The organism is Clostridium sp. CAG:221 (assembly GCA_000435835.1).
Classification (GTDB): domain Bacteria; phylum Bacillota; class Clostridia; order Clostridiales; family Clostridiaceae; genus Clostridium.
In genome coordinates this window covers 28583-86253 of record FR883429.1, presented here as the reverse complement: position 1 = coordinate 86253, position 57671 = coordinate 28583, and the positions used below count along the sequence as shown (strand labels likewise).

Below are 57671 nucleotides of genomic sequence, written 5' to 3'. Positions count from 1 at the left end.
CAAGGAAATATAGTAATGGAATTAAATCCAGAATTTGGTTTTCAAATATTGGATTTACTTTTGGGTGGTTTTGGAGTTAAACGAGGAATAGATAAAGATTTAACTGAAATTGAAAAAAATATACTATCTAAAGTGTGTAGAGAAATTATTGAACAATTAGAATCTGGGTGGTCTGAAATAATGGAAGTAACTCCAGAGTTTGAATCATTAGATACAAATCCTACTGCAAACCAGACATTAGCACCAAATGAGCCTGTGGCGTTAATAAGCTTTTTAGTGGAATTTGGAGAGGATAGTACATATATTAATTTATGTATTCCTTATTTAAGTATAGAAAAGCTTCTAGATAAGTTAGTAGTAGAATATTGGTTAAGAAGTTCTGATGATGAAGATGAAGAAGATTTAGTGGAAATTATTAAGGGAACAATCCAACCTGTAGAGTTAAAAATAAAAGCTGAACTTGGTAAGACTCAAATAAATGTTGAAGAATTTTTGGATTTAGTAGTTGGAGATGTACTAAAGCTAGATACTAAAACAATAGAGCCTATAAAGGTATATGTAGAAGATGAGTTATGCTATAGTGGAAAACCAGGAATTATTGGGAAAATGGCAGGAGTAGAACTTTTAGACACTATAAATAAGGATGTGAAAACAGATGAGTAATGGTTTTTTATCTCAAGATGAAATTAACTCATTATTAAATGGTGAGTTAAATAATGATAATGAAGTTGAAAATAATGAAGAATTATTAAGTGATTTAGAAAAAGATTTGCTAGGGGAAGTTGGAAATATATCTATGGGTTCTGCTTCCACAGCATTATATCAATTACTTAATCAAAAAGTTAACATAACAACACCAGTAGTAACGGTGACAACAATAAAACAAATTAAAGAGAATTTTGATGTTCCTAATATAATACTAGATGTAGAATATGTTGAAGGTATTTCTGGAAGAAATATGCTGATGATGAAAATATCGGATGCAGCTGTCATCGCCAATTGCATGATGGGTGGGGATGGAAAAATAGAAAGTGATGAATTATCAGAAATAGAAATAAGTGCGGTGCAAGAAGCTATGAATCAAATGATAGGTTCTGCAGCAACTTCAATGGCTACTATGTTTGGCAGAAGAGTTGATATATCACCTCCTCAATCAACATTATGGGAAAGTAAAGAACAAAGTCTTTCAAACGATATTGAAGAAGAAGAAAAGGTAGTTAGGATTTCTTTTGATTTAGAAGTAGGAGATGTATTAAAGTCTAGTATAATGCAAATACTACCTTTAAATACAGCAAAAAAAATTGTTTCTATTATGATGGGAGAAGAGCAAGTACAAGCTCCGGTGGATGCACCTGTAAGTGAGACAGCACCAGCACCAACACCGGCATCAGCACCTACTATGCCAAGTTCATCACAACCAACATATGAAGCACCGGTACATGGGCAGCCAGCATATCAACAGCCGGCATATGAAGCACCTGTAAATTATGCGGCACCTATGAGTCATACACAACCAATGATGCAACCATCAGTGGAAGTACAAAAAGCAAACTTTGCACCATTAGGGACAGAACACGTAAGAAAGTCTCATGATAATATTGATTTAATATTAGATGTTGCATTAGATATATCTGTTGTTTTAGGAAGAACTAAAAAGAGTATAAGAGATATTTTAAATCTAGGAAATGGATCTCTTATAGAATTAAATAGATTAGCAGATGAGCCAGTGGAAGTACTTGTAAATGGTAAGGTTATAGCTGAAGGAGAAGTTGTTGTTATAGATGAAAACTTCGGAGTAAGAATTAATAACATTGTTAGTGGAGCAGACAGAATAAAGAGTTTAAGATAAGTAAAAATAAGAAAGACAGTATATAAATCTTATGATTATATGCTGTCTTATTTGTATTATATAAAAATATTAAGGTATGTTATAATATTTATAATTTAATAATGAAGTTAATATTATTTAGATGTGAGGTGATATAAATGTCAAATTATTTAAACACTAATGTACTTTTAGAAAACTATAAAAATTTATATAGAAGTAAATATTTTATAGATAAATCTTTAATTATAGATAGTTTAAATGAATTATTAAATACCTCTGATAAGTATGTATGTATAACAAGACCAAGAAGGTTTGGAAAATCTTCAATAGCAAGTATGATTGGAGCTTATTATTCAAAAGCCGTAAAGTCAAAAGAAATTTTTGATAATCTTAAAATAAGTAGTAGTGAAAGTTATATGGAAAATCTTAATAAATACAATGTTATAAGTATATCATTTAATGAAATACCTGATAACATGAAGAGTTATGATGACTATATAAATATGATTAGAACACAACTTATTAGAGATATAACAGAAAAATATACTCATATTAAAGAAGATAAATATTTTAATATAAGTTCCATGCTTATGGATACACAAGAAAAATTTATTTTTATCTTTGATGAATGGGATTATATTTTTAATAATAATATGTTTGTAGAAAATCAAAATGATTTTTTAGAGTTTTTGAGAAATTTATTAAAGGATCAGCCCTATGTATCTCTTTGTTATATGACAGGAGTATTACCAATAAAAAAATATTCAAGTGGCTCAGCACTTAATATGTTTGATGAATATACATTTTTGAAGGACAGAAGCTTTGGTGAGTATTTTGGTTTTACAGAATATGAAACACTAGAGCTTTGTAATAAAAATGGAAAGCTAAGATTTGAAGAAGTTGAAGCTTGGTATAATGGTTATTTAACAGCTACAGGCATAAGAATTTACAATCCACGTTCTGTAGTAAAAGCACTTAAAAATAATTATTGTGAAAGTTATTGGACTAATACTGGAGCTATGGATGAAGTAGTAGAATATCTTAAATATAATACTTTAGATATTTGTGATGATGTTATAGAAATGGTTTCAGGAGAGGAAATTGATATAACAATAAATGAAGAATTTAGAGCAGGACAAAGAGCACCTAGAACAAAAAAAGAAATTTATTCAGCAATGATAGTATTAGGATTTTTATCGTATTATGATGGTTATTTAAAAATTCCCAACAAAGAACTTATGCAGGAGTTTGAGAAAGCTTTAGAAGATAAATCCTTTGGATATGTATCAAAAATAATAGAAAATTCTAAAAATATGTTAAAAGCAACAGTTAATGGTGATACAGATACTATAAAATCAATTCTTCATGATATTCATAATTCTGAAATACCAATATTACAATATAATGATGAAAACAGCTTATCGTGTGTATTAACATTGGCTTATTTAGCAGCTAGAGATACTTATAGAATTGAAAGGGAAGAAAAAAGTGGAAAGGGTTATGCTGATTTTACATTTCATCCAAGAAGAAAAAATGATACTGCTTTTATAGTAGAGTTAAAAAAAGATGAAACTCCTGAAGTGGCAATAAATCAAATAAAAGAAAAAGAGTATATAGAAAAATTTAGGAGAGAAAATAATAATCACTTAATTTTAGCTGTAGCTATATGCTATGATTCTAAAACAAAAGAACATAATTGTAAAATTGAAGAGCTAAGATAGAGTATGTTGATGATATATAAAAATAGATATGATATTTTAAGTAGAAGAAAATAGTAAAACGGAAAGGGAATAAAAGTAATAAATTAAAAATACTGGCTCATATATAAAGAAGTCAGTATTTTTTGTATAAATAACATAATAAATACTATAAATTTTTATAATGCTGCTACGATAATTAGTTAAAGGGAATATTCATAAGGGAGGTAAGAGACATGAATATTAACGGAATAAGAACACAAGGAATTGCAAATATATATGCTTCTAATGGAGCTAAAAGAATAAAGGAAACTAATACAGATATAGGAAAAGATAAAATTGAAATATCTGAATTGGGAAGAAACTTAAGTATGTATGATAATGTAGATTTTAATATAGATAATAGTGCTAAAATAGAAGAGCTTAAAGCAAAAATCCAAAATGGCACTTATAATGTAGATGCTAAATTAACAGCACAAAGTATTTTAAATAATATAAAAGAAGGAAGATGAATAAATGATAAATAATCTTATAGGTATTATTCAAAAAGAAACAGAAGCATTAAAAGGGCTATTGGTAATTTTAGAAAAACAATATAAGAGTATCATAAATAAAGAAACCTTTGAACTAGATGCAATAGTAGATGAAATAAAACTAGCTAATAGAGAAGTAGCTAAGCAGGAAGTTGAAAGAAGAAAGCTTCTTAATGGAAAAAAAGTACAAGATATAATTAATGAAAGCGGAAATAAAGAGTTAGACAGAGTTTATAGAGAAATAAAAATGGTTTTAGAAAGTATTAAACATCAAAATGAAACCAACGACTTATTAATAAAACAACAATTGGTTTTTACAAATAGAATGTTAAATATAATAAATCCTAAAAGAGAAAAAGGAACTTATAATTCCTATGGAAGATTATAAAATAAAAGGAGAATTTTAATATGGCAAGTATATTTTCTACGTTTAACACAGCAAAAAGTGGACTGACGGTACATCAAAGTGGAATCAATGTTACATCTCATAACATTGCCAATTCATCTACAGTAGGGTATTCAAGACAAAGAGCAAAAATACAGACATCAAGACCTATTACGTTAGGAGCAGAAGCAGGGCAAGTAGGTACAGGAGCTCAAATTTCAGCCATTGAAAGAGTAAGAGATTCTTTTTTAGACTATCAAGTTAGAGTTGAAACAGCAGAACTTGGTAAGTATTCAACAAAGTTAGATTACTTATCACAAGTGGAAGGGATTTTTAATGAACCTTCAGATACAGGAATTTCTACAGCACTATCAGATTTCTTTGATGCTTTTCAAGAGTTATCAAAGCAAAGTACAAGTTCCAGTACAAGAGTTGTTGTTACTCAAAAGACAAAAACTTTATGTGATTTATTAAATAACACATATTCAAAACTTGAAAAATTACAAGAAAATTCAGTAGAATCACTTAAAAATAGTGTAAAAGAAGTTAATAGTATATTAGAGCAATTAACAACAGTAAATAATCAAATTAGAATTGCTAGTATAACAGGTGATAATCCAAATGACTTAATGGATAGTAGAGATAATCTGTTAGATGAATTAAGCAGTAAATTTGGTATAGATGTTGATAAAACTCAATTTAATGGTAATGATATTACTGCTACTGGAATTGGAGAAAATTTAAACCCATTAGTTAATTCAGAACCTAATGGTGAAGTAACAAGATTATCATTTATTTCAGAAATTAAAGATAATGGAAATGGTAGTCATACAATAAGCTACTTTGTTAATGGTGATACTGAAAAACCTAAAACTATAACTGTATCAGGATTAGCAGCCACTGAAGTAGATACTTTAAAGAAAACAAGAATATTACTTACAGATGGCAATGGAGAAATGATTGATGGTCAAGGAAATATAGTGAAAGATGGAGGAACTATAGCAAATCCTATTGAAAAGTTCATACCAAAATCAGGAGAAATAGCTGGAGCTATAGAAGTTCAAGATAGTATTGGAAGTTATATGAATCAATTAGATAAAATGGCTAAAGGGTTAGCATTATCAGTAAATGCTATTCACAGTGGTTCAATGGATTCTAATATAAAGGATACAACTAAAACTTTAGACTTTTTTGTAGCTTCTGATGGAAAAGATGAAGCAGGTATAAGTGCTAAAAATATTTCAATAAATGCTTTAATTTTAGAAAATCCTTCACTTATTAATACTAAAGAAAATGCTGATGCAGGAGAAGGAGATGGAAGTAGAGCCTTAGCCATAGCACAATTACAAAGCACATTAATATCTATAAGCAAAATAGATAGCACTACAACAAGGGCTCAATTATGTAAGTTTACCAATGGTAGCACTATGTCATTAGTTAATGATGTTGCCAGTGGAACAAAGGTTGAGTCATACTTCCAAGATGTAGTTGATAAATTAGGAGTTGAAGCACAACATGCCAAGAGAGTTGTTTCTAATGAAGAAGATTTATTAAATTCATTAGATTTAAACAGGCTTTCAGTTTCAGGTGTTTCACTGGATGAAGAAATGACTAACTTAATTCAATATCAAAAGGCATATAGTGCCAATGCAAAAACAATAACTACTGTTAGTGATATGCTAGATATTATTTTAGGATTAATTTAAGGAGAAAAATTATGAGAGTTACAAATCAAATGATGAGCACAACGTATTTAAAAGACTTAAATAAAAATTTAAATAATTTAAATACTTTAAATAAACAATTAACTACAGGAAAAGAAATTAGTAAGCCTTCTGATAATCCTTTTAAAACAGCAAGAATAATGCAAATGTACTCAGATATATCTGCCAATAAACAATATAATGAAAATATTAAAGACACTATTAACTGGCTTGATACCACTGATGTAGCTTTAGAACAAATAGGGAATTCAGCACAAAGAATAAGAGAGCTGATGGTTTCAGCAGGAAATGCTTCTTATGGTAGTGATGAAAAAAATGCTCTTAAAGAAGAAATCAATGAAAAAATCAATGAAATAGCACAAGTTTTAAACACTAATTATGATGGTAAATACATCTTTGGAGGAACTAAAAGTTTATCTAAACCTGTTGGAGTAGAAAAAGATAGCAATGGAAACAATATATTAGTATTTAAAGATGACAATGGAAATTCCTTTAATGAAGAAGGAAAAGCCTATATAAAAAATGCCGATGGCACTATTACAAGAGATGCCAATGGAAATTTAGCAGTGGAACCAAATCCAAAGCCAGAATATGAAAAATTATTAAATCAAATGAATGCTAATTTAAGTGTTGAAGTATCTAATGGTGTAAACATGAATTATAACGTAGGAACGCCAAGTATATTAACTTTAAAAAATGGAAATAACGTTATGAAGTTATTAAATGATGTTGTTAACAACTTAGATAAAGTAGATAGTAGTGATGTTATAAAAGGTAATTTAGAAGAAATGGATTTATTTGTATCTAATGTAAGTAGTATAAGAGGTGAAGTTGGAGCTAAGCAAAACAGAATGGATTCAGCTAAAACTCAAAATGAAGAGCAGAACTTAACCATGAAAGATGTACTTTCAAAAACTGAAGATATTGATATAGCAGAAAAGACTATAGATTTAGCAACTCTTCAAGCTATATATCAAGCATCACTTCAAGTAAGTGCATCTATAATTCAAAAATCACTGGTAGATTATATTTAGGAGGGAAAATTTATGGAGGTTATATCACCTGTTCATGGAAAAATAACTTATGATGAAAATGAAATAATTAAATTTGAAAAAACTATATTGGGCTTTGATGAATTGCATAATTTCATATTAAGAAAAGTGGAAAATAGTAACTTTACAATACTTCAATCCATTGAAGATGAAAAAATCTCTTTTGTACTTGTATCTCCTTTTGATGTAGAAAGTGATTATGAAATTAAATTAAGCAATGAAACTATAGAAAGAATAAAAGCCAAATTTGCTAGCGATGTCAGTGTATTTTCTTTAGTAACTTTAAATAGTGATATCAAAAAAATTACTGCTAATTTAAAAGCACCAGTGGTTATTAATGTTAATGAAAACTTAGGTGAACAAGTAATTATAGATAAAGAAAAATATAAAATAAAACATCCTTTAGTTAAGGAGTGATATAAATGCTAGTTGTTAGAAGAAAAAAAAGTGAAAGTATTTTAATTGGAGACAATATTGAAATAAGTATTGCAGCCATAGAAAATGGTACTGTAAAACTAGCAATAAATGCTCCAAAAGAAGTTCAAATATTAAGAAAAGAACTATACATAGAAGTAGAAAAAGAAAACAAAGAAGCTGTAAGCTTAAATATAGATATTTTAAAAAATTTAAAATTAAAATAATTAACATACGGAGGCGAATAATTATGCATCCAAATGCATATGGAGTATATAAAAATAATAGTGTGAATTTTGCATCTAAGGAACAGATGCTTTTAATGCTTTTAGATGGAGCCGTTAAGTTTGCTAAGAGAGGAAAGCTTGCAATACAAGAAAAAGATATAAAAATGGCTCATAATAGTATAACAAGAACACAAGATATATTTACAGAGTTAAAAGTAACTCTTGACCCAAATGCAGGAGATTGGGCAAAGCAAATGTTTAATGTATATTCATTTATAAATGATAGATTACTTCAAGCTAATATAAAGAAGGACGAAGCTATTATGGATGAAGTAATACCTTTAATAGAAGAAGTAAGAAATATATGGAATGAAGCTTATAAGTTAAGTATAGGTCAAAGATAAGGGGTGTTAACAAATGACAAGAATAACAGGGTTAGCCACAGGTCTTGATGTAGATTCATTAGTTCAAGAAACAATGCAAGCATATCAAACAAAAATAGATACAGTAGATCAACAAAAGAAAGTAGTTGAACTTCAACAAGAAATGTATAGAGAGGTAATAACAGATTGTAGAAATTTCTATAATGATTACTTTGATATATCTAAATCTAACAGTATTATATTACAAAAAAATTGGTCAGCAACTACTTTTGAATCTTCAAGTTCAGCAGTAACAGTAACTGGAGGAGCAGGGGCAGAAGCAGCAAACTATTCAGTAAAAGTTGAAAGTATAGCAAAAGCAGCTTCTTTTAAATTAGAAAGTAGTAATGCAAATGGAACTGTTTATATAAATAATGTGAAGGTTGAATTAGGTAATGATAAAAGTGATGCTGAAAAAGTTAAATTAATTAATGAAGCATTAAAAGACAAAGGTGTTACAGCTAAATATAGTGATTTTGAAAAAGGAATAGTTCTTACTACTACTAAGCTTGGTTCTGATGAAACTATAAGCTTTACAACGCAAGCACCTAAAACAGAAAATCAAGGTAGTGATTACTTTGAAAAATTAGTTAAAGATTTTGAAGCTGGTAAGGGTGTAACTACAGATAAAGGTAAAAAAGAGTTTACTTTTAAAGTAGATGCTACAGAAGTAAAAGTTGATTGTACTGATGGAATTTCTGAAGATAAGATAAAATCAGCTATGAAAAAGGCTGGTATGGATGTTGTTGAAGAAAAGAGTGGTGGATTTAAAATAACTTATCCAGCTGACAGTAGTGCAACAAATATAGTCAATGGAACAGATTGTAGAGCTACCATAACTAAAGATGGAAAAACATATGAAGTTGTAGGTAATAAAACTAACAATATTACTTTAGATGGTGTTACATTTAAATTTAATAATATAATAAATGAAGAGATACAAATAACTGGTAAAGCAGATGTTACAAAAGTAAAAGAAAATATTGTTAAGTTTGTTAATGACTATAATAAGTTAATGGAAAAATTAAATACATTAATAACTGAAAAAAGAGATAAAAGTTATATGCCATTAACTGATGCTCAAAAGAAAGAAATGAGCGAAAGTGAAATTGAACTTTGGGAAAAGAAAGTTAAAGAAGGTCAATTAAGTAGAGATAGTGATTTAACAAGAATAAGAAATGCCATGAAAAGTACCATGAGTAGTTTAGTCGGCGGAACTTCAAGCTCATTAAAATCTATTGGAATAACTCCAGTATCAGATTATAACGGAACTAAAAATGGAACATTTACCATAGATGAAGACAAGTTAACTAGTGCTTTAGAAAGTAATATGGAAGATGTAATGAAGCTATTTGTAAGTACAGGTACTGATAAAGATGAGAGTGATAAAGGTTTATTACAAAAATTAAAATCAGTTTTTGACACAGAAACTCAAACTAACAAGGGCTCATTAATTAAAAAAGCTGGTATAGTTGGATCATCTACAGCATCTAATAATACTTTAAGTAAACAAATTATAAAATATGAAGAAAAAATATCAAGAATGCAAACTATTTTTTCAAGTAAACAACAAGCTCTATATACAAAATATTCAAGACTTGAAACATTGATGAATAACTTAAACTCTCAATCAAATTATTTAACTTCAATGCTTTCTAGTTAGGAGTGTTATTTATGAGAACTTTATTAAAAGAATATAAAGAAATATCATTAAAACTTTTATATGAACTTAAAAAAGACAACTTAAATGAAGCTTTTAAACTTAGTGAAGAGAGACAACAAATATTATATAAATTAAGTGGAATGACTATAGATAAAACTATAAATTTAGAGAAAGAATTTAATATTTATTCTTTAGATAATGAAATAGCAGAAGAAATAAAAAAACAGAGAATAGAAATTAAAGAAGAAATGGAGCAAACAAAGCGTCAAAAGATGGCTAATTCAGTATATGGAAGACAATTTGAAGATATATACTTTTTAAATAAACAAATTTAAATAAATTTTTATAAAAAGTGTAAAGTGTATCAAAAAAATGTCGAGTATATAAGAGTAAGGTTAGTTATTAAACATTACAAAATATATAAATAATTGACAAGGAAGTCAAAAAGGAAAAATCAAGGAGGAACACTGAAATGATTATTAATCACAATATGAATGCGTTAAATGCGCACAGAAACATGAACGTTAACAATACAGCTGCTGGTAAATCAATGGAGAAATTATCTTCAGGTTTAAGAATTAACAGAGCTGGTGATGATGCTGCAGGTCTTGCAATATCAGAAAAAATGAGAGGACAAATCAGAGGGTTAACTCAAGCTTCAAGAAATGCTTCTGATGGTATCTCAATGATCCAAACTGCTGAAGGTGCTTTAAATGAAACTCAAAACATTCTTCAAAGAATGAGAGAATTATCAGTTCAATCTTCAAATGATACAAACACTTCTGCAGATAGAGCATCTATCCAAAAAGAAATTGAACAATTAACAGAAGAAATCGATAGAATTGGTAATAACACAGAATTCAATACTCAATCTTTATTAAAAGGTGACGGATCTACTAAATTAGAAGGTGTTGGTATAGCTATGCAGGATATGGTACCAGGTGCTGATGAAACAACTATAGAAGCTAAGCTAGAGTTAACAGTTTCTAGTGGGACTGCAGATACAAAGGCTACAATAAAATTAAATGGACAAGAAATAAAAGTAGATGTTACACAAAAAGGTGCAAATGGTCAAACAGAGAAAAATGAAATTGCTAGAGAGTTAGCAGATCAAATTCAACAAGAAATAGAAAAAAATTCTTCTCTTAAAGATCAATATAAAGTTAGTGTATCTAATGAAAAAGTAACAATAGAAGCAATAAAAGGCGGGAAATATGAAGGAAGTCAAGGAACTATTGAAGTAGGTAAGACAAATAATAATGCAACTAACTTAAAAAATAATAATACGGATATTAATAATATCACAAATACAGGTGTAACAAATGCAGCAAAAGGAGCTAGTATTAAATTAGATTTAACAGGATTGGGGACAGCAGCACCAACAGGTGATTTAAATGGTAAAGGTATAACAATAGGAAAAACACAGATAGAATTTTATAATGCTAAAGAAGGTGCATATTCTGGAAAAGCTATAGGTGTTGATATTAATGGAGTAGATGATGCAGATAAATTAGCTACAGCTATTTTTAATCAAACTCAGGGAAAACTTGAGGGGGCTACAATAGAACTTGAGGCTGGTTTTGGTTTAACTGTGAAATCATTAGATAAGGGTGCTAATTCGACAGTTAATGTTCAAGATGGAGCTAAAAATGAAGGCTTCGAAGCTACATTCCAAGTAGGAGCAAATTCAAACCAAACTATATCTATATCAATAGGAGATATGAGAGCTGAAGCTTTAGGAGTTAAAAATGTTGATTTAAAAACAGCAGAAGGTTCTCAAGAAGCTACAGCTACAATTCAAGCAGCCATAGAAAAAGTTTCAACTGAAAGAGCAGGTTTAGGGGCAGTTCAAAATAGATTAGAATATACTATTTCTAACTTAGATAATACTACTGAAAACTTAACTTCAGCTGAATCTACATTAAGAGATGTTGATATGGCTAAGGAAATGATGACATTCTCTAAGAATAACATATTAAATCAAGCTGCACAAGCAATGCTTGCACAAGCTAATCAACAACCACAAAACGTATTATCTTTATTAAGATAATAGATTAATAATCAAAGGGTGAAGACTTTTCTTCACTCTTTTTTCTATAAAGAAAATGTATTTATATTCGATAAATTAATTATAATAAATTTGGAGGCGATAGATATGAGGGTATTAAAACCTTTTTATTATGATGATTTTAAATGCATTGGAGGACAGTGTATAGATAATTGTTGTAGTAGTAATTGGAGAATTGATATAGATGAAAAAACATATAAAAAGTATAAAAAGTTAAAAGGGGAATGGGGTAAAAAAATAAATAGTAATATTAGTAGAAAAAGAAGTAACCCTAATTATTTGCAATATGGAAAAATAAACTTAAAAAATAATAAATGTTCATTATTAAGTGAAGATGGTTTATGTACAATACATGGTTCTTTAGGAGAAGATTATTTATGTAACACATGTAGAGTTTACCCAAGGGAAATAAGGAAATATGGAGAAATATATGAAAGAAATTTAAGTATATCTTGCCCTGAAGTTGCTAGATATATTATTAAAAGTAAATATAATTTTTCTTTTAACTTAGAAAATGAAAAGCTTAGTGACTTAGACAAAGATTATATTGTTAATAATAAATATAATGAAAAATTATATAATATTCTTTGGGATACTCGTAGTTTAGCTATGGAAATAATTCAATTTAAAGAAATTGAAATTTGGAAGCGAATAGCTTTCTTTAAAATGCTTACTGATAAAGTGCAAAATATAATAAATGAAAAACAATATGATAATTATGAAGAAGTATTAAGTAATTTTAGAGATCAAATTACAGACATTAATGCAATTAATTCTTTGGATAAAATATCGCTTATTCCAGAGGTGAAAGTTAAATTTATTCAAAGTGCACTGCAAGTAAGAGCTAATGAAGGTACAAATAATAAAAAATTTAACGATTTATTAAGAGAATATAATGAATTATTTGATAAAGATATTGATTTTAAAGGTAACATAGAAAAGATAATAAAAAAAGAAAAAGAATTTAATACATATTTAAAAGCACAAGAAAATATAATTGAAAATTTATTGATTTATTTAATATATAAATATTTTATGAAATCATTGTATACAAAAGATTTAAATGCTGAAGTTAACAATATTATTCTTTCTTATGCCATGATGAAAATGCTTCTTTTATCAAGGTATAATAAAAATAATAAAAAACTTAATGAAGAAGACTTTGTGGAAGTATTTTATTTGTTTTCAAGAGAAATAGAGCATAACCTTGTATTTTTATCTAATATATATAAAGATATTAAAGAAGCAGGTTATGATACTTTAGCATATATGACTATTTTAGTGAGATAGCAAGGAGAAAGACATGAGAATTAATATAAATATGAAATCCTTAGGGATATATAGTGGATATAAGAAAAATATTATTGATAATTCTGCTGCTATGAATAAAATATCTAGTGGTAAGAAGATTAATTCTGCTAAAGATAATCCTCTTAAAATTGAGCAAAGTGAAAATTTTAAAATGCAAATAAGAGCTTTAGAAATGGCTAATAAGAATTTACAAGATTCTTCATCTATGATTCAAGTTGCAGACAGTACCATGGGTACTATAAGTGAAGCTTTAATTAGAATGAAGGAATTAACTGTTCAAGCTGCCAGTGAAACAACTAATGAAGCTGATAGAAATATTATTCAAAGTGAAATAGATCAGTTGAAAAGTTATATTGATGATACAGCCAATAATACTGAATTTAATGGAAATAAGCTTTTAGTTAATGGTAATGTAACTGATAATAGCAAGCCAAAGTATGTGGAAATGCAAATAGGTGCTAATGTAGGTGATAGCATTGGAATTCCATTCTTTAATGTATCTAGTGAAACTTTAGGTATTGATAAATTAGATGTGGTTAATGATGCCACAAAAGCTTTAAATTCTATTGATGAAGCTTTAAAAAATGTAAATGGGTGTAGAGCTAAATATGGAGCAGTGCAAAATAGATTGGAAAATTCCATAGAAATTACTTCTAGTTCATCATATATATATGAAAAATCTAGCAGTGATATAAATGATGCTGATATTGCACTGGAAATGGCGGAAATTGCAAGAACATCTATATTGATGGAATCAGCCACAGCAATGATGGCTCAAAGCAATAATTTCCCTAAGGATATGTTAAATATATTAGCAAATTTAAGAAGATAATATTTAAAAAAAATTTAAAAGAACTAAAATGTGGTTAAAATTCATTTTAGTTCTTTTTTTATTTTTATTAAGTAAATAGAAGTAAATAATGGAATAAAATTGGAAAAAATTATAAAAATTTTATTTTGAATTTAAAAGCTGAAAATGTTTTTTAGTTTGAAAATTCAATGTTATTTAATATTATTAGAAAAAATAATTTAAAGTTTTATAAATGCTAATATATATTAAATTATTTTAAAAATCATGTAGAAAACACTCGTTAAATGTAATATAATAAAAACTAAAGTTTCGACATTTATAGAGTTTGGAGGGAAATTAATTGTCTAATAGTTTAAATACATATGACTTAATAAAGCGAGGATTAAATGCCGCTGCTGTAAGAAGTGAAACTATAGCCAATAATATAGCAAATGTTAACACCAGTGGATATAAGGCTTTTAAAGTTGTTTTTGAAGAAAAATATAAAGATTCTGGTTTTAATATGAAGGCAACCAATGAAAAACATATTCAAAAGGAAAAACCAGGAAGTATCACTACTGTTAGAGACAAAGAGACAAGTATGAATGAAAATGGAAACAATGTTAACTTAGATTTAGAAAAGGTAAATCAAGCAGCAAATACTTTAATGTATCAAGCATTAACATCACGTGCCAGTGGAAAGTTAGCATCAATGAAAACTGTGATTGGAGGAAATTAAAATGGGAATGTTTGATTCAATGAGAATTAGCGCCAGTGGATTATCAGCAGAAAGATTAAGAATGGATACTATAAGCTCTAATGTGGCAAATGCTCAAACAACAAGAACAGAAAATGGTGGACCATATGTGAGAAAGGTAGCTGTTTTTAAGGAAGCATTAGATGAAGCAGGAAGATGCAAAGGTATATCAGCAGTGGGAATAGTAAATGATGAATCAGAGCTGGAAAGGGTGTACGATCCTACTCATGTGGACGCTGATGAAGACGGATATGTAACTATGCCTAATGTGAACATATTAAATGAAATGGCAGATATGATAGTTGCTACTAGAACATATGAAGCTAATGCTGATGCATTAAGTGCATCTAAATCAATGTTTACTACAGCATTATCTATAGGAAAATAGGAGGATATAACAAATGAAGATAGACAATTTTACACCCAGTGAAAAAATATTTGAAAAAAGAATAGCAATAGAAGATGAAAATAAGGATGGATTTGGACAAGTATTTAAAAGTGCATTACAAGCGGTCAATGATAAACAAGTTTATTCTGATGAAATGACAAATAAACTTGTTTTAGGTGAAGATGTGGAAATTCATGAAGTAATGCTGGCGGCAGAAGAAGCTTCATTGGCATTACAAACAGCAGTTCAAGTTAGAAATAAATTAACAGAAGCAATTAAAGAATTAACAAATTTACAAATATAGTTAGGAGTGCTTAAGCATGGACAAGTTTTTAGAAGTTTTTAAAAAGCTTTTAGAAAAATTTAAAAATTTAAGCAAAGGTGTAAAGATAGCATCAATTATATCTGCTATAACACTTATCATAGCTATTTCATCATTGTTTTTTTATCAATCTTCCAATAAATATTCTGTTTTATTTTCAGGTTTAGACTCAGCAGATTCAAAAACAGTTTTAAGTGCATTGGAGGAGCAAGGTGTAGATTTTAAAGTTGAAGGTGATTCAATTTTAGTAGATAAATCTGTAGTAGATAAGCTTAGATTACAATTAGCTTCTAATTTAACTATGGGAAGTACAGGCTATGAACTAATGGACTCAGGAAGCTCTTTTGGTATGACTGAAGAAGAATTTCAAATTAAAAAGCTTAGAATGCAACAAGGTGAATTAGAAAAAACCATAAAGAGTTTTGAACAAATAAGTGATGCAAGAGTACATATTACTCTTCCTACAAATTCGGTATTTGCCGATGAAAAAGAACCAGGAAGTGCAGCAGTATATGTTAAGTTGGTAGCAGGAAAAACTTTATCACAAGAGCAAGTTAAATCAATAGTGGCTTTAGTTTCAGGAAGTACAGCCATATCTAAAGATAATATTCAAGTAATGGATAGCAATATGAATCTTTTATCAGAAGATTCAAGCTTTAAATTAGATGAAAATAGTGATCAAAATGTAACTTCTACTTCCATTGCAACTCAATTAGAGTTAGAAAAGAAGTATGAAGCTCAATTACAAAAATCAATTTTAGAACTGTTAACACCGGTATTAGGAAATGGAAAAGTTAAAGTAATGGTAAGTGCTGATTTAGATTTTGATTCAACAAAGGTTACAGAAACAGTGGTGGATCCTAATAAAGTAATAATCAGTCAAAAGACTTCAAAAAGTGAGAGTAATTCATCAGAAGGTAATGATAATGCAAGTGGTAGTGGAAGTGTAATTGATGAAAATATGGGAAATACAATAGTTACCAATGATAAAAACACAAAGAGTACAACTGAAGAACAAACAACTAATTATGAAGTTGGAAAAACTGAAACAATAAAAATTAAAGCTCCAGGTGAAGTTAAATCATTAAGTGCATCAGTAATAGTTGATGGAGAAATCAATGATGCATTAAGAACTGCCATTGAACAATCTGTGTCAGCAGCAGTAGGGTTAAATGCTGAAAGAGGAGATACAGTTAGTGTAGCAGGAATTACATTTAACACTAAAGATACAGGAAATATTACTGATCCATTTGCAGAGCCAGAAGCAAATAATAACAATATGATTTATATGATTATTGCAGGAGTAGTAGGTGCTATTTTATTAATAGTATTTATTGTGTTAAGAAGTAAAAAGAAAAAGGTTAATAAAGAAGTAGTTACAGAAGAAGAAGGAAATCTACTGGATATAGTTATAGAAGATAAGATTTCAAAAGTAGAGGAAGAAGAATTAAAACCTATAGAGTTTGAAGTTCCAAATCAAAATATACATATTGAAAATGAAATTAAGAAATATGCAGCAGAAAAGCCACAACAGGTAGCTGATATAGTTAAAACTTGGTTAGTAGAAAGTGAGAGATAGATAAATGGCGAAAAAACAATTAACAGGTATTCAAAAGTCAGCTCTATTATTTATTACTTTAGGGCCAGAAGCATCAGCAGATATTTTAAAAAGATTACCTGAAACTGAAATACAAAAGATAACTTATGAAATAGCAAATATTTCAACTGTTACATCAGAGCAAAGACATAGCATATTACAAGAGTTTTTAGAAATGAATAAGGCTAAAGATTATCTTCTAGAAGGTGGACTTGACTATGCTAAAGAATTACTATCTAAAGCTTTAGGACCACAAAGAGCAGGGGAAATATTAAACAAGGTAGCAGAAGCATCACAACTTAATAGACCTTTTGCCATAGCAAGAAAGGCAGATGCTCAGCAAATACTTAATATCATTAATTATGAACATCCTCAAACCATTGCATTAATACTTTGCTATTTACAAGTGGAAAAGGCAGCTCAGATAATTGCTGAGCTACCTGAGGAAATTCAAAGTGAAGTAGCTTTAAGAATAGCTACTATGAATACTACATCACCAGATGTTATTAGAGAAATAGAAAAAGTATTAGATGATAAGTTATCTACTATTGTTAAAACTGAAACTACAGTATTAGGTGGAATAGATACTTTAGTAGGTATATTAAATCAAGTTGATAGAACAACTGAAAAGAATATAACTGAAAGCTTACAAGAACAAGATTATGAGCTTGCAGAGAAAATCAAAAGCTGTATGTTTGTATTTGAAGATATTCTTACTCTTGATGATGTGGCAATTCAAAGAATTCTTAGAGATGTTGAAACTAAAGAGCTTGCTCTTGCTCTTAAGGGAGCTTCAGAAGAAGTGGCAAATGTTATTTATAAAAATCAATCTAAGAGAGCAGCAGCTTCATTAAAAGAGGATATTGAATACTTAGGACCAGTAAGGTTAACTGATGTTGAAAAAGCACAACAACAAATTGTAGCTGTTATTAGAAGATTAGAAGATGCACAAGAAATAATTATTTCAAGAGGTGGAGAAGATGCACTCATCATGTAATCTTATAAAATCTAGTAATACATCTGTTAAAGGTGATATTGAAATAGTAACAGAATGTGTTGTTACTGAAGAAGAGCAACATTTTCAAGAAATTGAAAATAGTCAAATTAAAAGCTATGAAGTCATTGGCGCAAGTATATTAGATAAGGCAAGAAAAGATTCTGATCATATTATTATGGAAGCTTTTCAATATTCAAAAAATATTGAAAAAGAAGCTTATGAAAAAGGATATTCTCAAGGTGTAAATAATGGATATGAAGATGGCAATAAGCAGGGATATGCAGAATCAAAGGAAGAAGCTAAAAGTATCATAGAAGAAGCTGTAAAAAAAGCTAGAGAAATTTTATTAAGTGCTGAAAAGCAAGTGGAAGATTATAAAATAAAAAAAGAGAAGGAAATAGTGAAACTTTCATTGGAAATGGCAAAGATTATAACAAATAAAAATTTTGAAAATGATGAAAGTGTTATAAGCTTAATTAATCCTGTACTGGAGCAATTTAGAGGTGAAGAAAATATAGTTATAAAATGTAATGGAAACTATATTGTGGCCATTGAGTCTAAAGTGAATGAGTGGAAAAAGTCATATGCTATTTCTGGGGAAATACTAGTTCTTGAAGATCCATTAATGGAACTTGGAAATGCAGTTTTGGAAAAAAGTACAGGTAAAGTTGTAGTTGGTTTAGATGTTAGCTTAGAAAAATTAGAAGAATCTATAAAGGAATTTTGTGGTGAAGAAGATGCTTAATATAGATTTTAATTTAATTAGGAAAAGAGTTAATGAAATAGATACTACTTACTGTGAAGGCATAGTAAGTGAAGTTATAGGTCTTACCATTGAAGTGCAGGGAATAAAAGCTTTTGTTGGGGAAGTTTGCACTATATATAATGTTTATAATAATCCTGTAAGTTGTGAAGTGGTAGGGTTTAAAAATAACAAAGTCATATTAATGCCTTTAGGTGAACTTGTAGGTATATCTCCAGGATGTATAGTTGTTCCTGAAAGAAGACCTCTTGAAGTACAGTGTTCTGATGATTTAATGGGAATGGTATTAGATGGTTTAGGTAAACCAATATATGGTGGAGAACTTTTAACTGGAACACCATATCCTTTAGAAAATCAACCACCAGATCCATTAAAAAGAAAAAGAATAAAGGATATACTACCTACAGGAGTAAGAGCTATTGATGGTTTTCTAACTTGTGGTGATGGACAAAGAATAGGTATTTTTGCAGGTTCAGGAGTAGGTAAGAGTACAACATTAGGAATGATTGCAAGAGAAGCAGAGGCAGATGTTAATGTTATATGTCTAATTGGGGAAAGAGGCCGTGAGGTTCTTGAGTTTATTGAAAAAGACTTGGGACCGGAAGGGATGAAAAAATCAGTGGTAGTTTGTGCTACTTCTGATAAATCAGCCTTAGAAAGAGTTAAAGGTGCATTAACAGCCACTGCCATAGCAGAATACTTTAGAGATAAAGGTAAGAAAGTTATTCTTATGATGGATTCTGTAACAAGATTTGCCATGGCGCAAAGAGAAATTGGACTTGCCATTGGAGAGCCACCAGCACAAAAGGGGTATACACCGTCAGTTTTTGCTAAGTTACCAAAGCTTTTAGAAAGAGCTGGTACATCAGATGTTGGTTCCATAACAGGTTTTTATACGGTACTAGTTGATGGTGATGACTTTAATGAGCCTATTGCAGATACAGTAAGAGGTATACTTGATGGTCATATAGTTCTGTCAAGAGCATTGGCTCACAAGAATCATTACCCAGCCATTGATGTATTAAATAGTGTAAGTAGATTAATGTCTCAAATAGCTGATGATAAGCATAAAGCAGTATCATCGCAAGCAAGAGACTTACTTGCTACTTATAAGGAATCAGAAGACCTTATAAATTTAGGAGCGTATGTTAAGGGCTCCAGTAAAAAGATAGATTTGGCTATTCAATTTAATGATAGTATTAATGCTTATTTAAAGCAAGGAATTGATGAAAAAACAACTTTTGCAGATAATTTAAATAATTTATTTGCTATATTTGGATGATAATTTTAGGAGAGATTAATTTTGGCAAATGGATTTAAATTTTCTCTTGAGAAATTGTTAGAAATGAGAAAAACAAGAGAAGAAGAAGGTAAGAAGCTTTTTAATAATAGTCAGCAGGAACTGCAAAAGTCCATTAATAAGTTAAATGATCTTAATGATAAGTATAAACAATATAATGGAATTGCAGCAGGAGAAACTGTTATATATCAAAAATTAAAGAAAAATTATTTAATAGCTTTAAATAAAGGTATTGAACAAACTGAAATAGAAATAGAGAAAAAACAAAAAGAAGTAGATTATAGAAGAGAGCAATTAAAGGTTAGGCAAATTGAAAGAAAAACTGTAGATATATTAAGAGAAAAGAGATTTAATCAGTTTATGGCAGATGAAAAAAGAAAAGAAGAAATAGCCAATGATGAATTTGCACTATATGCTCATATGAGAAAGATTGGAAAGGAGGTGAAAGAACATGGATTTAGGTAATTTAAATGCTGTAATAGCCAATATTGGAAAAGTTGATAATAACAGTAATGTTAATGGTGATAATTCAGTTAAAACTGAAAATAAAAGCAGTAATGGTAATTTTAAATCAGTGATGAGTTCTAAGGAATATTCTCTTTCTAAAACTACAGAAGATAACAAAACAACTGTTGAAAATGTATCTAAAGATATAAATGAAGCTATAGATAAAACTGAAGTTATTGAAAAAATTGAAAATGGAACTAAGGAGGAAATAATTGAAGAAGTAATGGTATTACTTCAAGCATTAAATATTCCAGTTATTGATAATAGTAATTTACCTATAAAAATTTATTTAGAATCTGGCAATACTTCTAGTTTAGATTGTATCAATACTTTAAAAAATATAAATTATTTAAGTGAAATTGCTGATTTAAATATTTCATCAGAGCTAATAAATAACAATAACTCTAATGTGTTAGAAAATATAGATTTAAATGAAGAAACATCATCTAATATAATCAATTTGCCTATTAAAGAAATTGTTAAAACTTTAAATTTAGAAGAAGATAAAGTTGTTACAACAGATAATATAGATAAAATATTAACTGTTTTGTGCGATAAAGATGGCAATGAAATTAAAAAGGATAAATTTATAGAAGTTGTGGATAGTTCTAAAGGCGAAAGCAAAAAGGATACTTCACAAGGTGTTGAAATGTTAAAGATGGTATTTAATATAGATAAATCTAATGGTGAGCAAAAAGGTGAAGAAGATATTTTAGCCAAGCTTATGACAATGGATGAAGACATAAATAAAGTTGAAGATTACATAGTTGAAGACACACCTATATTTACAGAAGTTTTAAATAGTAAAAATGATGTTGCTTCAAGTCTAATATCAGAGGTGAAACCTGTGGCAGTTTCAAGAGAAACAGTAGCTACTGATGTGGTTTCTAATGTTAAGTATATGGTTAAAAATCAAGTGGAGCAACTTACTGTAAAGATATATCCTAAGGAGTTAGGTGAAATAACCATAAAGATAATATCTGAAGATGGAATAATGAAGGCAGATATTAAATCAACATCTAAAGAAACATATACATTGTTAAATTCTAATATGGAAGAAATTAAAAAGCATTTAAGCAATGAAAGTTTAATTATTAAAGAAGTAAATATTGGCTTATATGAAGATACTACTTATTATAGTGGACAAGGTTTTAGTAATGAATTTAATGATGAAAGAAATAAAGAAAATTATTTTGTAGAAGATAATGATTCTATAAATATACATAAAGAAGAAAATGAAGAAATTTCAGAAGAAATTTCTAATGTTAACTTATTAGCATAGGAGAGAATACATATGTCAGATATAAGTACAATTTCAGGGCAAAGTAGAGCTGGTGGTAATTATACTGTTGGAGGAAAAACTGATAGAGGAACTTCAATTGTTGAAGCAGGTGGAAGTGTAGATAAAAATGCATTTTTACAAATATTAGTGGCAGAATTATCTAATTTAGATCCAACGGCTGATACAGATTCAACACAATACATATCACAATTAGCACAGTTTTCAACTATGGAACAAATGTCTAATTTAAATACTACAATGTCTAATTCAGCAGCATATAACTTAGTAGGTAAAGGTGTTACAGTTAATGTTCTTGATAATAAAGGTATTCCTTATACTGGTATAGTTAGAGGTGTAAGTGGAAACAATGGGACGAGTTATACAGTATCAATAGAGGTTTATGAGGATAATCAAACAAAGTATATTGATGTTCCAATGAGTAGTATTCAAACGGTTTTAGATGTAGGAGACTCATCACTTTCAGCTTTAAATAATATGAATACAAATATTGCGATGATGACAGCAAGTTCTTATATAGGAAAATATGTGGAACTTACTGAAAGTAAAGAAAATGGTAATAATGAAAAGGTAACAGGACAAGTTATGTCTGTATCTAGAGAAAATGGTGCTATAAATATTAAAGTTAAGCTTTTAGATGGAGAGGTAAAGACTTACGACTATAGTTTAGTTGAAAAGGTGCAAGATACTCCAATATAACAAAAGAAGGTGAGTTATGGGGTATAGAATAGTTAATGGAAGAGCATATGCTGTAGGTAATTTTTTTAACCTGGAAAGTGAATCAAAATTAACTAATGGTAATACAGGGGAAGTTAGCTTTAATGATGTATTAAATAATGTAAAGACAGAAAATGAAGGATTTATTTTATCTAAACATGCTTGTAAAAGATTCAATGAAATAAGCTTTTCAAGAGATGATATGAATGTGATAAATAATGGTTTTGATTTAGCAAAAGAAAAGGGTGCTAAAAATGCAGTATTTATATATAAGGATGTGGCATTAATAGCTAATATAAAAAATAGAACAATAATAACTGCTGTAGAGAAAGAAAGAGCAGAAAATAATGTTTTTACCAATATAGATAGTGTAGTTATATTATAAAAATTTATTAGGCTGGACCAAATATGGAGGCCTTGTCTTGTGGAAAGATAGAAGCAAGAAACAAATGGAAAATTTTTAGGAGGAAATATTTATGTTAAGATCGTTATATTCAGGGATTTCAGGAATGAAAGTAAATCAAACTAAGTTAGACGTTATAGGTAATAACTTAGCCAATGTAAGTACAACAGCATTTAAAGGGTCAAGAGTAAATTTCAGTACTACAATAAGTCAAACATTAGGTAGTGCCAGTGCAGCATCAGATTCTTTAGGAGGTGTTAATGGTAAGCAAATAGGTCTTGGAGCACAAATTTCAAGTATTGATAAAATAATGTCTCAAGGTTCAATGCAATCAACATCAAGAGCTCTTGACGTGGCAGTAGATGGAAGTGGATACTTTATGGTAGCTACAGGGCCAGCACTTACAGGAAATGCTAATGACTCTATAACAATAGCAAATAATGGAATAGGAAATATGCCAGCTAATAGTTCAGTGGCATATACAAGAGATGGTTCTTTTGTATTAGATAATGAAGGTAATCTTTTAACATCAAAAGGTTATAGAGTTTTAGGGTTTGCTATGGAAACTACAGATCCAGTTACTAATAAAACTGGTGATAATATAGAAGATGATGGAAAAGTGTTATATGTGGAATCAAATAATCAAACAAAAGCTATAGATAATAAATTAGTATCTTTAAAGATACCTGATAAAGTTCTTAAAGATGATGGTAAAGGAGGTAAAACTCCAGTTGCAGTAAAGAGCTTTAATATATCTGCTGATGGATTAATAACAGGTGTATTAGAAACTGGTGAAATAACAGCTCTTGGTCAAATAGCCATGGCAAGTTTTAAAAATGAAGTTGGTTTAACTGAAATAGGAAATAATATGTATGAACCATCAGGAAGTTCAGGAGCAGCAATAATTTCAAGTGGTAAAAATAGTGCAAATAGGAATAGCTCAGGATATGGAGATATTCTTCAAGGATATTTAGAAATGTCAGGAGTAGATATGGCAGAACAATTTACTGATATGATAGTTGCTACTAAAGCTTTCCAAGCAGCAGGAAAAACAATCACTACAGGTGATGAAATTCTTTCAGAAATAATTAATTTAAAGAGATAGTTTGTAAATTATTAATTGTGAGCAATGAATGATGGATTAAATTTAATTTATCATTCAGCTCATAAATTATAGTAAAAAATTGAATTACCAAAAATGAGTTAATTATTTTTAATTGATTCATTATTGGTAATTCAATAAGCAAGAAAGGTGTTAGTATGATTGATTTAACAGCAATGAATAATAAAGAATTTACTTTAAATGCAGATCATATAGAAAAGATTGAAGAAGTTCCTGAAACTTTAATAACACTTACCAATGGGAAAAAGTATATTGTTTTAGAAACTATACATGAAGTAAAAGATAAGGTTATAAGATATAAAAATAGAATAGCTACGTATAGAATTTAGGGGGAAATTGATGTGAAGAAAACAGATATTATGACGCCGGCTGGGTTTGTACTTGGAGCTGCCTTAATAGGATATGGAATTGTTTCTGGAGGTCCTTTTAGTATATTTATTGATATTCCATCAATATTCATATGTGTTGGAGGATCTTTAAGTGCTTTATTTATCACATATACTATGGATGAAATAAAAGAGATGTTTGGAAGTCTTGGTAATGCATTTAAAGAAAGTAGTGCTTCTCAAAAAGATATAATAGTACAGTTTTCAAATCTTTCACAAAGAGCAAGAAAAGACGGTTTACTATCTTTAGAAGAAGATATAAGTAATTTAGAAGATCCATTCTTAAAAAAGGGTATGCAAATGGTTGTTGATGGTATTGAGCCGGAAACTATTAAGGAAATATTAGAATTAGATATATATGAAACTGAAAATAGAGGAATGAATGTGGCAGGTATGTATACTGCTTGGGGTGGATACGCTCCAGGGTTTGGTATGATAGGTACATTAATAGGGCTAGTTCAAATGATGCAAAACTTAAATGATATTCAAAGTATAGCTGTTGGTATGGGAGTTGCACTTCTTACAACTTTCTATGGTTCATTCTTAGCTAATTACTTTTGTAATCCAATAGGTGCAAATTTAAAAAGACAATGTGCATTAGAAACTGGTACAAGAACTATGATGTTAGAAGGTATCTTAGCAATACAATCAGGTGTTAACCCAAGAATTGTAGAAGAAAAACTTTTAACTTATTTATCTGCAAAAGAAAGATTAGAATATATAAATAGTAATACAGAAAATACAGAAGGAGTTGCATAAGTTATGGCAAGGAAAAAAGTACAGCGTGATGAACCAAGCGGTGATGAATGGTTAGCTACCTACTCTGATTGTGTTACTCTTTTGATGACTTTTTTTGTTCTTTTATATGCAATGTCTTCTACTGATGAAGCTAAAATGAGAGCACTTTCTCAAGCTTTCAGAAGTGTAATGGCAGGTGAAGTTGGTGATAGTATTTTAGAATATAATTTATATAATGGTGATGTTCCTTTAATTGGTGGAGAAACACCAACAGATACTGTAGATGGTGAAAATATTGAAGAAAGTATGTACTATCAAGTAAGTAAATTTGTTAAGGAGCATGAATTAGAAGCATCAGTGGAAATAATTGAAACTGAACAAGGTGTTGCCATTCAAGTTAGAGAAAGTATACTTTTTGAAACTTCAAAATCAACTTTAAGAGAAGATAGCAAGGAAGTATTATCATCTATTGCAGAATTATTATCTTCTATAGATAATACTATTGTAGTAGAAGGGCATACTGATAATAGACCTATTTCTACAGCAGAATTCCCTTCTAACTGGGAATTGTCAGTGGATAGAGCTGTAAATGTAGTAAAATATTTTGTTGAAAATACAGGCATAGATCCAAAAAGATTAAGTGCTACAGGATATGGTGAACATCATCCAGTGGTGCCTAATGATACTGAAGAAAATATGGCTAAAAATAGAAGAGTAAATATTTTAATTATAGCTGATGATAAGGAGTAAGAAATGGCAGAAGAAAAGAAAAAAGGTAAAGGTAAACTAATTATTATTATAGTTGTAGCATTATTACTGCTAGGTGGAGGAGTTTTTGCTGGAGTATATTATGGTATGTCAAAGGCAAATTCTGAAGAAGCACCAATAGTAGAAGCTTATACTGAATTAGGGCAATTGCTTGTAAATTTAAGTGATGAAGGTAGCAAAAAATATGTGCAAATGACTGCTACTGTTACTTATGACAGTGCTAATACAGAAGTAGGAGAAGAAATTACTACTAAGCTTGTTGCTTTAAGAGATTCAGCAATATTTTATTTAAAATCTTTAAAAACTTCAGATTTTACTGCTGATAATGAAGTTAATTTAAAGAGAGATTTAGTACAAAGATTAAATTCAAATTTAAAATCTGGAACTATTATAGATATTAAATTTAATGAACTTTTAGTTCAATAATAGGAAGTACATATATATGGAATTTGTATTGATGAGTATTAAAATTATAGGAACATTAATAGTTCTTATACTTTTAATGCTCTTACTATTAAAATTTAATGAAAGCAAATTAAATGAGGTAAATTCAAGAAAAACTATAAGAGTAATTGAAAGAACTCAGTTATCAAAAGATGTATCTTTACAAATAATAAAGATAGGAAAAAAAGCATATGTAATGTCAGTATCACCTTCTAAAGGTGAATTTATAAAAGAGCTAACTGAAGAAGAGCTAAATGAGATTGAAGTTTTAAAGAAATTTGAAATTGAAAAAAATAAAGAAGCTTTTAATAATATTATAAAGCCTTTTGAGGAAGTAATAAATAAACTAAAGAAAAGGAAAAATAAATATGAAAAATAAAAAAGCTTATAAATTAATAGTGTTTTTTATAATAGCAATTACTTTCATGATTCCAAAGGAAGCTTTTGCATCGCCACATTTTAATTTATCTGTTAGTAGTGGAGATACTCCAGCAGATTATGTGGATAGTATAAAAATACTTATATTTTTTACAATGTTAACATTATTACCATCATTTATAATAATGTTTACATCATTTACTAGAATAACGGTGGTCTTTTCATTATTAAAGAATGCCATAGGAGCGCAGCAATCAATACCTAGTCAAATTTTAGTTGGATTAGCTATTTTTTTAACTATTTTCATAATGCAACCAGTATATACAGAAATAAATGAAGTTGCATTAAAGCCGTATTCAAATGAAGAAATAACTTTTGAGCAAGCACTTGAAAATGCATCTAATCCAATAAAGGATTTTATGTTAAAAGAAACAAGGCAAAAGGATTTGGAATTATTTGTTGATGCCGCAAAGCTTAATAGTGGAGAATTAACAAGAAAAAATATTCCTTTATATTCTATTGTTCCTGCTTTTGCCATAAGTGAATTAAAAACAGCATTTCAAATAGGATTTTTATTATTTGTACCATTTATGGTAATAGATATGATAGTAGCCAGTGTGCTTATGTCTATGGGTATGATGATGCTTCCACCAACAGTTATATCTTTGGCATTTAAATTGTTATTATTTGTAATGGTAGATGGATGGAATTTAATTGTAAAATCATTAATTACAAGTTTTTCGTGAGGTGAATAAAAGTGAGTGAAGCGTTATTAAATGGAATAATAAAAGAATCTATAATGACAGTAATAAAGGTGGCAGGACCTTTTTTAGCTGCTGCATTAATTATAGGTCTTATAATAAGTATAATTCAAGCAACAACCCAAATACAGGAACAAACTTTAACTTTTGTTCCAAAATTGTTAGGAATATGTGCAATAGGATTATTTTTAGCTTCTTGGATATCAAAAACTATGGTTCAATATACAGAAAATATATATAATATCATTACTAAGATATCTTAGGGGGATAAATGATAGATTCAGCAATTATTTTTACTGTTATGTTTATCTTCGTAAGATTATCAGCATTTTTTATAGTTTTTAATATTATTTTTCCAAGTGGAACACCAAAGGTACTGAAATTAGCTATTCCAATGATTTTAGCTTTTGCAATTGAACCAACGGTTTCCAATGTAAGTATGGAAATTATAAATAATAATAATAAGCTACTGATATATTTTTTAAACGAAGGGATTACTGGAGCACTTTTAGGACTTGTAACTAAAAGTTTATTTCAAATATTAAAGCTTGCTGGAAGTTGGATTGATCTTCATATAGGATTTAGTATGTTGTCACTGGCAGATGCCAGTGCATCATCAACTACCACTGTAACAGGAAAGTTACTTGAATATTGTACTTTAGTATTATTTTTTATAACAGATGCACATCATTTGATCATTAAGTCATTAATAGAAAGTTTTTCAGTTGTTTCTGTAGGTTCATCAATAATTTCATCAGAATCTATGATGGAAAGTATGCAGATAATAATAGAATATTTCTTTATGGGAATAAAAATTGCATTACCTATAGTTATTATAATTATAATGACAGATATATGTATGGGATTAGTATCTAGAGTAGTTCCACAAATAAATGTAATGATTTTAGGTATGCCTGTAAAGATGATAGTAGGGTTATTAATGATTACACTTTCTATAGCGATAATAAATAAAGTTTTTATAGGTGCTTTAAGTTATTTACCTTCAGTTATAAGAAGAATATTAAATGTAGCTCCTGTAGCACTTATTTTTATGTCAGATGATAAAACAGAAGAAGCTACTCCTAAAAAGAAGTCTGATGCTAGAAAAAAAGGTCAAATTGCTAAAAGTAAAGATATAGGAATTGCTCTTACTACCATAGCAACTTTATTGGTGATTATGACTTTAAGTGATAAGATAATTAATAACTTTAAAGAAATAATAATTTATTATTTAAGCAATGTAGGCTCTATGGAGTTGACAGATGGTTTATTAAAGTCAATTGCAAGTAATTCTTTTACTAAATTTGCTTCAACAGTTATATTGGTAGTAATACCTATAATGGTTGCAGGAATAGTAGCTAGTTTAATGCAAACAGGATTTTTATTAACTGGAGAACCATTAAAACCTTCTTTAAAAAAGCTTAATCCTTTAAATGGTATTAAAAATATGTTTTCTAAGAAAAGTGCCTTTGACCTTTTAAAGAATCTATTGGTGGTAACTATTGTTACTTACATTGGATATTCTTATATGAAAGATAATTATAATGATATTCTTCATATATCAACATTAAATGTTTCAAGTATAGGTAGTGAAATAAAACAGATAGTTGTTGGTTTATTTACTAAAATAGTAATACTTTTAATAGTGCTGGCAGCTACTGATTATTTTATTCAATTTAGGTTCCATAATAAAGAACTTAGAATGTCTAAGCAAGAAATAAAGGATGAATATAAGCAGATGGAAGGGGATCAACAGGTAAAGGCTAAGATAAAGCAAAAACAAAGAGCCATGATAACTCAAGGTATGATGAATGCCGTGGGAGATGCCACTGTAGTTATTACCAACCCAACTCATATAGCTGTAGCTATAAAGTATGAAGATGGACAGAATAATGCACCTAAATTGGTTGCAAAGGGAATAGATCATTTAGCCATTAGAATTAAGGAAAAGGCCAAGGAAAATGATGTTCCAATAATAGAAAATAAACCTTTAGCAAGAATGATTTATAAAGAGGTAGAATTGGACAGAGAAATACCACAGGAAATGTATCAAGCTGTAGCTGAAATTCTTGTGGCTATATATAAAATGAAAAAATAAGATAATTAAAAGGATTGATGAAATTGGCTATCGATAGAAAGTTTAATTTAAAAGAAAATCTTGATGTGTTGGTGGCTTTTGGGGTAATTGGTATTGTACTTATGATAATAATACCATTACCATCAATAGCTTTAGATATTTTACTGGCACTCAACATAACTTTATCAATTATTGTAATAATGATTACTATGTTTACCACAAGCGTACTACAATTATCAGTTTTCCCAACATTACTATTGGTAGTTACCTTATTTAGATTGGGGCTTAATATTTCTTCTACAAGACTTATATTAAGTAAAGGTGATGCAGGAAGTATAATTACTGCCTTTGGTGATTTCGTAGTTGGTGGAAATTATGTTGTTGGAGTTATTATATTCTTAATAATTATGATAATACAGTTTCTTGTTATAACTAATGGGTCTACTAGAGTTGCAGAAGTTTCTGCAAGATTTACATTAGATGCAATGCCTGGTAAGCAAATGAGTATTGATGCTGATTTAAATTCAGGATTAATAGATGAAGCAACGGCTAAAAAAAGAAGAGCTGATTTGCAGTCTGAAGCAGATTTTTATGGAACCATGGACGGGGCATCTAAGTTTGTTAAAGGTGATGCTGTAGCAGGTATAATAATTACTGTAATAAATGTTTTAGGTGGAATTATAATTGGTATTACTCAAATGGGTATGTCAGCTGGAGAGGCAGCTAGTCGTTTTGTTATTTTAACAATAGGTGATGGGCTTGTAAGTCAGGTTCCAGCATTACTTATTTCTACTGCTGCTGGTATTCTTGTAACTAGATCAAATTCAAAAAATAATTTCGGTAAAACTTTAACTACTCAGTTATCAGCTTTCCCAGTGGCTCTTGGAATTGCAGCAACAATAATGTTTGCCTTTGCAATAATACCATCAATGCCAACAGTACCATTTGCATTGGCAGGGGCATCTATGGGTGGATTATCATTTATGCTTATAAAGGAAGAGGAAAAGAAACAAGAAGTTGCTATGGTTCAAGAAGTTGAAGAGCAAGAAGAGCAAATAAGAAAAGAACCTGAGAATGTTATGAATTTAATTTCTGTAGAACCTATGGAAGTTGAAATTGGATATGGTCTTATACCTTTAGCTGATGAAAGAAATGGTGGAGATTTATTACAAAGAATAGCTTCAGTTAGAAGACAGTGTGCCATTGAAATGGGTATAATTGTACAACCTATTAGAATAAGGGATAATTTACAGCTTAAAAATAATGAGTACATATTAAAAATTAGGGGAACAGTGATAGTTTCCTCTGAATTGATGCCAAACATGCTTCTTTGTATGGATCCATCAGGAGAAGGTGGCACTATGCCAGGAATTAAAACTATTGAACCAACATTTGGTCTGCCAGCTGTATGGATAAATGCAGATCAAAAAGAAGAAGCTGAAATAAGAGGATTTACAGTGGTAGATCCAATAACAGTAATGGTTACTCACTTAACTGAAACTATAAAATCTCATGCACATGAATTATTAGGACGTCAAGAAGTTAAGATGATAGTTGATAATATGAAGGAGAAGTATAGCACAGTTGTAGAGGAACTTATACCTGATTTAATGACCATCGGTGAAGTACAAAAGGTATTACAAAATTTATTAAGAGAAAAGGTACCAGTAAAGGATACTGTAACAATTTTTGAATCTTTAGCAGATAATTCAAGAAATACTAAGGATATAGAGTTATTAACTGAATATGTAAGATTTGCTATGGCAAGAACCATATGTAATACGGTAGTAGATGAAAATAGAACTGTTACAGTGATCACATTAGATCCACAAATTGAAAATATAATTGCAAATAATACACAAAAATCTCTGCAAGGATCATTCCCGTCAGTTGATCCAGAAACAACTACAAGAATTTTAGAAAAAATACGTCAAACAATAGATAGTGTTTATTTCTATAATAATCAACCAATTATTTTGGTATCACCTAATATAAGACCAGTATTTAGAAAACTTATAGAAATGGTATTTCCACATGTTATGGTACTTTCTTTAAATGAAATACCAAATGATGTACAAATAAGAACAGAAGGAGTTGTAGCTTTATAATGATAATAAAAAAATATGTAGTTAAAAATATGAATGAGGCTATGACGAGAATTAGATATGAACTAGGAAAAGATGCAATAATTATAAGTCAAAGAAAGATAAGACAATCAGGATTTAAAAAATACTTTTCACCTAAGCTTATAGAAGTTACAGCAGCCTTAGAAAACACTACAGAACCAATGAAAACACAAAAACCACAAAGTACTTTTGCAAGTAGTGATGTGTTAAAGGAATCTGTTGAAAGTATTAAAGCAATAATGAATAAGGATGTTGTAAAACCTAAAGAAGAAGAGAAAAATGTTCTTGAAGATGAAGTTAAAGAAATGAAGAGTATTTTAAATGAGATATTAAATAATACTAAAGGTGAAGATAATGAAGATTTATTATTAAATTATGTTAATAGTCTTGATTTAAATCCTGTTTATTTAGAAGAGTTTAGAAGAGTTTGGAATGAAGCTGAAGATAAAGAAGAAGCCATGAAAAGTTATTTGTCAGAGGTAGTACAAATATCAAATGAAGATATAAATGGTAGAGTTGTGTTGGTTGGACCTACAGGTGTAGGAAAAACCACCACAATAGCAAAATTAGCAGGAAAATTAGCTCTTATGGATAAGAAAAAAGTTGGGTTAATCACCATAGATACTTATAGAATTGGAGCTGTAGAACAACTTAAAACTTATGCAGAAATAATGAATATACCATTTAGAGTTGTTATAACCATAAAAGAAATGGAAGAAGCAATTAATTCCATGACAGATTTAGATGTGGTATTAATAGATACCACTGGAAGAAGCAGTAAGAATAATATGCAGATTTCAGAACTAAGAGCTTTTGTTCAAAAAGCTAATCCAGATCATACTCTTATGGTTATGAGTAGTACAACTAAAAACAAAGATGTAAAGATGATACTTAAAGGTTATGAGCAAATAGATTACGAAAAGCTTATTATTACAAAGTTAGATGAAACTTCATCATATGGAATTATACATACCATATTAAAGGAAAGTAATAAGCCGGTAGCTTTTTTAACTACAGGTCAAAATGTACCAAATGACATAAGGGTTCCAAGTAAAGATGAAATTATTAAGCTTATAATGGGAGAAGATTCAATATGATGGACCAGGCAGAAATTTTAAGACAATTAGCTAGTAAAAGTAGTGGATTAAATGAAAAATCAAAAATTATAACTATAACTTCAGGAAAAGGTGGAGTAGGTAAAAGTAATTTTGTAGTAAACTTAGCAATAGCTCTTGCAAAAGAAGGGAAAAAAATATTGCTTTTTGATGCTGATATTGGTATGGGAAATGATGATGTATTAATGGGAATATATCATAAGTACAATATTATGGATGTTATAAATGGTGAAGTTTCAATTGAAAATGGAATTATTGAAGGACCACATGGAATTCACTTACTACCTGGAGGAACAGGAATAAATAATATTGAAGATTTGACAGAAGAACAAAGAGAAAGATTTATTTCAGAAATAGATAGAATTGATGGATATGATTATATATTAATTGATACAGGTGCTGGAATAAGTAGAACAGTTCTTGCTTTTATTGCTAGTTCTGATGAAGCTATATTTATTTTAACACCAGAACCTACATCATTGACGGACGGATATAGCCTATTTAAAGCACTTAAGCATTTTAAAATAGAAACTCATGTTAATATAGTAATTAATAGAGTTATAAGTGAAACAGAGGGAAAATCAACATTTAATAAATTTGACTTAGCAACTAGAAAATTTTTAAATGGATATCCAAGTTATTTGGGATGTATATATGAGGATAAGCATATTACCATGGCAGTGAGAAATCAAATTCCTATAGTAATAAAATATCCTAAATCTGAAGCAGCAAAATCCATAGTGCATGTATCAGAAAAAATTATGGGTAGAGAAAGTTCTATAAGAGGAAATGGTGCAAAAGGATTATTTAATAAGTTATTTGATATTTTTTCTTAGGAGGAGATGGAAATGGCCAAGTTTAAATTAAAAATAAATGGAAGATTAGATGTATTATGTATGCAAAAATTATAGCTAACTAAGGAGGGGTAACAATGAGCTGGACTAATATAGATAATAAGGAAAAAATAGTGGAACAATATATTCCTTTAGTAAAATATATTGCGTCTAGAATAATGATTGGAAGGAGTACTTATATAGAGTATGAAGATTTAGTTAGTTATGGAATGATAGGGTTAATGGATGCCATAAGTAAATTTGATCCAGATAAGGGAATAAAATTTTCATCTTATGCATCAATAAGAATAAAAGGTGAAATGATAGATCAGATAAGAAAAGCCAGGCCTATTTCTAAAGGGGCAATGGATAAATTAGCAAAGTATAATGAAGCTATTGATGCATTGCAAAATAGGTTACTTAGAGAACCAATCATAGATGAAATAGCTGAATATTTAAATATAACTGTGTCAGAAGTTGCTGATATCGAAAGATATATTAATTTTATGTCAGTAGTATCTTTAGAAGGAATTCTATTTTCAGAAGATGATGAATTAACTGTTATGGGAATTGTTGAAGATAAAAATAGCCCAAGTCCTCATGATTCTTATGAAGATAAAGAAAAAGTAGAAATATTAGCTGAATGTATTGAAAAATTAAAAGAAAAAGACAGAACAATATTAAATCTTTATTATTATGAGGGCTTGACATTAAAAGAAATAGGTAAAGTACTAGAGGTATCTGAATCGAGAGTTTGTCAGTTACATAGTAGAGCTATTAAGAATTTAAGGGTTATGCTTCAAAAAATAAATTACATAGAGGTATAAAAAGTGATACATATTTTACTTATAGTTATAGGAATAGTTTTAATAGTTGTTAATAGAGATATAAAAAATGAAAGAGCCGATGATGGAGGCTCTTTTGCTAATATTCTAAAAAATGAAGAAAAAGAATTTACAGACTATGATATGAAATTTGTAGATATGAGAAAAGATATGGCGGAAAGTATTCTTGATTTACAAAAAGAAATTCAAGAATTAAGAACTGAAATTTTTAATATAGAAAATAGTAATGTAAATATAAAAGAGAATATAAAGCAAGTGAAATTAGATAACGATATAAAAAGAGATTGTATAGATAAAGATATAATTTCTGAAATTAATTTTAATAATTTAAAGGATAATCATGGTAATGATAGTAAGTTTGAAAATATTAAAATGATGATTGATGAAGGAAAAAGTGATGAAGAAATATGTAGTTCACTTAGTATAGGAAAGGGTGAAGTATTATTAGTAAGAGGATTATACAATCAATAAAAGAAAGTATTTATATATTTAGAGATAAAAAGATTTTAATGGGAATTGGAATTGGAATGATTATATCTACATTAATATTATTTTTATCTGGCACTAATAAAATGTCAAATGCAGAAATAGAAAAAGCAGCAAGAGCTATGGGAATGCATTATGAAGATGAATGTAAGGTTTTTTTTGAAAATGATAATTCTTCAAGTAATGATGCTACTACTAATAGCACCACAGAAGCTAATGAGGAGGATATATTTAATGATTAGAAGTTTATATGCATCATTATCATCAATGATTACTTTAGAAAATCAGCAAACATCAATAACAAATAATTTATCTAATGCTAATACAAATGGATATAAATCAGAATCTTTAGTTACTAAGAGTTTTAATGAAGTATACATAGGTAATAGAGAAAATGGTGTAATAGGTAGTTTGAGTTTGGGAGCTGCCATTGATACAGTACAAAAATCATTTACTCAAGGTGGACTTAAAAGTACATCAGATTCATCGGATTTTGCTATAAATGGAAGAGGGTTCTTTGTAGTTCAAAAAGGTAATGAATATTTGTATACAAGAGATGGAGATTTTACTGTGGGAGCTGATGGAACTTTAAAGACTACTTCAGGAGATTCTGTAATGGGAAGAAATATGAATACAGGGATAATGGAACCTATTTTTGTAGGCAATAATCAATATACATTAGGAGCAAATAATATTTTAAATGTTGAGGGATTAGCTAATTATCAAATGGTTACAGCTGATTTTGAAGATTATAGTACATTAAAAAAAGTAGGAGATAATTATTATACAGGAGAAAATCCTATTATGGATTCTGTAGTAAACACACATCAAGGTTATTTGGAAGGGTCTAATGTTAATGTAACAAATGAAATGGTTAATATGATGAGTACAATGCGTAATTTCCAAAGTAGTCAAAGTATCTTTAAGATGATAGATGGTACTTTAGATTTAGCTGCTAACAGCATAGGTAAAGTGTAGGAGGATATATAGATGTTAACAACATTATGGACAAGTAAATCAGGACTTAATGCTAATCAAGAGAAATTAGATGTAATATCAAATAATATAGCAAATGTAAATACTACAGGATATAAAAAAGTTAATGCAGGTTTTAAGGATTTAATTTCATCTTCATTAGATGAATGGGGAAATCCATTAAATGATAAAACAGCTACAGTAGGAAGTGGAGTTAAAGCTGGTAATTTTACTAAAGATAATAGCCAAGGTGGTTTACAAACAACAAATCAAAAAACTGATTTGGCATTAGATGGTGAAGGATATTTTAAAGTGATTTCCAGTAATGGAACAGAGTATTATACTAGAGATGGCAGTTTTAAATTAGATTCTTATGGAAGACTTGTAACTGCTAATGGGAATATTTTAGAGGTTCAGTATGCAAATGGGTATTCACAAAATAATACAGGTCTTACAGCTGATAATTTTACTATAAATAAAAAAGGGGAAATATTTGCAGAAAACAATGGTAACTTTGAAAAGGTTGGAGAAATTGCAGTATATACAGCAGTAGGCAATGATGCATTTACGTCTGTTGGAGATAATTTATTTAAAGAGTTAAATGGAGTTCAAGTATATAGAACTTTAGATGCCGATATGTATCAAGGATATTTAGAAGCTTCCAATGTGGATCTTTCACAAGAAATGACAGATATGATAGTAACTCAAAGAGCTTTTCAACTAAGTTCTAAAGGAATTACAGCTGCTGATGAAATGTGGGAAATGATAAATAATCTTAGATAAAAAATAATGGATAAAATTTAAAATAAATTTTATCCATTATTTTTTTATAAACTATTAATTTAATAAGGGTTTTTTCGACAATAAACATAGAGAGAAATTTTAGATAACAGAGGAAGAAATAATGAAAATTAATCATAATATGGGTGCCATGAACTCAAAAAGAAATATGAAAATAAATAATAAAGCCTCCTCTAAATCAATAGAGAAGCTAAGTTCAGGATTAAGAATAAGCAGTGCTGGAGATGATGTAGCAGGGCTTTCTATTTCTGAAAAAATGAGATCACAGATTAGAGGATTAGAGCAGGCTTCAAGAAATGCAGCAGATGGAATTACATTAATTCAAACAGCTGAAGGGGCATTAAATGAAACTAACTCAATTCTTCAAAGAATGAGAGAACTTTCTGTACAGTCTATTAATGATACCAACAATGAAAGTGATAGAAATGCTATTCAAAAAGAAATTAATAGCCTTACTTCAGAAATAAATAGAATTGCTAATAATACAGAGTATAATACTAAAAAATTATTAACAGGTGGAGATGGCAAAGGAATAAAAGCAATAAACTTAGATTTTAATGGTACGGAAGTTACTCACACAAAAGGGAATGATGCCGTAACCAAAGGAATGAAAGTTGGAGTTACAATAAGTTCTAATTTATCAAGTAGTATCATGCCACAACCAGATGGATTTAATTTTGAACTTAAGGGTGTAGCTTTATCAGTAAGATACGTTTCTGATAAAGCTAATAATGTAGGTCATATTCAATATGCTAATTATGGAGGGGTAATTACAGGCGGTAATATTACAATTACAAATACTGATAATGGGACTATTGCAGCTAGTGATGTTGAGAAAGTAGCAAAATCTACTGCTGAATTATTTCAAAAACAAATAGATAGTAATGCTACATTAAGAGGAGAATTTAAAGCTTATAATAAAGGAAGTCAAATTATAATTGAAGCTTTAGATAGTAACGGTACAGTTTCGAATGCAGAAATGAAAGTTACAGGAATTGACTCTTCAAGCAATGGATTAACAATTACTGATGTTAATACGGGAAACACAGTTGGTAATGGAACAACTATAGGAAAGCAAGATATACCGGCTAAGGGAGCTTCAACTACAATAGATTTTTCTAATGTAGCAGCAACATTAGATGATATAAAAGCTCTAGTAGATGCAGGTATGAGTATTAATGGACAAACTATACAGTTTTATGATTCAGATGATGAACCATATAAGGGTAAAGCTATAGGAATAGATATAAAAGGTGTAACAAATGCTGAACAGTTAGTTGATGCCATTATAACTCAAACACAAAACAAATTACATGGAGTAGAATTAACAAAAGATGGTAATAATAAATTAGTGATTACATCAACTACAAAAGGTGAACATAGTAAATTAGAAATATTTAATGGTAATTCTTATAATAAGGATATTGAAATAAGTCTTCAAGTTGGTTCTAATGAAAATCAATCAATGCTAGTTTCTATAGGAGAAATGACAGCAAAAGGTTTAGGTTTAGTTGGAGTAGGTGATGGATTTAGAACTGTATATGAGGTTGATGATGGTGAAGGAAATTATAATGTAGAATGTTCACTAGATGTAACTACTGCAAAAAATGCTCAAAATGCAATAGGAATAATTGATGAAGCTACTAAAAAAGTATCTACTCAAAGATCAGCTTTAGGTGCATATCAAAACAGATTACAATATGTAGTTAATAATTTAAATTATTCAGCTGAAAATACTATTTCATCTGAATCAAAAATAAGAGATACTGATATGGCTTTGGAAATTACTAAAAATGCAAAGAGTAATGTATTATTACAAGCAGCTCAATCTATGATGGCACAGGCTAATTCTGCACCAGAGCAAATAATACAATTACTTAAATAATTAATAGGTAAAAAATAAGAGATGCAAAGCATCTCTTATTTTTTAAGCATTTGTTATTACGTTTGTTACTGGCGGTACAACTTGTTTCTTTCTTGAAAGAACTCCAGGAAGGAAAGCAGTATTGTCTACTAGTGTTGCATTGAATGCTTTTTCAGCTATGTCAGATCTTTCACCAACAACAAGAACTTGAGAACCTTCAGTGATTATGTCAGTTAATAATAACATAACCATATCTAATGATGATTCTTTTGCTTTTTCATTCATGTAAGCTAACATTTCTTCTTTTAATGGCATAAATCCATCAATATCCATTGTATTAACTTGTGCTATACCAACTTTGATATCTTCAATTGAGAATGGTTTGTAATCTTGATTGAAGATTTGTTCCACAGTTTTTCCTTTTAATGAAGTTCCTGCTTTGAACATTTCTTTAGCGTAATCTTCAACAGATGAAATACCAGCTATTTCAGCAAGTCTTCTACAGATTTCTTCATCTTGAGGTGTGCAAGTAGGGCTTCTGAATAATAATGTATCAGAGATTATAGCACTACATAATAAACCAGCAGCAGTTTTTGATGGAGTTAAACCTCTTTCAAAGAAGCATTTAGCAACTATTGTAGAAGTACTTCCTATTGGTTCATTTCTAAAGAAGATAGGATTGCTTGTTTGAATATCAGCAACTCTGTGGTGATCGATGATTTCTAATACTTCTGCATCTTCTAATCCATCAACAGATTGACCTCTTTCATTGTGGTCAACTTGGATAACTTTTTTCTTGTGTTTAGAAATTAAGTGGTATCTAGCAACCATTCCTAAAACTCTACCATTTTCATCAGTTACTGGGTAGCTTCTGAATCTAGTTTGAGCCATAGCATCTTTTATATCGTCCACTAAGTCATCATTAGTAAATGATACGATATTTTCCTTAGCCATTACATATTCAACAGGTACGCTTTGTACAATAAGTCTTGAAGTTGTGAATGAGTCATGAGTAGTAACTATTACAGTAACGCCATTTTCTCTAGCTAAAGTAATGATGTTTTCACATGGTGTATGAGAACCTGTTACAATCATTAATGATACTTTCTTATCTATTAATGCTACTTGAGCTTCCTCTCTATCACCAACGATAGCAATATCTCCAGCATTTATATGATCAACCATGCTCTTTGGATCCATAGCAGAAACTACTATTTTGCCTGGGAATGTTTTTAAGTTTTCATTTATATAGCAAGCTGTAGCTGAAAGTGTATCTAATATGTTTTCTAACGTAGTATTGCTTTTTGATAATATTGTGTTGTCCCACATGTCCATGTAGCAAGAAGTTAAATTAGAAACAGAAAGAACACCTAATAAGTGATTGTTTTCATCAGCAACAGGTAATGTCTTCATGTTGTTTTCTTTCATTACATTCCAAGCAGATTTTAATGAAAGTGTAGGTAAAACTGGATTTATTTTATCGAAGTTTAAGTCTTCAACCATAAGTCTTACAGTTTTTAATAATTCTGGAGCTTTAGCACCAAAATAATCAAGAACAAATTGTGTTTCTTGGCTTACGTTACCAAGTCTTACAGGAACAGCTTTTGTATCTCCTGTTAGATTTTTAAATTCAGCATAAGAATATGCTGCACATATAGAATCTGAATCTGGATTTTTATGACCAGTTACATATATTATATCTTTCAAATCAATTGCCTCCTTTGTATTTTCTAAAAATAAGCATATGACAATATTTTATCGCATAAGTATAAAGGTTGTAAATAATTAAAAATGTAAAATTAAAAATCGATGAAATTCATAATTTTTAATTCTTAATTTATATTGGATTTAATATATATTTATAGAAGAGTTATTTTATGGGAGGAGAAGATGTGATTCAGGAAAGAGAATTCACAAGAGGACTAACAACTAGGGAAGCAGAAAAGAGGATACAAACATATGGTTATAATGAACTTAAACATAAAAAGAATAAATCAGCCATATTAATTTTTTTATCTCAATTTAATGATTTTATAGTTTGGGTTTTAATAGTTGCAACAGTTATATCAGGTATAATGGGAGATAAGGCAGATGCAGTAACCATATTAATAATTGTGTTTGTCAATGCTATATTAGGATTTGTTCAAGAGTTTAAGACGGAAAAATCATTAGAAGCATTGCAGGAATTAGCTGCTCCCACATGTAAGGTTATTAGAGATGGAAGTTTAAAAGTAATTACGTCTAGGGAATTGACCTTAGGTGATGTAGTGGTGGTAGAAGCAGGAGATAGAATACCAGCAGATGGTAAGTTTATTGATGCTTCTAATATGGTAGTGGATGAATCATTGCTTACAGGAGAGTCTGTAGGAGTTTCTAAAGATACTACGAAAGATAAAAATCATGGATATATGGGGACAATAATTTTAAAAGGAAGAGGTATGATACTTATTGATGCTATTGGTATGAATACAGAAATGGGTAAAATAGCTAATCTTTTGGATAATATAGAGGAAGAAAGGTCACCACTAAAAGAAAGATTAAATTCATTAGGAAAGATTCTTGTAATTGCCTGTTTAGTTATTTGTGCTGTAGTAACTATCTTAGGAATAATAAGAGGTAATGATATTACGGAAATGTTCTTACTTGGAGTTTCGTTAGCAGTGGCAGCAATACCAGAAGGGTTAGCGGCTATAGTAACAGTAGCATTAGCACTTGGTGTAAATAGAATGTTAAAAAGAAATGCACTTGTAAGAAGACTGCCAGCAGTAGAAACATTAGGGTGTACATCAGTAATATGCTCTGATAAAACTGGTACTTTAACTCAAAATAAAATGACTGTTAAGGAAATCTTTATAAATGGAAGAATATATGAATTAGATAGAGAATTGCCAAGTAATTATGAAATGCTGAAAAAAGCATTTGTATATTGTAATGATACTAACTATGACTATAACGTCAGCAAAGTAGAAAAAGCACTGATGGGAGACCCTACAGAAACAGCACTTATAAGTGCATTTTTTAAAGATGTTAAGGAAATGAAAAACTTTGTGGAAAAAGCTAAAAGAGTTTATGAAATTCCTTTTGATTCTACTAGGAAAATGATGACTGTAATAATGAAGGAGGATAATTGTGAAACTTGTTATATGAAGGGAGCACCAGAAAGGGTTATAAATAAGTGCAATTATATTTTAGAAAATGGCAGAGTAAAGCCTATGACCATGGCAAAAAAGAAGCAGATATCTTCATATATAGATAGCATGTCCAATAAAGCCTTAAGGTGTATTGCAGCAGCATATAAAAAAGAAGATATAAAGAAATCAGAAGATGTAGAAAATAATTTAATATTTATAGGTGTTGCAGGCAGCATGGATCCTCCAAGACCAGAAGTGAAAGATGCTGTAATGAAATGTAAGTTGGCAGGAATTAAACCTGTTATGATAACAGGAGATCATAAAAACACTGCATTGGCCATTGCAAAAAGCATAAATATATGCAATAGTAATGATCAAGGCTTATCAGGAGAAGAACTTGAAAAAATCAGTGATGATGCTTTGGAAGAGGCAGTTAAGAAAGTAAGGGTTTTTGCTAGGGTATCACCAAATCATAAGTTAAGGATAGTAAAAGCATTTAAAAAGAATAATAATATAGTTGCAATGACTGGTGATGGAGTTAATGATGCACCAGCAATAAAGGAAGCAGATATAGGTATAGCAATGGGAATATCAGGTACTGATGTAACTAAAGAAGCAGCTGCAATGATACTAACTGATGACAATTTTGCAACTATAGTATCTGCTGTAGAAGAAGGTAGAATCATTTATGATAATATAAGAAAATTTATTAGATATTTACTATCATGTAACTTAGGAGAAGTTCTTACAATGTTTTTAGCATCTATATTTTACTTACCTAATCCATTGACTCCAATACAAATTTTATTTGTTAATTTGGCAACTGATGGTCTTCCAGCCATTGCTTTAGGTGTAGATCCACCAGATAAGGATATTATGATGCAGCAACCACGTGCAAAGAGTGAAGGTATATTTGCCAGAGGACTATGGGAAAAGATAATAGTAAGAGGATGCCTTATTGGTGTATGTACATTATTTTCTTTTGAACTTGCTAGGCTTTTTGGTATGGATTTGGCAACTTGTAGGACTATTTCATTATGTACACTTGTAATGTCTCAATTATTGCATGTTTTTGAATGTAGATCTGAGAGACATTCTATATTTGAAATTAAGATTTTTTCTAACCCATATTTATTAGGAGCTGTATGTGTTTCTGTTATCATGATATGTAGTATTTTATATATACCTTTTCTAAAGTCAGTATTTAATACTGTTTCATTGAATTTAATGCAATGGTCAATAGTGTTATTCTTTTCAGGAATAATATTCCTAATAAATAGTATGTATTTATATATTAAAAGTAAGGGAAAGAAGGAATAGAATTTAAAATAAGGCTGCTAGATAATATTTGGTAGGTAATATGCTGTTAAATATTATCTAGCTTTTTTCTTTTATAATAACTCATTATTTTTTAGTACTGAAAAGTGGAATGAAAATAATATAATAGTAAGTTAAAGTAACATTACCATGGAAATGTAGGGCATATCCTATAAATGGTTGAAAATGTGAAGGCTCAAGTATATAATAAAAAAGAATTTTATTATAGGAAATGGAGAAAATAAAGCGTTAATTTTAGACAAGCTTTTATTTTCATGGGAGATATTCATGAAGAAAAATAAGATATTAAAAATAGTTAGCAGTATAGTATTTCTTACTGCAGTAGTAGTTTTAGCAAATACATATTCTAAGAGAAATGAAGAAAATATTTATTTAAATAATGGTATAGATGAAAATGGAAGAGTTGAAAATTCAGTGGATGAAAAGGAAGAAGAAGCAATAGAAAATGAAGAAATAAAATATATTGATATTGTGTCTCTTGGAAATTTAATAATACATCAATCACAAATAAATGGAGCGAAAAATGAAAATGGATATGATTTTTCACCAAGCTTCCAATATATAAAGGAGATGGTTAGTGAGGCAGACATATCACTAGGGATTTTAGAAGGAGCTTTAGCAGGTGGTGAGCCAACTGGATATCCAATTTTTAATTCACCAGATGAAGTTATTGATTCTCTAAGGGATACAGGAATTGATGTAGTTAATTATGCAAATAATCATATCTATGATTATGACGATGAAGGATTGCAAAGAACCATTGAGATTACAAAGGAAAAGGGATTGGATGTTTTAGGAGTAAAATCTACAGAAGAAGAAAAAAGTTATTTGGTAAAAGAAGTAGATGGAGTAAAGATCGGGTTTGCATCTTATGTTTTTGAAACAGCTGCTGTTAATGGCTATAAGACAATAAATAGCAATCCAGTATCAATAAATAGCGAAAATCTTATAAATACTTTTAATTATAATGATTTAGAAAGTTTCTATAACAGAATTGCAAGTGAAATATCAGCAATGAAGGCTGAAGGAGTAAAGTTTATCATAGCTTCAATGCATTGGGGAGAAGAATATAATACATATATAGAAGCAACACAAAATGAAATAGCAAAAAAACTTAATGAATTAGGAGTAGATATTATTTTAGGTGGGCATCCACATGTTATTCAACCATATGAAATAATATGCAATGAAAGTGGACATTCTACTTTTGTCATATATTCACAGGGAAATTCTTTGTCTAATCAATCAGAGCAGGAAATTGGTGTAGCTGAAAGTGAAGATGGAATAATGATAAAGTTTACTCTAGAAAAGAAAGATGGAAATGTGTCTTTAAAAGAATATAAGATAATTCCAACATGGGTTTATAAGGAAGAAAAAGGAGATGGAACATATTATCATAAAATAATTCCTGTAGAAGAGGCATTGGCAAATCCAGAGGAATATGGTATAAATAGTGATGTATATGCAAGATTGGAAAATTCATTAAATAGAACTAAAAGTATATTAGGCATTCAATAGACAGTAATGTTACTGTCTATTTTTTTATGAAAAATATAGGAAAGAAAACGCTTGTATTTGTAAAAAGGACATGATAGAATTCTTATAAGTTAAAAAATGCTATTTTTAACATATATAAGCAATTAAAATAGGGGGGACGCCAATGAAGTTTATAAGTACAAGAGGAAAAAGTGGAAGGGTTTCATCGGCTGAAGCTATAATTAAAGGTTTAGCTGATGATGGAGGTTTATTTGTACCAGAGTATTTTCCAAAAGCTTTTGAAAAGTTAAAGAAAAAAATAAGTATTTCATATGAAGAATTAGCATTTGAAATAATAAAAGAGTTTTTTGATGATATTCCAGAGGATGATTTAAAGGAAGCTATTAATAAAGCATACAAAGGTAGATTTGAAATACTAGAAAAAGGGGCATTTTTAGAGTTATATCACGGACCTACATCGGCATTTAAGGATGCAGCGCTTTTATTTCTTCCACAAATTATGAAAAAAGCAAAAAAAGTACTTGCTATTAATGATGAAATAATCATATTGACAGCTACATCTGGTGATACAGGAAAAGCAGCATTAGAAGGATTTCATGATGTAGAAGGATTTAAGTGTGTAGTTTACTATCCTAAGGATGGAGTAAGTGCTATTCAACAAAGGCAAATGAATACTCAAGTGGGAGATAATGTGAAAGTTATAGCCATAGAAGGTAATTTTGATGATGCTCAAAGAGGAGTGAAAAATATATTTGCCGATGAAGCATTAAAAGAGAAGTTGAAAAATGATGGAATTCTATTGTCTTCAGCAAATTCAATAAATATAGGGAGGCTAGTACCTCAAATAGTTTACTATTTCTATGGATATTTTAAACTTGTTAATAAGCAAAAAATAAGGCTTGGAGAAAAAATTAATGTTGTAGTACCAACAGGTAATTTTGGAAATATATTAGCAGCTTATTATAGTAAGAAAATGGGCTTACCAATTGATAGATTTATTTGTGCATCTAACGAGAATAATGTTCTATCAGATTTCTTTAAAACAGGGACTTACGATAAAAGAAGGAAATTATTATTAACAGATTCACCGTCTATGGACATATTAGTATCATCTAATTTGGAAAGATTGATTTTTGAAGCAGTTCATAGAGATGGAGAAAAGGTTTCTAATTTAATGAAACAATTGAATGATAATGGATTATATGATTTAGATGAAAGTTCAAAGGAATTTATATCAGAGTTTTATGGAAACTATGCAACTAAAGAAGAAGTATTTAATGATATAAGCAGGCTTTATCATGAAGAAAAATATTTAATGGATACTCATACTGCTGTTGCTCATACAGTGTTAAGAAAATATAAAAAGGAAAGTAAGGATTATAAGCAATCTCTTATAATATCTACAGCAAGTCCTTATAAGTTTCCAAGAAGCATTTGCAGTGCCTTAGGTATTGAAGTGGAAAATTATAATGATTTTCAAGTGTTAGATATATTAAATAGTTATACTAAGATACCTATTCCTAAAAACCTAAGGAATCTTGATAGTCAGCCTATACTCCACAGAGCTGTTTGTCAGAAGGAAGATATGAAAAAGGAACTTTTAAGTTTTTTATATGAAAGATAAGTGTTTTAAAGTAAGGGTTCCAGCAACTAGTGCTAATATGGGGCCAGGGTTTGACTCACTAGGAATAGCATTTCAATTATTTAATGAATATATTTTTACTGAAATTGAAAGTGGAGTAGAATTTATAGGCTTTCATAGTGAATTTGCCAACAAGGATAATATAATATTTAAAGCTATGGAAAAGGTATTTAAAGATTATAATTATGATTATAGTGGTGTAAGGATTGAAATTATCAATTGTAATATACCAGTTTCAAGAGGTTTAGGTTCAAGCTCCAGCTGTATAATTGCAGGAATTATAGGGGCATTTTCAATAATGGGCAAGGATATTAATAAAAGTGAAGTACTAAAATATGCCGTAGAGATAGAAGGTCATCCTGATAATGTATGTCCAGCTATTTATGGAGGTATGGTTATAGCTGTAATGGAAGATAATGATCCTATATTTAATGAAATAGATATTAAAGAAGGAGTTAGCTTCGTGGCTCTTATTCCAGAATTTAAGCTTTCTACAGAAAAGGCAAGAAGCATTTTACCTAAGGAAATTTCATTGAAAGATGGAATTTACAATGTTGGAAGAACTGCTTTACTTGTTTCTGCATTTGCCAATGGTAATTACAATTTGTTAAAATATGCAATGAAAGATAAATTTCATCAAGCATATAGAAGCAACTTAATAGAAGGATATGATAAGGTAATTAAGGAAAGCATGGAACTTGGAGCATTGGGGTGCTTCTTAAGTGGAGCAGGTCCAACTATAATGACAGTTGTAGGCTGTGAGGATAAAGCATTTAAAAGCAATATTGAGAAATTTATTAAAGAGAATAACTTAAAATACAATGTTGTTGAACTAAAAATAGACAAAATTGGGGCGACAGTTTTAGAGGTGGATAAAAATGAAGGATGATTATTTAGTAATTGATAAGAAAGTATTACCAGAAATTTTTCAAAAGGTAATTGATACCAAGAAGCTTATAGAAAATGGCGATGTAAAAGGAATAACAGAAGCAACTAAGGTCACTGGCATAAGTAGAAGCGTATTTTATAAATATAAAGATTACGTTTTTGAGTTTTCTAAGATGTCTACTGGTAGGAAAGTTACTTTTAGCATGATGGTAAGGCATGAAAAAGGATTATTATCAACTATTTTAAATGAAATATCCAAGGAAGGTGGAAATATCTTAACTATTAATCAAGGTATTCCTATAAATGATGTGGCTAATTTAAATATAACTATGGATATAAGTAGTATGAAAAAAAACTTTAAGGTATTTTTAAATGAAATAAATAGTATTGATGGTGTTGATAATGTACAACTTATTGCAATAGAATAAAAAATAATGATGAATTGTTAGCTTTTATTAATAATTCATCATTTTTATTTTTATTTGACAAAAGTGCATTTTTATAGCAGAATTATTGAAGAATTGAATATAGGTAGTATGTAAATACTAGTAAGAAAGGAGTGAGCAACATGGAGATTTATTTTGATAATAGTGCTACTACAAAGCCTTATGATGAAGTTATAGAAGAAACTTGCCAGGCTATGAAGGAATACTATGGAAATCCATCTTCATTACATAATATAGGTCTAAAGTGTGAAAAGAGATTAAATGAAGCAAGGGAATATTTCGCTTCAACTATAAAAGCTGATAAGGACGAGATATACTTTACTTCTGGAGGAAGTGAAGGGAATAACTTTGTATTAAAGGGATTGCTTAAGCCAGGACATCATTTAATAACAACAGCTTATGAGCATCAATCAGTATTAGATACATGTAAGGTACTTGAAAATAATGGTGTTAAAGTAACATATTTACCAGTGGATAAAACCGGTAGGATTTCATTAGGAGATTTAGATGAAGCTATAACAAAGGATACAGTACTAGTATCAATAATGCATATCAATAATGAAGTTGGTACAATACAAGATTTGGAAGCTATTGGTAAGATAATCAAATCAAGAAGCTCAAGAGCAAAATTCCATGTGGATGGAGTTCAAAGTTATGGAAAGATTTCTGTAGATGTGAAAAAAATGAATATAGATTATTTTACAGCAGCATCACATAAGATTCATGGACCAAAGGGAACAGGATTTGTTTATATAAAAAAAGGTGCTGTTATAAATTCTTTAATTTCTGGTGGAAGTCAAGAAAGAGGATTTAGAGCAGGTACTCAGAATTTACCATCTATAATAGGTTTTGAAAAAGCAGCTAAAATGACTTTTAATAAGATTGATGAAAATTATAACAGTGCTTTAGCCATAAAGAAGTATATGATTGAAAGATTACAGGAAATAAAAGATATAAGGATTAATAGTCCTCTTGAAGATGATTTTTCTCCATATATTTTAAATGTTTCTTTTATAGGAGCAAGAGCAGAAGTATTATTACATTTATTGGAGGATGCTAAAATATATGTTGCTACAGGATCAGCATGTACATCAAAAAGTAGTGCTGCATCAGGAAGTTATGTAATAAAAGCTTTAGGATTAAACAATAAAGAAGTAGAAAGTGCCATAAGATTTTCATTTGACCACAATAATACAAAGAAAGAAGTAGACAAAGTAATTGAAGTGTTAAAAACTTCGTTAATGTTTTTAAGGAGAGTGCGTAAGTAATGAATCAATTAATTTTAGTAAAATATGCAGCAGAAATATTTTTAAAGGGATTAAATAGAGGGAAATTTGAAAGAAAACTTTTAAACAATATTAAGCAAAAGCTTGAAGGATTAGATTATGAGATAATAAATGACCAAAACAGATGGTTTATTAAGGCTGATAATATTGATGAAGCAGTAGAAAGAGTAAGAAAAGTATTTGGTGTTGCAGAAGTATGCACAGTAACTCAAGTAGAAAGAGATTTAAATATAATAAAAGAACAAGCTTTAAAGAAGATTAATGAAGTTAAGCCAAAGACTTTTAAAGTTGAAACTAATAGAGCAAATAAGAAGTTTACTATGAATTCTTTAGAGGTTTCAAGAGATGTAGGTGGATATATATTACATCATTATGAAGGTGATTTGGATGTGCAAGTTAAGAATCCTGAGTGTGTATTAAATATAGAAATAAGAGAACATGCTTACATATTTACTAGTGCAGATAAGATAAAAGCAGTTGGAGGACTTCCTTACGGAATAAATGGTAGTACTATGCTTATGTTATCAGGTGGAATAGATTCACCAGTGGCAGGATACTTAATGGCTAAAAGAGGTGTTGAATTAAATTGTGTATACTATCATAGCCATCCATATACTTCTGAAAGAGCTAAGGATAAAGTTAAAGATTTAGCTAAGATATTAGCTCAGTATACAGAAAGAGTTAATTTATATATAGTACCATTTACAGAAATTCAAATGGCAATAATTGAAGGTTGCAGAGAAGATGAATTAACAATTTTAATGAGAAGATTTATGATGAGATGTGCATGTGCTTTAGCTGAAAAGAATGGAGTACAATCAATATCATCAGGGGAAAGTATTGGGCAAGTTGCCAGTCAAACAATGGAAGGATTAATAGTAAGTACTGATTGTGCTGATAGACCAGTATTTAGACCATTAATAACAATGGATAAGGGAGATATAATGGACATAGCAAGAGAAATAGGTACATATGAAACGTCTATATTACCATATGAAGATTGTTGTACAATATTTGTACCAAAACATCCTAAAACTAAACCTCAATTAGAAGCTATGAGAAAGTCAGAATCAGTATTAGATGTTGAAGCTTTAGTAAATAAGGCAATAGAAGAAACTGAGTTAGTTGTATTTTAAATTTGAATAAATTACAAAATTTTTCACAGAAAAAAGTATTTTTCTGTGTTTTTTTAAAAATAATTTAACAATATTAAACTTTATGTTTACAATGAATAGGTATGTAGTATAAAGTAGTGTTAATAATTTACGATAATAATAATAAAATTACTTTTAATTTATTATTAACAATGAGGGGGATATCTTAGTGAAAAATAAGAAGATAGTTTCATATACATTGGCAGCAACACTAGCAACATCAATAGTACCTAATGCTGATAGTGAAGTAGTTAGTGCAACTGAAAATAATTCAGTTGAAAATAATGCTGATGAAAATTTAAAGGAAAATGTAGAAGTAGAAATTGAAAATACAGAAAAAATTCAAGATCAAGATGCAGATAAATCTGATGAAAGCACAGATGAAGTGAAAAATGAATCAGATGTAGTTGAAGATGAAATAAAAGATAATACTATAGAAGAAAAGTCTTTAGAAGATGATGAAGAGGTTGTTAAATCGGAAGAAATTTCTAAAGCAAAAGAAAAAGAGGAAAAAATAGAAGTTAAAAAAGCAGAAGGTAAAGTTGTAGGAAAATTAGAAGTTGATATGAATTTCCCATTACCACTAGCTGATACTTCAAATTTAGGAATATCTTTAAATCTGAAAAATTCTAATAAAGAATTAATAGGAAAAGTTGATATAAATGATATTTTAAATGGAAATTTAAACTCAGGTGTTACTTATACTGTTGAAAAATTAAATTCTAAAAAGCAACCATTAGAGCAAGGAGATTCAATATATTATATAAGAGTTGTATTTGAAGGTTTAGAAAGAGGAAATTATTCTGTTGATATAGATGGAGAAGGATACATAAATACAACAGTAGATAATATAGATATAGTTGATTATTCTAAGAGAATAAAACTAGGAACATCTATAAATGAAATGATTTCAAATGAAAATTATAATCCAGTATTCTTAGCAGGAGATGTTAATAATGATTTTGTTATAGACATGAAGGATTATAAATTAGTTTTTGATGCTATTGGAAGCAAAGACAGTAAATATGATTTAAATAGAGATGGAAGTGTTGATATAGCAGATTTATCTTATGTTAATTCAAACATTGGAAAAACTAAAGGACAAGTGGAAATAGTAGATTTAGAAAAGATATTAGACCCTGAAAATATTGACATAGACACTAAAGATTTAAAAGGTGCAGAAAATATCAAGGATATATTAACAAGTGCAGACACTGTTGTTAATTTAGGGAGAGCAGATGGAGAAGCACCAAGTGCAGACAAACCTTTAACTATATCTATGGGATTAGATACTACAAAAAATGGAACTCTTAGAACAGCTAATAGCGAAGGCGTTGAAATGGAATCAGTTGTAATAAAAGGTTCTGCAGTTGAAGGTGAAGATGCATCTATTCCATCACAAGGATACATAACTTACACTGATGTTGATGGTAACACAGAAACTGTACCATTCAATGAAGAAAATCTTAAAAGAAGTGGTGCATCAAATGATGTTGTTATTGATTTAGGAAGTCAAGTTGCTGTAAAGCAAATATCTATAAATGTAACAGGAAATAGAGGAAACAAGAAGATTTCTCAAATTGCAAAAATAGAGTTTTTAAATAATGTATATAAAGAAGTTCCAAAGCCAGATATGAATATTCCAACAATAAAATCTTTAGAAACTTCTACTAATCTTCATGATGAAAGAATAACAATATCATGGGAACCACAAGCAAATGTAACTTCATATGAAGTAATGTATCAAAAGCTTAATGAAAGTGGTCAAGTTATAAGCACTAAAAAGTTACAAACAAATAAAACAAATTTAAATATATTAGATAAAGATATAAAACCTTATGATTTATATAGAGTAAGTATTCAATCTTTAAGTGGGGAATGGAGCAGTGGATATTTAACTGAAAAAGATGTACCTACAGCATTTGATGGAAAAGCAGATAATGTAGATGCTGATTTTAATCCAATAGATAGCTATTATAATGGTGATAAGGGAAGTGTATCAGAAATACAAGTTATTCCTTTAAACTCACCTGAACCACCAAGAAATTTAACTACAAATCAAGGATATAAATCTTTTACAGTAAGTTGGGAACAACATTCTCAAGCAAGAGATTTTGATATATATTATAGAAAAGTTGGAGATAGCAATAAAAATTGGATAAAGGCTAATGATAATCACAAAGAAGTTATTGAAGGTAGCTCTGATATTACAAATCCAGATAAGAGTAAATTGGTAAGAAGTCATAGTTATACAGTTAATAATCTTGATGATAATGCTACTTATGAAGTAAGAGTTACTGCTACTAACCACTTAGGTACAAGTGAAATGTCTAAGTCATATATAGCAAGTACAACATCAGTTACTCCACCATCAATGCAAGAATACAAGTTAATTAATAGACCAACAAGTGAAAATGAAATAGGAACTACTCATATTGTTGATGTACGTAATAAGAAGGATGAAAATGGATGGGCATCTCAAGATGATTACTTACATTATGATTCTAAATATGCATTAGTAGATGGAGATTTTACTACTGAATGGAAGGTTGATAACTGGGATACAGGGGCTAGTTATGGTGCAGATAGAGGTTCAGAAATTACATTTGATGATACATATACAATTGGAAGTATAGGTATTGGTAGAACTCTTCAAAGTGGTCATTATATGGGACTTTATAAAGTAAAGGTTACTTATTGGGATGAAAATGATAATAAAAATGTAGTTTATACAGAATCAATAAATGAAAAATGGTCAAATGGCAACAGTTATTATATGGTTAAGTTAAATGAACCTATAAGAGCAAAGAAAATAAAAGTTGACACATCAGGATATGGTGGAAGTACACAAATAATATCAGAGCTTAAGTTCTATGAATATGATACTTTAAGTGATGATATAAAGAATTTATATGAAGATGATTTAAGATTAGTTCTTAAGAAATCTGTTACTCAAGATGTATTAAATGAATTGGCTAAGAGATTAGATACACCAGATGCTATTAGTGGAGAATATCATCCAGATAAAGACGTTTTAAAGAAAGAGTTAGATACAGCTCAAAAGTTATTTGATGATAAGGAAGTTTCAGAAAAAATTACAACTCTTGATGCTAGTATTAGAACTAATAATGAAGGTCCATCTTTAGGAATGGGAAATAGTTATCAATCTTTAGGAAGTGTTGCAAGACCTTCAGTTGATGACAAGGGTACAAGTAAGCAAATTGTAGTATATATGGGGTCAAGTGATCCAAATACTAGAGTTGATATAGTATTTTTACAAAATTATGGGCTTCCAGGTTCGTATATGAGTAAAGTGCAAACAGTATCACCAGGAAGAACAGAAATAACTATACCATCAATCATTTCTGCTGATGTGGAAAAAGGTGGACAAGTTATGGCAAGAGTTACTCAAGGTTCAACAACTGCCAATGTTCAGATACGTTTAAGTGGAGTTACTGAAATTCCTAACTTAAATGTTAACAATATGATAAATGATACTACTAAGGAAAAAGAAGTAAAAGATAAAATAAGAAATTATATATCAGAATTAAAAACATATATGAATGATATAAATACTTTATATCCATCAGAAGTTTCTGATAAAGATAAGATTAATAATGTATATCTTTATGATGAACAAACATCACCTTTAAATACAACTGATATTGAAGGAGATAGATTTACATTAACTTTACCAGCATCAGAAATTCTTAAAGGTATAGAAAGTGGATTAGAAGGTAATACTGAAGCTCAAGTTAATAGAGTATATGATGCACTTTTAGCATGGGAACAAGAAGTAAAAGTTGGTTTTGCTAAAAAAGGTGTATTTGAAGAAGTTCAAGATTTTAATGGTAATGGTGAAATTGATGATGAAGATAGAGCTTACTTTAGAAAGCACAGAGCACCACTTACAAGATTAAATATTAAATATCAAAGAATGATGATGGGAGCAGCAGCTTATGCATCTAATCATCATATAGGTGTAGGATTTAGCTCATCTCAATATATTCAAGGTGTTCCTTATAAATTTGATGAAAATGGAAAGGTTACTAATGCAGATTCTGCTCATTTATATGGTGGATTAATAGGTCATGAAATGGGACATGTTATGGATATTGGTGATAGATTATATCCAGAAACAAGTAATAACTTAATGACTGCTATTACAGGAACTATGTTAAATGAAAACAGTCCTTACTTTGATTCATTTAAAAAGGTATATGAAAAGGTTACTTCTAATACAATAGGTTTATCTACTGATAGAACTGTAGTTTTAAATATGTTATGGCAACCTTATTTAGCATATGAAGATAATATTACTTATGAAATGTTATTTACAGATGTTGATGCTGACTTAACTAATGATTCATATTTTGCTAAATTAAATAGAGCATATAGAGAAATGTCAGAAGAAGAAAGAGTTAATGGTGATAGAGATCAATGGCTAATAAGATTAACTTCTAAAGTTGTTGGTAAAGATTTAACTGATTTCTATGAGGCTCATGGAATAATTGCAAATGAAACAACATTAGCGTATGTTTCTAAGTTCCCTAAGGAAACTAAAAAGATTCAATATATAAATGATGAAGCTAGAAGACAAAGAATAGCAGGAACTGCTGATATGGAAGAGGGTACTACATTAAGTGCATCATTTGCAGATGGAATTACTACAGGTTCTTATGTAGATTCTAAAGAAGTTAAAATTAATTTATCAGTAGATAAAAGTAATGATAGAATTTTAGGGTATGAAATTTATAGAAATGGTGAGCCTTGTGGATTCATAGAAAGAGATAAAGCAAATTCACAAACTGTATATACTGATACTGTTGAAAATATAAATAATAGAGTTGTAGAGTATAAAGCAGTAGCTTATGATTATAACTTAAATCCAACAAATGAAGTTCAATTAGGAACTGTTAAAATACGTCATGAAGGTGGAGTAGATAAGAAAAGTTTAATAATATCTTCTAATACTATAAGTCTTCATGAAGAAAGTAATGATATTCATTCATGTGATGGTAATGAAGATTTAAAACATGCTTTAGATAATGATAAATCTACTGTTTATGAAGGTAGAATGCTTACAAAGGATGAATATAACTCAAGTATTCATACTGCTGAAATGAATCCAAATAATAATCCATATGTAATTTTAGATACTACTGAAATGAAAACTTTAGTAGGTATAAAATATACAGCACCTACAACAAAATCAGGATTTATATTTAAGAGTACATCTATAGCTGATAATGCACTAAAGAAATATAAGATAGAAGTAAGTAAGGATGGAGCAAGTTGGACAACTGTTAAAGAAGGTACTTTGAACTTAGATCCACAAAATCCAACAGAAACAATTTACTTTGATGCAGAAGGTGTTACCGGTGGTAACCAATTAAGTTCATATAATGCTAGATATGTGAAGATAACAGCATTAGATACTAAGAATTTTGCTGCGTCAGAATTAGATTTAATAACACCTCCTGGAGATAATATTGAAATTGGACTTTCTGATGATAATATTACGTATACTAATGGAATTGGTGTATTAAAAAATGATTATGAATATCAAGCAGATAATCCAGATACTAATGAAAATGAAAGAAAATTTATTCCAGCTGGTTCAGTTATAATAACTGGGGAATATAGGGGAAATCCTGCATTTAATGTTCCATTAGTTCTTAATGAAAAAGAACAACATATAGCAGATAAGTATCAAGGTATTCTTTTAGCTCAAGTACCTGACAATGGTAATTTGGAAGAAGTAGCAGAAGGAACTTGGATTTATTGGGTAAATCCAGAAGATGCAACTAAATTTAAAGAAGATAATAAGAAAATTTTTGCAGAGTTATATAGAACAGATGCGGCTGATGCTTTAGAAGGTGGACAAAGATTAGTAAGTGATACATTCAAAATTGATGTACCAAAAGAACTTCCTGAAATAACATTATCTGCTTCAAGTAGAAGTGTAAATGAAGTTAAGGCTATTGATATAAAAACTGATATATTAAATGCTATTAAAGAAAATAGATAGTACAAAGGAGTAAATGCATGAAAAAGGTTAATACTAAAACAAAAGTTATAGCTTTATCAACAGCTGCAGTAATGACGACGGCTATTTATTTAAAAAGTGATAATGTAACTAATGCTGAACAATATGCACAGGTATCAGATAATGCTATAGAACTTAATGTAGATAAACAAAATAAAGATACAATTAAATTATCATTAAGTAATTTTTCAGATTTAGCAAAATCTTTACAATTAAGTGTTAAGATTGAAGGAAATGCTATTTTTACTGATGATTCTATAAAGTGGTTAGTTAAGTCACAAAATGATGATTTAAAAACAGATGTTAAAATAAGTGCTGATAAAAAGCAAATGGATATATTTATATTATCAAATTCTAATATAGAAATTGATGGTGGATTATTAGAAATTTGTGAAATTAATGTTGCTAAGGAAAATAAAAATAGTACAGAAGGATATACTGTTGTACCAAATGTAAATTCGGAAGGTATTGCATATAACTATATTATTGATGGAACTAACAAACAGGTTAAGGGTTCAGATATAGTAAATAGTAGTAAAGATAAATTAACAGTAAATACAGCACCAGTAATTTCATTAGTAGAATCACCTAAAATTGTTGAAGGAAATATAATTATAAAAACAGGTGATGTTTTTAAGCCTTTAGAGTATGTTAAAGCAACAGATGATGAAGATGGTGAAATAACTAATATAACTGCCAATAGTAATGGTGTAGATAATAAAAAACCAGGAAGTTATAAAGTTACTTATGTAGCAACAGATAAGGAAGGAGAATCTACTACTTTTGAGGCCATTGTAGTGGTAGAAGAAGCTAAACAGTCTGTTAGCAATCCAGTTATGACAGTAACAAATAAAAATATTCAAATAAGACAAGGTGAAACTTTTGATCCTTTAAATGGTGTTATAGCAACAGATTATCAAGGAAGAAAGTTAACTGTTACTGTTACAGGAACTTATGATGTAGAAGCTTTAGGAAGCTATGTATTAACATATACAGCAACAGATGCATATGGCAATACTGTTACAGATACTGCTACATTAGAAGTAGTTAAACAAAATGCACCTGTAATAAATGGAGTTAAATCAGAGGTTACAATAGAGGTTGGGCAAGCTTTTGATCCGCTAGAAAATGTTACTGCTACAGATTTTGCAGGAAATGCAGTAGAAGTTAAGGTTACAGGAACTTATGACGTAAATGTACCAGGTGAATATACTATAACATATAAAGCTGTAGATAAGTATGGAACTGAATCAGCTGAAATGAAAACTATATTAAAAGTAGTTGAAAAATCAAATAATAACCAAAAACCTGATGATAGTGGAAATAAACCAGACAATGGAGGAAGCAATCCAGGA

Annotated in this window: 54 protein-coding genes (1 of these 54 cut by a window edge); 53 read left to right on the top strand and 1 reads right to left on the bottom strand. The window is 29.4% G+C overall.

Going from position 1 to position 57671, the window contains the following annotated elements; all coding sequences use genetic code 11:
- From fliM to Q5O44_RS14585, 44 genes are all read left to right on the top strand, one after another.
- A protein-coding gene (gene fliM, locus Q5O44_RS14800) for a flagellar motor switch protein FliM (protein ID WP_022169229.1) crosses the window boundary here: on the top strand, nt 1–663 show its 3' portion. It extends 336 nt beyond the left edge of the window; 663 of the gene's 999 nt are visible here — the last part of the coding sequence; the start codon falls outside the window, past its left edge; the stop codon is at nt 661–663.
- On the top strand, nt 656–1849 hold the full coding sequence (gene fliY, locus Q5O44_RS14795) for a flagellar motor switch phosphatase FliY (RefSeq protein WP_022169228.1): 1194 nt from the start codon (nt 656–658) through the stop codon (nt 1847–1849). Before fliM ends, fliY begins: the two co-directional genes overlap by 8 nt.
- Nucleotides 1850–1986: 137 nt before the next feature.
- Nucleotides 1987–3549, top strand: coding sequence for an AAA family ATPase (locus Q5O44_RS14790; protein ID WP_022169227.1), 1563 nt, complete (start codon nt 1987–1989; stop codon nt 3547–3549).
- Between the two features lie 212 nt (nt 3550–3761).
- Entirely contained in the window at nt 3762–4037 is a 276-nt protein-coding gene (locus Q5O44_RS14785) for a flagellar biosynthesis anti-sigma factor FlgM (RefSeq protein WP_022169226.1), read from the top strand.
- Nucleotides 4038–4041: 4 nt separating this feature from the next.
- Nucleotides 4042–4446, top strand: coding sequence for a flagellar protein FlgN (locus Q5O44_RS14780; RefSeq protein ID WP_022169225.1), 405 nt, complete (start codon nt 4042–4044; stop codon nt 4444–4446).
- A gap of 20 nt (nt 4447–4466) precedes the next feature.
- A complete protein-coding gene (flgK, locus tag Q5O44_RS14775; protein WP_022169224.1) occupies nt 4467–6149 on the top strand; it encodes a flagellar hook-associated protein FlgK in 1683 nt (560 codons plus the stop codon).
- An 11-nt stretch (nt 6150–6160) separates the two neighbouring features.
- Nucleotides 6161–7201, top strand: coding sequence for a flagellar hook-associated protein FlgL (gene flgL, locus Q5O44_RS14770; RefSeq protein ID WP_022169223.1), 1041 nt, complete (start codon nt 6161–6163; stop codon nt 7199–7201).
- A gap of 12 nt (nt 7202–7213) precedes the next feature.
- A complete protein-coding gene (gene fliW / locus Q5O44_RS14765; RefSeq protein WP_022169222.1) occupies nt 7214–7636 on the top strand; it encodes a flagellar assembly protein FliW in 423 nt (140 codons plus the stop codon).
- 5 nt (nt 7637–7641) lie between these two features.
- Complete coding sequence (gene csrA, locus Q5O44_RS14760) at nt 7642–7860, top strand: carbon storage regulator CsrA (RefSeq protein ID WP_022169221.1); 219 nt, start codon at nt 7642–7644, stop codon at nt 7858–7860.
- Nucleotides 7861–7883: 23 nt separating this feature from the next.
- Nucleotides 7884–8264 carry a flagellar export chaperone FliS gene (gene fliS, locus Q5O44_RS14755; protein WP_022169220.1) on the top strand — a complete coding sequence of 127 codons (381 nt, stop codon included), beginning with the start codon at nt 7884–7886 and terminating at the stop codon, nt 8262–8264.
- A 13-nt stretch (nt 8265–8277) separates the two neighbouring features.
- On the top strand, nt 8278–9945 hold the full coding sequence (gene fliD / locus Q5O44_RS14750) for a flagellar filament capping protein FliD (protein WP_022169219.1): 1668 nt from the start codon (nt 8278–8280) through the stop codon (nt 9943–9945).
- Between the two features lie 11 nt (nt 9946–9956).
- Complete coding sequence (locus Q5O44_RS14745; RefSeq protein ID WP_022169218.1) at nt 9957–10280, top strand: hypothetical protein; 324 nt, start codon at nt 9957–9959, stop codon at nt 10278–10280.
- Between the two features lie 137 nt (nt 10281–10417).
- On the top strand, nt 10418–11995 hold the full coding sequence (locus Q5O44_RS14740) for a flagellin (RefSeq protein WP_022169217.1): 1578 nt from the start codon (nt 10418–10420) through the stop codon (nt 11993–11995).
- 105 nt (nt 11996–12100) lie between these two features.
- Nucleotides 12101–13303, top strand: coding sequence for a flagellin lysine-N-methylase (gene fliB, locus Q5O44_RS14735; protein ID WP_022169216.1), 1203 nt, complete (start codon nt 12101–12103; stop codon nt 13301–13303).
- Nucleotides 13304–13316: 13 nt separating this feature from the next.
- Nucleotides 13317–14156: a flagellin gene (locus tag Q5O44_RS14730; protein ID WP_022169215.1), complete on the top strand. Its 840-nt coding sequence runs from the start codon at nt 13317–13319 to the stop codon at nt 14154–14156.
- Between the two features lie 319 nt (nt 14157–14475).
- Nucleotides 14476–14853 (top strand): flagellar basal body rod protein FlgB, encoded by a 378-nt coding sequence (gene flgB, locus Q5O44_RS14725; RefSeq protein WP_022169214.1) that lies wholly within the window; start codon nt 14476–14478, stop codon nt 14851–14853.
- Between the two features lies 1 nt (nt 14854).
- Nucleotides 14855–15259 (top strand): flagellar basal body rod protein FlgC, encoded by a 405-nt coding sequence (gene flgC / locus Q5O44_RS14720; RefSeq protein WP_022169213.1) that lies wholly within the window; start codon nt 14855–14857, stop codon nt 15257–15259.
- A 13-nt stretch (nt 15260–15272) separates the two neighbouring features.
- Nucleotides 15273–15563, top strand: coding sequence for a flagellar hook-basal body complex protein FliE (gene fliE / locus Q5O44_RS14715; protein ID WP_022169212.1), 291 nt, complete (start codon nt 15273–15275; stop codon nt 15561–15563).
- A 16-nt stretch (nt 15564–15579) separates the two neighbouring features.
- Nucleotides 15580–17160 carry a flagellar basal-body MS-ring/collar protein FliF gene (gene fliF, locus Q5O44_RS14710; protein ID WP_022169211.1) on the top strand — a complete coding sequence of 527 codons (1581 nt, stop codon included), beginning with the start codon at nt 15580–15582 and terminating at the stop codon, nt 17158–17160.
- Nucleotides 17161–17164: 4 nt separating this feature from the next.
- Nucleotides 17165–18175, top strand: coding sequence for a flagellar motor switch protein FliG (gene fliG / locus Q5O44_RS14705; RefSeq protein WP_022169210.1), 1011 nt, complete (start codon nt 17165–17167; stop codon nt 18173–18175).
- A complete protein-coding gene (locus Q5O44_RS14700) occupies nt 18159–18920 on the top strand; it encodes a FliH/SctL family protein (RefSeq protein ID WP_022169209.1) in 762 nt (253 codons plus the stop codon). The genes fliG and Q5O44_RS14700 overlap by 17 nt, the downstream gene beginning before the upstream one ends.
- Nucleotides 18913–20220 (top strand): flagellar protein export ATPase FliI, encoded by a 1308-nt coding sequence (gene fliI, locus Q5O44_RS14695; RefSeq protein ID WP_186835482.1) that lies wholly within the window; start codon nt 18913–18915, stop codon nt 20218–20220. The genes Q5O44_RS14700 and fliI overlap by 8 nt, the downstream gene beginning before the upstream one ends.
- 21 nt (nt 20221–20241) lie before the next feature.
- Entirely contained in the window at nt 20242–20703 is a 462-nt protein-coding gene (gene fliJ / locus Q5O44_RS14690) for a flagellar export protein FliJ (RefSeq protein ID WP_022169207.1), read from the top strand.
- The gene (locus tag Q5O44_RS14685) at nt 20690–22027 is read left to right on the top strand and encodes a flagellar hook-length control protein FliK (RefSeq protein WP_022169206.1); all 1338 of its coding nucleotides are present in this window, start codon (nt 20690–20692) and stop codon (nt 22025–22027) included. The genes fliJ and Q5O44_RS14685 overlap by 14 nt, the downstream gene beginning before the upstream one ends.
- A 12-nt stretch (nt 22028–22039) precedes the next feature.
- The gene (locus Q5O44_RS14680) at nt 22040–22744 is read left to right on the top strand and encodes a flagellar hook assembly protein FlgD (RefSeq protein WP_022169205.1); all 705 of its coding nucleotides are present in this window, start codon (nt 22040–22042) and stop codon (nt 22742–22744) included.
- Nucleotides 22745–22760: 16 nt separating this feature from the next.
- The gene (locus tag Q5O44_RS14675; RefSeq protein WP_022169204.1) at nt 22761–23147 is read left to right on the top strand and encodes a TIGR02530 family flagellar biosynthesis protein; all 387 of its coding nucleotides are present in this window, start codon (nt 22761–22763) and stop codon (nt 23145–23147) included.
- A 91-nt stretch (nt 23148–23238) separates the two neighbouring features.
- On the top strand, nt 23239–24270 hold the full coding sequence (locus tag Q5O44_RS14670) for a flagellar hook-basal body complex protein (protein WP_022169203.1): 1032 nt from the start codon (nt 23239–23241) through the stop codon (nt 24268–24270).
- A gap of 155 nt (nt 24271–24425) precedes the next feature.
- Nucleotides 24426–24617: a flagellar FlbD family protein gene (locus Q5O44_RS14665; RefSeq protein WP_022169202.1), complete on the top strand. Its 192-nt coding sequence runs from the start codon at nt 24426–24428 to the stop codon at nt 24615–24617.
- A 12-nt stretch (nt 24618–24629) separates the two neighbouring features.
- A complete protein-coding gene (locus Q5O44_RS14660) occupies nt 24630–25433 on the top strand; it encodes a motility protein A (RefSeq protein WP_022169201.1) in 804 nt (267 codons plus the stop codon).
- 3 nt (nt 25434–25436) lie between these two features.
- On the top strand, nt 25437–26162 hold the full coding sequence (locus Q5O44_RS14655; RefSeq protein WP_022169200.1) for a flagellar motor protein MotB: 726 nt from the start codon (nt 25437–25439) through the stop codon (nt 26160–26162).
- Nucleotides 26163–26165: 3 nt separating this feature from the next.
- On the top strand, nt 26166–26606 hold the full coding sequence (gene fliL, locus Q5O44_RS14650; protein WP_022169199.1) for a flagellar basal body-associated protein FliL: 441 nt from the start codon (nt 26166–26168) through the stop codon (nt 26604–26606).
- A gap of 16 nt (nt 26607–26622) precedes the next feature.
- Entirely contained in the window at nt 26623–27003 is a 381-nt protein-coding gene (locus tag Q5O44_RS14645; protein WP_022169198.1) for a flagellar biosynthetic protein FliO, read from the top strand.
- On the top strand, nt 26993–27748 hold the full coding sequence (gene fliP, locus Q5O44_RS14640; RefSeq protein ID WP_022169197.1) for a flagellar type III secretion system pore protein FliP: 756 nt from the start codon (nt 26993–26995) through the stop codon (nt 27746–27748). Before Q5O44_RS14645 ends, fliP begins: the two co-directional genes overlap by 11 nt.
- 11 nt (nt 27749–27759) lie before the next feature.
- Nucleotides 27760–28026: a flagellar biosynthetic protein FliQ gene (locus tag Q5O44_RS14635; protein WP_022169196.1), complete on the top strand. Its 267-nt coding sequence runs from the start codon at nt 27760–27762 to the stop codon at nt 28024–28026.
- Between the two features lie 8 nt (nt 28027–28034).
- Nucleotides 28035–29861 (top strand): fused FliR family export protein/FlhB family type III secretion system protein, encoded by a 1827-nt coding sequence (locus tag Q5O44_RS14630; protein WP_022169195.1) that lies wholly within the window; start codon nt 28035–28037, stop codon nt 29859–29861.
- A 23-nt stretch (nt 29862–29884) separates the two neighbouring features.
- A complete protein-coding gene (flhA, locus tag Q5O44_RS14625) occupies nt 29885–31948 on the top strand; it encodes a flagellar biosynthesis protein FlhA (protein WP_022169194.1) in 2064 nt (687 codons plus the stop codon).
- A complete protein-coding gene (gene flhF, locus Q5O44_RS14620) occupies nt 31948–33063 on the top strand; it encodes a flagellar biosynthesis protein FlhF (protein ID WP_022169193.1) in 1116 nt (371 codons plus the stop codon). The genes flhA and flhF overlap by 1 nt, the downstream gene beginning before the upstream one ends.
- On the top strand, nt 33060–33917 hold the full coding sequence (locus Q5O44_RS14615) for a MinD/ParA family protein (protein ID WP_022169192.1): 858 nt from the start codon (nt 33060–33062) through the stop codon (nt 33915–33917). Before flhF ends, Q5O44_RS14615 begins: the two co-directional genes overlap by 4 nt.
- Before the next feature lie 95 nt (nt 33918–34012).
- Nucleotides 34013–34741, top strand: coding sequence for a FliA/WhiG family RNA polymerase sigma factor (locus Q5O44_RS14610; RefSeq protein WP_022169191.1), 729 nt, complete (start codon nt 34013–34015; stop codon nt 34739–34741).
- A 3-nt stretch (nt 34742–34744) separates the two neighbouring features.
- Nucleotides 34745–35230: a hypothetical protein gene (locus Q5O44_RS14605; RefSeq protein WP_022169190.1), complete on the top strand. Its 486-nt coding sequence runs from the start codon at nt 34745–34747 to the stop codon at nt 35228–35230.
- Between the two features lie 38 nt (nt 35231–35268).
- Nucleotides 35269–35487 (top strand): hypothetical protein, encoded by a 219-nt coding sequence (locus tag Q5O44_RS14600; protein ID WP_022169189.1) that lies wholly within the window; start codon nt 35269–35271, stop codon nt 35485–35487.
- Nucleotides 35480–36223 carry a flagellar hook-basal body complex protein gene (locus tag Q5O44_RS14595; protein WP_022169188.1) on the top strand — a complete coding sequence of 248 codons (744 nt, stop codon included), beginning with the start codon at nt 35480–35482 and terminating at the stop codon, nt 36221–36223. Before Q5O44_RS14600 ends, Q5O44_RS14595 begins: the two co-directional genes overlap by 8 nt.
- Nucleotides 36224–36235: 12 nt before the next feature.
- Nucleotides 36236–37003 carry a flagellar hook-basal body complex protein gene (locus Q5O44_RS14590; protein WP_022169187.1) on the top strand — a complete coding sequence of 256 codons (768 nt, stop codon included), beginning with the start codon at nt 36236–36238 and terminating at the stop codon, nt 37001–37003.
- A gap of 121 nt (nt 37004–37124) precedes the next feature.
- Entirely contained in the window at nt 37125–38906 is a 1782-nt protein-coding gene (locus tag Q5O44_RS14585) for a flagellin (protein WP_022169186.1), read from the top strand.
- A gap of 42 nt (nt 38907–38948) precedes the next feature.
- On the opposite strand, the gene Q5O44_RS14580 is transcribed toward Q5O44_RS14585, so the two are convergent.
- Nucleotides 38949–40592 carry a putative manganese-dependent inorganic diphosphatase gene (locus Q5O44_RS14580; protein WP_022169185.1) on the bottom strand — a complete coding sequence of 548 codons (1644 nt, stop codon included), beginning with the start codon at nt 40590–40592 and terminating at the stop codon, nt 38949–38951.
- A gap of 185 nt (nt 40593–40777) precedes the next feature.
- On the opposite strand from Q5O44_RS14580, the gene Q5O44_RS14575 reads away from it, so the two are divergent.
- The 9 genes from Q5O44_RS14575 to Q5O44_RS14535 form a co-directional block, all read left to right on the top strand.
- Nucleotides 40778–43336, top strand: a complete 2559-nt coding sequence (locus tag Q5O44_RS14575; RefSeq protein WP_022169184.1) for a calcium-translocating P-type ATPase, PMCA-type — start codon at nt 40778–40780, stop codon at nt 43334–43336.
- 285 nt (nt 43337–43621) lie between these two features.
- Entirely contained in the window at nt 43622–44872 is a 1251-nt protein-coding gene (locus Q5O44_RS14570) for a CapA family protein (RefSeq protein ID WP_022169183.1), read from the top strand.
- A gap of 142 nt (nt 44873–45014) precedes the next feature.
- Nucleotides 45015–46475 carry a threonine synthase gene (gene thrC / locus Q5O44_RS14565; RefSeq protein ID WP_022169182.1) on the top strand — a complete coding sequence of 487 codons (1461 nt, stop codon included), beginning with the start codon at nt 45015–45017 and terminating at the stop codon, nt 46473–46475.
- Entirely contained in the window at nt 46465–47382 is a 918-nt protein-coding gene (thrB, locus tag Q5O44_RS14560) for a homoserine kinase (RefSeq protein WP_022169181.1), read from the top strand. Before thrC ends, thrB begins: the two co-directional genes overlap by 11 nt.
- Nucleotides 47372–47809: an ACT domain-containing protein gene (locus Q5O44_RS14555; RefSeq protein WP_022169180.1), complete on the top strand. Its 438-nt coding sequence runs from the start codon at nt 47372–47374 to the stop codon at nt 47807–47809. Before thrB ends, Q5O44_RS14555 begins: the two co-directional genes overlap by 11 nt.
- A 140-nt stretch (nt 47810–47949) precedes the next feature.
- Nucleotides 47950–49095, top strand: coding sequence for a cysteine desulfurase family protein (locus tag Q5O44_RS14550; RefSeq protein WP_022169179.1), 1146 nt, complete (start codon nt 47950–47952; stop codon nt 49093–49095).
- Complete coding sequence (gene thiI / locus Q5O44_RS14545) at nt 49095–50249, top strand: tRNA uracil 4-sulfurtransferase ThiI (RefSeq protein WP_022169178.1); 1155 nt, start codon at nt 49095–49097, stop codon at nt 50247–50249. Before Q5O44_RS14550 ends, thiI begins: the two co-directional genes overlap by 1 nt.
- Before the next feature lie 187 nt (nt 50250–50436).
- A complete protein-coding gene (locus Q5O44_RS14540) occupies nt 50437–56298 on the top strand; it encodes a M60 family metallopeptidase (protein ID WP_022169177.1) in 5862 nt (1953 codons plus the stop codon).
- Between the two features lie 17 nt (nt 56299–56315).
- The coding region (locus Q5O44_RS14535; RefSeq protein ID WP_302638250.1) for an immunoglobulin-like domain-containing protein at nt 56316–57671 on the top strand (1356 nt) is incomplete at its 3' end.

Bases quoted from the DNA above. Each gene is read 5' to 3' on its own strand.
- flhF (WP_022169193.1), top strand. From the start codon at position 31,948: ATGATAATAAAAAAATATGTAGTTAAAAATATGAATGAGGCTATGACG.
- Q5O44_RS14570 (WP_022169183.1), top strand. From the start codon at position 43,622: ATGAAGAAAAATAAGATATTAAAAATAGTTAGCAGTATAGTATTTCTT.
- Q5O44_RS14790 (WP_022169227.1), top strand. From the start codon at position 1,987: ATGTCAAATTATTTAAACACTAATGTACTTTTAGAAAACTATAAAAAT.
- Q5O44_RS14680 (WP_022169205.1), top strand. From the start codon at position 22,040: ATGTCAGATATAAGTACAATTTCAGGGCAAAGTAGAGCTGGTGGTAAT.
- thrC (WP_022169182.1), top strand. From the start codon at position 45,015: ATGAAGTTTATAAGTACAAGAGGAAAAAGTGGAAGGGTTTCATCGGCT.
- Q5O44_RS14600 (WP_022169189.1), top strand. From the start codon at position 35,269: ATGGGAATTGGAATTGGAATGATTATATCTACATTAATATTATTTTTA.
- Q5O44_RS14780 (WP_022169225.1), top strand. From the start codon at position 4,042: ATGATAAATAATCTTATAGGTATTATTCAAAAAGAAACAGAAGCATTA.
- flgL (WP_022169223.1), top strand. From the start codon at position 6,161: ATGAGAGTTACAAATCAAATGATGAGCACAACGTATTTAAAAGACTTA.
- fliY (WP_022169228.1), top strand. From the start codon at position 656: ATGAGTAATGGTTTTTTATCTCAAGATGAAATTAACTCATTATTAAAT.
- fliW (WP_022169222.1), top strand. From the start codon at position 7,214: ATGGAGGTTATATCACCTGTTCATGGAAAAATAACTTATGATGAAAAT.
- Q5O44_RS14590 (WP_022169187.1), top strand. From the start codon at position 36,236: ATGTTAACAACATTATGGACAAGTAAATCAGGACTTAATGCTAATCAA.
- Q5O44_RS14655 (WP_022169200.1), top strand. From the start codon at position 25,437: ATGGCAAGGAAAAAAGTACAGCGTGATGAACCAAGCGGTGATGAATGG.
- Q5O44_RS14645 (WP_022169198.1), top strand. From the start codon at position 26,623: ATGGAATTTGTATTGATGAGTATTAAAATTATAGGAACATTAATAGTT.
- fliB (WP_022169216.1), top strand. From the start codon at position 12,101: ATGAGGGTATTAAAACCTTTTTATTATGATGATTTTAAATGCATTGGA.
- Q5O44_RS14595 (WP_022169188.1), top strand. From the start codon at position 35,480: ATGATTAGAAGTTTATATGCATCATTATCATCAATGATTACTTTAGAA.
- fliI (WP_186835482.1), top strand. From the start codon at position 18,913: ATGCTTAATATAGATTTTAATTTAATTAGGAAAAGAGTTAATGAAATA.
- fliG (WP_022169210.1), top strand. From the start codon at position 17,165: ATGGCGAAAAAACAATTAACAGGTATTCAAAAGTCAGCTCTATTATTT.
- Q5O44_RS14665 (WP_022169202.1), top strand. From the start codon at position 24,426: ATGATTGATTTAACAGCAATGAATAATAAAGAATTTACTTTAAATGCA.
- Q5O44_RS14615 (WP_022169192.1), top strand. From the start codon at position 33,060: ATGATGGACCAGGCAGAAATTTTAAGACAATTAGCTAGTAAAAGTAGT.
- Q5O44_RS14730 (WP_022169215.1), top strand. From the start codon at position 13,317: ATGAGAATTAATATAAATATGAAATCCTTAGGGATATATAGTGGATAT.
- csrA (WP_022169221.1), top strand. From the start codon at position 7,642: ATGCTAGTTGTTAGAAGAAAAAAAAGTGAAAGTATTTTAATTGGAGAC.
- Q5O44_RS14785 (WP_022169226.1), top strand. From the start codon at position 3,762: ATGAATATTAACGGAATAAGAACACAAGGAATTGCAAATATATATGCT.
- thiI (WP_022169178.1), top strand. From the start codon at position 49,095: ATGAATCAATTAATTTTAGTAAAATATGCAGCAGAAATATTTTTAAAG.
- Q5O44_RS14555 (WP_022169180.1), top strand. From the start codon at position 47,372: ATGAAGGATGATTATTTAGTAATTGATAAGAAAGTATTACCAGAAATT.
- fliL (WP_022169199.1), top strand. From the start codon at position 26,166: ATGGCAGAAGAAAAGAAAAAAGGTAAAGGTAAACTAATTATTATTATA.
- fliP (WP_022169197.1), top strand. From the start codon at position 26,993: ATGAAAAATAAAAAAGCTTATAAATTAATAGTGTTTTTTATAATAGCA.
- Q5O44_RS14740 (WP_022169217.1), top strand. From the start codon at position 10,418: ATGATTATTAATCACAATATGAATGCGTTAAATGCGCACAGAAACATG.
- thrB (WP_022169181.1), top strand. From the start codon at position 46,465: ATGAAAGATAAGTGTTTTAAAGTAAGGGTTCCAGCAACTAGTGCTAAT.
- Q5O44_RS14675 (WP_022169204.1), top strand. From the start codon at position 22,761: ATGGGGTATAGAATAGTTAATGGAAGAGCATATGCTGTAGGTAATTTT.
- Q5O44_RS14630 (WP_022169195.1), top strand. From the start codon at position 28,035: ATGATAGATTCAGCAATTATTTTTACTGTTATGTTTATCTTCGTAAGA.
- Q5O44_RS14685 (WP_022169206.1), top strand. From the start codon at position 20,690: ATGGATTTAGGTAATTTAAATGCTGTAATAGCCAATATTGGAAAAGTT.
- fliF (WP_022169211.1), top strand. From the start codon at position 15,580: ATGGACAAGTTTTTAGAAGTTTTTAAAAAGCTTTTAGAAAAATTTAAA.
- Q5O44_RS14670 (WP_022169203.1), top strand. From the start codon at position 23,239: ATGTTAAGATCGTTATATTCAGGGATTTCAGGAATGAAAGTAAATCAA.
- Q5O44_RS14610 (WP_022169191.1), top strand. From the start codon at position 34,013: ATGAGCTGGACTAATATAGATAATAAGGAAAAAATAGTGGAACAATAT.
- fliE (WP_022169212.1), top strand. From the start codon at position 15,273: ATGAAGATAGACAATTTTACACCCAGTGAAAAAATATTTGAAAAAAGA.
- Q5O44_RS14745 (WP_022169218.1), top strand. From the start codon at position 9,957: ATGAGAACTTTATTAAAAGAATATAAAGAAATATCATTAAAACTTTTA.
- fliD (WP_022169219.1), top strand. From the start codon at position 8,278: ATGACAAGAATAACAGGGTTAGCCACAGGTCTTGATGTAGATTCATTA.
- flgC (WP_022169213.1), top strand. From the start codon at position 14,855: ATGGGAATGTTTGATTCAATGAGAATTAGCGCCAGTGGATTATCAGCA.
- Q5O44_RS14700 (WP_022169209.1), top strand. From the start codon at position 18,159: ATGCACTCATCATGTAATCTTATAAAATCTAGTAATACATCTGTTAAA.
- flgK (WP_022169224.1), top strand. From the start codon at position 4,467: ATGGCAAGTATATTTTCTACGTTTAACACAGCAAAAAGTGGACTGACG.
- fliS (WP_022169220.1), top strand. From the start codon at position 7,884: ATGCATCCAAATGCATATGGAGTATATAAAAATAATAGTGTGAATTTT.
- Q5O44_RS14550 (WP_022169179.1), top strand. From the start codon at position 47,950: ATGGAGATTTATTTTGATAATAGTGCTACTACAAAGCCTTATGATGAA.
- Q5O44_RS14585 (WP_022169186.1), top strand. From the start codon at position 37,125: ATGAAAATTAATCATAATATGGGTGCCATGAACTCAAAAAGAAATATG.